The 40644-nt window shown below is 32.3% G+C and carries 36 protein-coding genes, 2 tRNA genes and 10 pseudogenes; 28 read left to right on the top strand and 20 right to left on the bottom strand.

Annotated elements, in window-relative coordinates:
* Positions 1 to 214 precede the first annotated feature (214 nt).
* The 3 genes from AC1RYN_RS16745 (at position 215) to AC1RYN_RS16755 (ending at position 3539) form a co-directional block, all read left to right on the top strand.
* Positions 215 to 820: a leucine-rich repeat domain-containing protein gene (locus AC1RYN_RS16745; RefSeq protein WP_481807850.1), complete on the top strand. Its 606-nt coding sequence runs from the start codon at positions 215 to 217 to the stop codon at positions 818 to 820.
* 407 nt (positions 821 to 1227) lie between these two features.
* Positions 1228 to 2841, top strand: coding sequence for a T9SS type A sorting domain-containing protein (locus AC1RYN_RS16750; protein ID WP_481807851.1), 1614 nt, complete (start codon positions 1228 to 1230; stop codon positions 2839 to 2841).
* A 2-nt stretch (positions 2842 to 2843) separates the two neighbouring features.
* Positions 2844 to 3539: a glycoside hydrolase family 78 protein gene (locus tag AC1RYN_RS16755; RefSeq protein ID WP_481807852.1), complete on the top strand. Its 696-nt coding sequence runs from the start codon at positions 2844 to 2846 to the stop codon at positions 3537 to 3539.
* Between the two features lie 76 nt (positions 3540 to 3615).
* On the opposite strand, the gene AC1RYN_RS16760 is transcribed toward AC1RYN_RS16755, so the two are convergent.
* Positions 3616 to 4473 (bottom strand): MBL fold metallo-hydrolase, encoded by an 858-nt coding sequence (locus tag AC1RYN_RS16760; protein ID WP_481807853.1) that lies wholly within the window; start codon positions 4471 to 4473, stop codon positions 3616 to 3618.
* A 213-nt stretch (positions 4474 to 4686) separates the two neighbouring features.
* Between AC1RYN_RS16760 and AC1RYN_RS16765 the strand changes: the two genes are divergently transcribed.
* The 7 genes and pseudogenes from AC1RYN_RS16765 to AC1RYN_RS16795 all read left to right on the top strand — a co-directional run bounded on the left by AC1RYN_RS16765 (position 4687) and on the right by AC1RYN_RS16795 (position 9301).
* Positions 4687 to 5016 carry a HesB/IscA family protein gene (locus AC1RYN_RS16765; protein WP_129540185.1) on the top strand — a complete coding sequence of 110 codons (330 nt, stop codon included), beginning with the start codon at positions 4687 to 4689 and terminating at the stop codon, positions 5014 to 5016.
* Between the two features lie 85 nt (positions 5017 to 5101).
* Complete coding sequence (gene sufB, locus AC1RYN_RS16770) at positions 5102 to 6550, top strand: Fe-S cluster assembly protein SufB (RefSeq protein WP_129540186.1); 1449 nt, start codon at positions 5102 to 5104, stop codon at positions 6548 to 6550.
* 165 nt (positions 6551 to 6715) lie between these two features.
* Positions 6716 to 7461: pseudogene (sufC, locus tag AC1RYN_RS16775) on the top strand (Fe-S cluster assembly ATPase SufC).
* 79 nt (positions 7462 to 7540) lie between these two features.
* Positions 7541 to 7930, top strand: a pseudogene (locus tag AC1RYN_RS16780) (four helix bundle protein).
* An 83-nt stretch (positions 7931 to 8013) separates the two neighbouring features.
* Positions 8014 to 8424, top strand: a pseudogene (locus AC1RYN_RS16785) (Fe-S cluster assembly protein SufD); the annotation flags it as partial.
* A gap of 60 nt (positions 8425 to 8484) precedes the next feature.
* Positions 8485 to 8700 (top strand): SufD family Fe-S cluster assembly protein, encoded by a 216-nt coding sequence (locus AC1RYN_RS16790; RefSeq protein WP_481807881.1) that lies wholly within the window; start codon positions 8485 to 8487, stop codon positions 8698 to 8700.
* Between the two features lie 115 nt (positions 8701 to 8815).
* The gene (locus tag AC1RYN_RS16795; protein WP_481807854.1) at positions 8816 to 9301 is read left to right on the top strand and encodes a SufB/SufD family protein; all 486 of its coding nucleotides are present in this window, start codon (positions 8816 to 8818) and stop codon (positions 9299 to 9301) included.
* A gap of 348 nt (positions 9302 to 9649) precedes the next feature.
* Here the strand turns inward: AC1RYN_RS16795 and AC1RYN_RS16800 are convergent.
* Positions 9650 to 10998 (bottom strand): annotated as a pseudogene (locus AC1RYN_RS16800) (serine hydrolase domain-containing protein).
* A gap of 221 nt (positions 10999 to 11219) precedes the next feature.
* Between AC1RYN_RS16800 and AC1RYN_RS16805 the strand changes: the two are divergent.
* The 6 genes and pseudogenes from AC1RYN_RS16805 to AC1RYN_RS16830 all read left to right on the top strand — a co-directional run bounded on the left by AC1RYN_RS16805 (position 11220) and on the right by AC1RYN_RS16830 (position 15439).
* Positions 11220 to 12436 (top strand): annotated as a pseudogene (locus tag AC1RYN_RS16805) (aminotransferase class V-fold PLP-dependent enzyme).
* Positions 12437 to 12449: 13 nt separating this feature from the next.
* A complete protein-coding gene (locus AC1RYN_RS16810) occupies positions 12450 to 12875 on the top strand; it encodes a hypothetical protein (protein WP_481807855.1) in 426 nt (141 codons plus the stop codon).
* A 3-nt stretch (positions 12876 to 12878) separates the two neighbouring features.
* Complete coding sequence (locus AC1RYN_RS16815; protein WP_481807856.1) at positions 12879 to 13304, top strand: SufE family protein; 426 nt, start codon at positions 12879 to 12881, stop codon at positions 13302 to 13304.
* A 219-nt stretch (positions 13305 to 13523) separates the two neighbouring features.
* On the top strand, positions 13524 to 13847 hold the full coding sequence (locus AC1RYN_RS16820; RefSeq protein WP_129540193.1) for an SUF system Fe-S cluster assembly protein: 324 nt from the start codon (positions 13524 to 13526) through the stop codon (positions 13845 to 13847).
* A gap of 68 nt (positions 13848 to 13915) precedes the next feature.
* Positions 13916 to 14425: a DUF2480 family protein gene (locus AC1RYN_RS16825; protein WP_481807857.1), complete on the top strand. Its 510-nt coding sequence runs from the start codon at positions 13916 to 13918 to the stop codon at positions 14423 to 14425.
* An 81-nt stretch (positions 14426 to 14506) separates the two neighbouring features.
* Positions 14507 to 15439 (top strand): DUF3078 domain-containing protein, encoded by a 933-nt coding sequence (locus AC1RYN_RS16830; protein WP_481807858.1) that lies wholly within the window; start codon positions 14507 to 14509, stop codon positions 15437 to 15439.
* A 39-nt stretch (positions 15440 to 15478) separates the two neighbouring features.
* Here AC1RYN_RS16830 and hflX read toward each other — a convergent pair whose 3' ends face one another.
* From hflX to AC1RYN_RS16890, 12 genes and pseudogenes are all read right to left on the bottom strand, one after another.
* Positions 15479 to 16711 (bottom strand): GTPase HflX, encoded by a 1233-nt coding sequence (hflX, locus tag AC1RYN_RS16835; RefSeq protein WP_481807859.1) that lies wholly within the window; start codon positions 16709 to 16711, stop codon positions 15479 to 15481.
* Between the two features lie 106 nt (positions 16712 to 16817).
* Positions 16818 to 17678 carry a hypothetical protein gene (locus tag AC1RYN_RS16840; protein ID WP_481807860.1) on the bottom strand — a complete coding sequence of 287 codons (861 nt, stop codon included), beginning with the start codon at positions 17676 to 17678 and terminating at the stop codon, positions 16818 to 16820.
* Positions 17679 to 17820: 142 nt separating this feature from the next.
* The gene (locus AC1RYN_RS16845; protein WP_481807861.1) at positions 17821 to 18150 is read right to left on the bottom strand and encodes a choice-of-anchor J domain-containing protein; all 330 of its coding nucleotides are present in this window, start codon (positions 18148 to 18150) and stop codon (positions 17821 to 17823) included.
* 183 nt (positions 18151 to 18333) lie between these two features.
* On the bottom strand, positions 18334 to 18636 hold the full coding sequence (locus tag AC1RYN_RS16850; RefSeq protein ID WP_481807862.1) for a DUF5689 domain-containing protein: 303 nt from the start codon (positions 18634 to 18636) through the stop codon (positions 18334 to 18336).
* Positions 18637 to 18846: 210 nt separating this feature from the next.
* A complete protein-coding gene (locus AC1RYN_RS16855) occupies positions 18847 to 19110 on the bottom strand; it encodes a DUF5689 domain-containing protein (RefSeq protein WP_481807863.1) in 264 nt (87 codons plus the stop codon).
* Between the two features lie 262 nt (positions 19111 to 19372).
* Entirely contained in the window at positions 19373 to 20284 is a 912-nt protein-coding gene (locus tag AC1RYN_RS16860) for a hypothetical protein (protein WP_481807864.1), read from the bottom strand.
* 208 nt (positions 20285 to 20492) lie between these two features.
* A complete protein-coding gene (locus AC1RYN_RS16865; protein ID WP_481807865.1) occupies positions 20493 to 21104 on the bottom strand; it encodes a hypothetical protein in 612 nt (203 codons plus the stop codon).
* A complete protein-coding gene (locus AC1RYN_RS16870) occupies positions 21101 to 21322 on the bottom strand; it encodes a hypothetical protein (protein ID WP_481807866.1) in 222 nt (73 codons plus the stop codon). Before AC1RYN_RS16870 ends, AC1RYN_RS16865 begins: the two co-directional genes overlap by 4 nt.
* 78 nt (positions 21323 to 21400) lie before the next feature.
* Entirely contained in the window at positions 21401 to 21592 is a 192-nt protein-coding gene (locus AC1RYN_RS16875; protein WP_481807867.1) for a hypothetical protein, read from the bottom strand.
* A 753-nt stretch (positions 21593 to 22345) separates the two neighbouring features.
* Positions 22346 to 23453: pseudogene (locus AC1RYN_RS16880) on the bottom strand (MFS transporter).
* Between the two features lie 465 nt (positions 23454 to 23918).
* A pseudogene (locus AC1RYN_RS16885) lies at positions 23919 to 24957 on the bottom strand (Gfo/Idh/MocA family protein).
* Between the two features lie 144 nt (positions 24958 to 25101).
* Positions 25102 to 26170: pseudogene (locus AC1RYN_RS16890) on the bottom strand (NADH:flavin oxidoreductase/NADH oxidase).
* 198 nt (positions 26171 to 26368) lie between these two features.
* Between AC1RYN_RS16890 and rseP the strand changes: the two are divergent.
* From rseP to AC1RYN_RS16905, 3 genes are all read left to right on the top strand, one after another.
* Positions 26369 to 27712, top strand: a complete 1344-nt coding sequence (rseP, locus tag AC1RYN_RS16895; RefSeq protein WP_481807868.1) for an RIP metalloprotease RseP — start codon at positions 26369 to 26371, stop codon at positions 27710 to 27712.
* Between the two features lie 83 nt (positions 27713 to 27795).
* Positions 27796 to 27870 (top strand) — tRNA-Asn (locus AC1RYN_RS16900).
* 39 nt (positions 27871 to 27909) lie between these two features.
* A tRNA-Asn gene (locus AC1RYN_RS16905) sits at positions 27910 to 27983 on the top strand.
* Between the two features lie 125 nt (positions 27984 to 28108).
* On the opposite strand, the gene AC1RYN_RS16910 is transcribed toward AC1RYN_RS16905, so the two are convergent.
* Positions 28109 to 28237 carry a transposase gene (locus tag AC1RYN_RS16910; RefSeq protein WP_481807869.1) on the bottom strand — a complete coding sequence of 43 codons (129 nt, stop codon included), beginning with the start codon at positions 28235 to 28237 and terminating at the stop codon, positions 28109 to 28111.
* Between the two features lie 770 nt (positions 28238 to 29007).
* On the opposite strand from AC1RYN_RS16910, the gene AC1RYN_RS16915 reads away from it, so the two are divergent.
* From AC1RYN_RS16915 to AC1RYN_RS16950, 8 genes and pseudogenes are all read left to right on the top strand, one after another.
* Complete coding sequence (locus AC1RYN_RS16915) at positions 29008 to 30006, top strand: DUF2931 family protein (RefSeq protein ID WP_481807870.1); 999 nt, start codon at positions 29008 to 29010, stop codon at positions 30004 to 30006.
* Positions 30007 to 30249: 243 nt separating this feature from the next.
* A pseudogene (locus AC1RYN_RS16920) lies at positions 30250 to 31019 on the top strand (DUF2931 family protein).
* Between the two features lie 6 nt (positions 31020 to 31025).
* Positions 31026 to 31280, top strand: a complete 255-nt coding sequence (locus tag AC1RYN_RS16925) for a hypothetical protein (protein WP_481807871.1) — start codon at positions 31026 to 31028, stop codon at positions 31278 to 31280.
* A 105-nt stretch (positions 31281 to 31385) separates the two neighbouring features.
* Complete coding sequence (locus AC1RYN_RS16930) at positions 31386 to 32270, top strand: DUF2931 family protein (RefSeq protein WP_481807872.1); 885 nt, start codon at positions 31386 to 31388, stop codon at positions 32268 to 32270.
* The gene (locus AC1RYN_RS16935; protein ID WP_481807873.1) at positions 32251 to 32472 is read left to right on the top strand and encodes a hypothetical protein; all 222 of its coding nucleotides are present in this window, start codon (positions 32251 to 32253) and stop codon (positions 32470 to 32472) included. The genes AC1RYN_RS16930 and AC1RYN_RS16935 overlap by 20 nt, the downstream gene beginning before the upstream one ends.
* Before the next feature lie 106 nt (positions 32473 to 32578).
* Complete coding sequence (locus AC1RYN_RS16940) at positions 32579 to 33664, top strand: DUF2931 family protein (protein ID WP_481807874.1); 1086 nt, start codon at positions 32579 to 32581, stop codon at positions 33662 to 33664.
* Positions 33665 to 33666: 2 nt separating this feature from the next.
* Complete coding sequence (locus AC1RYN_RS16945; protein WP_481807875.1) at positions 33667 to 34500, top strand: phospholipase effector Tle1 domain-containing protein; 834 nt, start codon at positions 33667 to 33669, stop codon at positions 34498 to 34500.
* Complete coding sequence (locus AC1RYN_RS16950) at positions 34466 to 35053, top strand: hypothetical protein (protein WP_481807876.1); 588 nt, start codon at positions 34466 to 34468, stop codon at positions 35051 to 35053. Before AC1RYN_RS16945 ends, AC1RYN_RS16950 begins: the two co-directional genes overlap by 35 nt.
* A gap of 257 nt (positions 35054 to 35310) precedes the next feature.
* Here AC1RYN_RS16950 and AC1RYN_RS16955 read toward each other — a convergent pair whose 3' ends face one another.
* Positions 35311 to 35589, bottom strand: coding sequence for a hypothetical protein (locus AC1RYN_RS16955; RefSeq protein ID WP_129540209.1), 279 nt, complete (start codon positions 35587 to 35589; stop codon positions 35311 to 35313).
* Positions 35590 to 35765: 176 nt separating this feature from the next.
* On the opposite strand from AC1RYN_RS16955, the pseudogene AC1RYN_RS16960 reads away from it, so the two are divergent.
* Positions 35766 to 36154: pseudogene (locus AC1RYN_RS16960) on the top strand (helix-turn-helix domain-containing protein).
* Positions 36155 to 36275: 121 nt separating this feature from the next.
* On the opposite strand, the gene AC1RYN_RS16965 reads toward AC1RYN_RS16960, so the two are convergent.
* The 4 genes from AC1RYN_RS16965 to AC1RYN_RS16980 form a co-directional block, all read right to left on the bottom strand.
* Positions 36276 to 36710 (bottom strand): hypothetical protein, encoded by a 435-nt coding sequence (locus AC1RYN_RS16965; protein ID WP_481807877.1) that lies wholly within the window; start codon positions 36708 to 36710, stop codon positions 36276 to 36278.
* Positions 36689 to 36946, bottom strand: coding sequence for a hypothetical protein (locus AC1RYN_RS16970; protein WP_481807878.1), 258 nt, complete (start codon positions 36944 to 36946; stop codon positions 36689 to 36691). The genes AC1RYN_RS16965 and AC1RYN_RS16970 overlap by 22 nt, the downstream gene beginning before the upstream one ends.
* Positions 36947 to 36999: 53 nt before the next feature.
* Positions 37000 to 40071 carry a hypothetical protein gene (locus AC1RYN_RS16975; protein ID WP_481807879.1) on the bottom strand — a complete coding sequence of 1024 codons (3072 nt, stop codon included), beginning with the start codon at positions 40069 to 40071 and terminating at the stop codon, positions 37000 to 37002.
* 82 nt (positions 40072 to 40153) lie between these two features.
* On the bottom strand, positions 40154 to 40644 hold a 491-nt coding region (locus tag AC1RYN_RS16980; protein ID WP_481807880.1), incomplete at its 5' end, for a C1 family peptidase.

A 40644-nucleotide genomic window follows, 5' to 3' on the forward strand; every position in this document is an offset into this window, starting at 1 on the left:
ATGTATTGCTAAGGTTAATACATGCTCCTGTTGTTAGGGAGGCAGCACCTCTTTAATTCCTGATATTAATTTTGAGAATAAATTAATTGCCTTAAAAATTGATTCTGGAATTCCGGACGGTAAAATTGCAACATCAAGAATCAATTTTATAACTTATCTAAATTTAAATGGAAGTTCTTATTTCTGATTTAACTGGGATTCAGGATTTACGGCATTGACACAATTAAACTTTCAGAATAATCAGGTGACTGCAATCGACATTTCTAAAAACATTGCTTTGACTGAGTTACATGCTGATACTAATAAACTTACTACTCTTGATACTTCGAATAATCTTGCTTTAACAGAACTATACATCACTGGTAACAAACTAACAAGCATTAATATCTCAAAGAATATTAATCTGACATACTTATTTTGCAGTTCAAATCAATTAACAGCTCTCAATGTTTCAAACAATAAAAAACTAAGTAAATTACGCTGTTCTTCAAATCAATTAACAAATCTGGATCTTTCTCAAAACACTGGGTTGCACGAAATAAACTGTGGAGATAATAATCTTTCTACTTTAAACTTAAAAAATGGAAACAATAAAATCATCATAAACAACTACTTAACCCTTGACTTTACACAAAACCCTTTATTAATGTGCATTCAAGTAGATGATGAAAATTATTCAAATACAAATTGGGGAGATAGGAAAGACGTAAAAGCAAGTTTTAATACAGATTGCTCTGCTTACACTTTAATTCCAGATTCTAATTTTGAAGATAAATTAATCGCTCTAGGAATAGACAAAGATGGAAAAACGGAAAAGTAGCAACTGCGAGTATTGTTACCATAAAATCACTAAACGTTTCAAAATTCTGAAAATCAAAAATCTAAAAGGAATTGAAGATTTTGTTTCCCTCACATCTTTAAATTGTTCTAACAATCAATTGAGTGAATTATCTATTGCTAATAATATTTCATTAAACAATTTAAACTGTAGCACAAACACTATCCTTGAGCTAGAGTTGTCAAAAAACACTGAACTTGTTACATTAAGTGCTAGTTTTAATCAATTGGAAAATTTGAATGTTTCAAAAAACACAAAACTAAAAGAAATTGATTGTGCTGGAAATAATTTGTTCTATCTGAATTTAAAAAACGGAAACAATGTAAACATGCAAAGGGTTATTTTTGGTAATTTCACTCAAAATCCAAATCTACTTTGTATTCTAGTTGATGATGCTGCATTCTCAAAATCAAAACTGGATTGCAAAAGATGCAACCGCAAGCTACTCTTCTGAAGCTTGTGCAGAAAACATACAATATACTTTAATTCCTGATCCCAACTTTGAAAAAAAATTAATCGCTTTAGGTATTGATTCTGGAGAGCCTAATGGAAAAGTCCCAACTGAAGCTATTGCCTTTATCAAAATGTTAGACCTTAGCAGTTCCTCAATTACTGATTTAACTGGAATTGAAGCATTTAAAGAATTAGTTGACTTAAATGTAAACAATAACCAATTGATGTCATTAAATCTTTCTTTAAATACAAAGCTACTCGCATTAAGTGCTCAAGAATGTCAGTTAAAAAACATAGACCTTAAAGCAAACACTTTATTATTATTTTTAGCACTTTCTAAAAACGAATTAACAACATTAGATGTTTCTTCAAATACAAAATTGACTGGATTACATACTTCTGCAAATAAATTGAAAAATATAAATCTTAGCACAAATACGTTATTAGAACATTTATCACTTTCTGAAAACGAATTAACAACATTAGATGTTTCTTCAAATACAAAATTGATTGGAATAGTCGCTTCCAAAAATAAATTAAAAAATATAGATTTAAAAGCGCATACTTTATTACAAAATTTAATACTTGATGAAAACGAATTAACAGCATTAGACCTTTCTTCAAATGCAAAATTATATTGGTTAAAAGTTAATAATAATAAATTGACTTCATTAAATATAAAAAATGGCAAAAACACTTTACTGAACAATAACTATGTCTCGTTTACGTCAAACCCAAAATTATACTGTATTCTTGTTGATGATGTAACCTATGCCAACACCAATTGGCCGTATAAGAAAGATGCTATTGCAACTTATAATACCGAATGTACTGGAGAATTGATTTTGCCAGCAAACAATTTTGCTGTAGAAACTAAAGCTGAATCTTGTTTAGGAGAAAACAATGGAGAAATTAATATAGTAGCAAAAACATCATTTGCTTATACTGCAACTATTAACAGCAAATCGTATTCTTTTACTAACAACATTCTAAAAGTGGCTAATTTAACTCCAGGTGTTTACAAAATTAAAATCACAATCCCTGGACAAATTTTTGAACAAAACTTTAATGTTACTATCGCTAAAGGAGCAACCATTTCTGGAAAATCTAATATAACAGCTAGAAAAGTTGATGTTGAAATTACAGCAGGAACTGCGCCATTTACCGTTTTCGTTGACGGGACAGAGCAGTTTCAAACCAATGATAGTACTTTTTCTGTAGATGTTACTAGAAATGCTTTAGTAGAAGTAGCCACTGCAAAAGCTTGTGAAGGCATTTTCGCTAAAAAGGTTTCTGTTTCAGATTTTGAATCCAGTAGTTTATCTTCTTATCCTAACCCAACTTCAGGAAGTTTTGAAATCGAAATCACTTCAAACAAAAAAGAAATCAAAATAGAAATTTACAATTTCGGAGGTCAATTAGTTTCAGCTAAAACATATCCTATCGAAAGTGGAAAAGCACAATTAAATCTTGAAAACCAAGCTTCAGGGATTTATATCGCTAAAATCTATTTAGATACTCCAGAATACATTAAAATTATAAAAAAATAAAAATGAAGAACTCTATATACCTATTAATCATTAGTTTATTATTTACAGCTTGCGGTGGCGGTAGCGATGATTCAGATCCAACTCCCGAAGCTAATGTAGCACCAACAGTACCGGAATTGGTTTCTCCGGCAGACAATAAACTATGTGTAGATAATACTGTTTCTTTTCAATGGAAACCTTCTACAGATAGCAACAAAGACGTTATCACTTATCAAATTCAGGTAGCAAAAGATAATACATTTGCTCAAGTTATAAAAACAAATGAAGCTAACTCTGATAATTCATTGATAAATTTAGATAAAAACACAGCGTATTACTGGAGAGTAAAAGCTACAGATAGTAAAGGTCTATCTAGTGCTTATTCCTCTACTTACAAACTTTATACTACTGGCGAAGCTGTGGTGAATCATTTGCCTTTTTCTCCAGAATTAGTACAACCTGATATTAATACGACATTAAGCACCACAACTGCAACTTTAAAATGGAAAGCTACAGATGTTGATGTCTCAGATGTTCTAACGTATGATGTTTATTTTGGAAAAACAAATCCACCTACAGCAAAAATAAGCGAGAACACAAGTACAACTTCATTTGATGTTACACTAGAACCTGCCGTACGATATTATTGGCAAGTTATTGTAAAAGACAATAAAGGCGGAGAAACTGCTGGTCAAGTTTGGAAATTCAAAACCAACTAAAACATCAATTAGCTAAACTAAAAAATCCCGTTTTCAAAACTATGAAAACGGGATTTTTTTTAAATTTTAATTACAGTTAAAGAATCTCTTCACAAGTAAAAACATCTTTAAGCCTTACTCCTTTTTCTGTATGTTCCACAGTTATGATTTGGTTGTGTGCGTCGTGTTCCAAAAACAAATAATAATTATTATCTGCTGCTACATTAAGAAATTTTGACTTCTCAGGCATTGTCAATAATGGTCTTGTATCATATCCCATAACGTATGGCAACGGAATATGTCCAGCTGTAGCCAATAGATCTGCACAAAAAACAATCGTTTTATCCTGATACTGAATATGTGGAATCATTTGTTTTTCGGTATGGCCATCGACATAATAAATCCCAAAATTCATTTCTTCTGAAAAACCAAAATCAGATTCTGGACGCTTAATAAAATTTAATTGTCCACTTTCTTGCATTGGCAGAATATTTTCAGACAGAAAAGAAGCCTTTTCTCGAGCATTAGGTTTTGTTGCCCATTCCCAATGATTTTCATTACTCCAATATTTAGCATTTTTAAAAGCTGGTTCATAACCCGTTTTGCCAACATTCCATTGCACACTTCCTCCACAATGATCAAAATGCAGATGCGTCATAAAAATATCAGTAATATCATCTCTGTGAAAACCATATTTTGCTAACGATTTATCTATCGAATGATTTCCCCAAAGCGAATAATATCCAAAAAACTTATCCGATTGTTTATTCCCCATTCCTGTATCGATCAAAATAAGTCGGCTACCATCTTCAATAAGCAAGCATCTTGCAGCAATATCTATCAAATTATTTTCATCAGCAGGATTGGTTTTATTCCAAATTGTTTTAGGTACAACGCCAAACATGGCACCACCATCTAATTTAAAATTTCCTGATTCTATTGGGTAAAGTTTCATTATTTAATTATTTAAAAATTCAAATGTTACAAAAATTAAGATTCAATAATCTTTTGTTTGATTAATCCTGCAATTTAATAAATTCCTTTTGCTTTAAAGGAAATCAAATAGACTTTATCTATTTTAACATTTGTTATAATAATGTGAACCGTTGTGGAAAAAGATTTTTATATAGTATCTTTGCAAATAATTTAGACAATAATCTACATAACAATGATAAAGGTTTCTGATTCTGCCAAAAAGAAAATTATCGACTTGATGAAAGACGATGGTTTTGATGCCGCACATGACTACGTAAGAGTAGGGGTGAAAAGTGGTGGGTGCTCCGGTTTATCATATGATTTAAAATTTGACAAAACCAAAGGAGACGACGATAAAATATTCATAGACAACGATATAACTATTGCTGTCGAAAAAAAATCATTTCTGTATTTAGCTGGAACAATATTAGAATTTTCAGGTGGATTAAACGGAAAAGGATTTGTATTTAATAATCCAAACGCAAGTAGAACTTGTGGTTGTGGCGAAAGTTTTTCACTTTAGCCAACGTCGAAAGTCATAAAATCAAACGGAGCTACACTTACTTCGGATCTTAAGACATTCAAACTTATAAGACCATATTGAAACAATGAGCAAATACACTGAAGACGATTTAAAAATCGAACTCGAAACTAAAGAATACGAATACGGATTTTATACCAATATAGAATCAGAAACGTTTCCTATTGGGCTAAACGAAGATATTGTTCGTGCCATTTCTCTAAAAAAAGAAGAACCACAATGGATGACCGATTGGCGCATTGAGGCTTTCCGTGCATGGCAAGAAATGATCGAGCCAGAATGGGCAAATGTACATTATCAAAAACCTGATTTCCAAGCAATCTCATATTACTCTGCTCCTAAACAAGTAGATCCTAATAAAACATTAGACGATGTAGATCCGGAACTTTTAGAAATGTACAAAAAGTTAGGAATCTCTGTCGACGAACAAAAAATGATGAACAATGTCGCTATGGATATTGTAGTCGATTCTGTTTCTGTTGCTACAACTTTCAAAAAAACATTAGGAGAAAAAGGGATTATTTTCTGTCCAATTTCAGAAGCTATAAAAGAGCATCCTGAATTAGTTCGTAAATACCTAGGAACAGTTGTACCACAGAAAGACAATTTTTATGCTGCATTAAATTCAGCTGTTTTCTCAGATGGTTCTTTCTGTTATATTCCAAAAGGCGTACGTTGCCCAATGGAACTTTCAACTTATTTCCGAATCAATCAAGCAGGAACGGGACAATTCGAAAGAACATTGGTTATTGCTGACGAAGGAAGCTATGTATCGTACCTAGAAGGATGTACAGCACCAAGTCGTGACGAAAACCAACTGCATGCTGCTGTAGTAGAGCTAATTGCTCTAGACGATGCAGAAATCAAATATTCAACCGTTCAAAACTGGTATCCAGGAAACAAAGAAGGAAAAGGTGGTGTATTTAATTTCGTAACCAAAAGAGGTTTATGCGAAACGAATGCAAAAATCTCATGGACACAGGTAGAAACAGGTTCAGCCGTAACTTGGAAATACCCATCTTGCGTTTTAAAAGGAGATAATTCGGTAGGTGAATTTTATTCAATTGCCGTTACCAATAATTTCCAACAAGCAGATACTGGAACAAAAATGATTCATTTAGGTAAAAACACTAAATCAACAATCATTTCTAAAGGTATTTCAGCTGGAAAATCACAAAATAGCTACCGCGGATTAGTACAAATAAGTGCTCGAGCAGATAATGCAAGAAACTTTTCGCAATGTGACTCTCTATTAATGGGTAACAATTGTGGCGCACATACTTTTCCATATATCGAGAGCAAAAACCCTTCTGCAAAAATAGAACACGAAGCAACAACAAGTAAAATTGGTGAAGACCAAGTATTTTATTGTAACCAACGTGGAATTCCAACTGAAAAAGCAATTGCATTAATCGTAAATGGTTTTAGCAAAGACGTTTTAAATAAATTGCCAATGGAGTTTGCTGTAGAAGCACAAAAATTATTAGAAATTTCTTTGGAAGGTTCTGTGGGTTAAAAAAGTTTCAGGTTTAAAGTTTACAAAACACACTTTAAACTTCAAAATAAAAACTTTTACAAAAACCTAAATTGAAAATAAATAGTTTAAACAAGAAAAATTTTAAAGTAACCGTTCCTTAATAAAACTAAAGAACTTGAACTTTAAACTTTAAACAAAAATAACATGTTAAGTATAAAAAACCTTCACGCCTCAATTGGCGACAAAGAAATTCTTAAAGGAATAAACATAGAAGTTAAAGCTGGCGAAGTACATGCTATCATGGGACCAAATGGTTCTGGAAAAAGTACACTTTCTGCAGTAATTGCTGGAAACGAAAACTACGAAGTAACACAAGGAGAAGTTTTCCTTGATGGAGAAGATTTAGCCGATTTAGCACCAGAAGAAAGAGCACCAAAGGTGTATTTCTTTCATTCCAATATCCTGTCGAAATCCTTGGAGTTAGTGTAACTAACTTTATGAGAACTGCAATTAACGAAACACGCAAAGCAAACGGTCAAGAAGAAATGCCAGCTAATGAAATGCTGAAAGTAATTCGTGAGAAATCAGAATTATTAGAAATTGATCGTAAATTCTTATCACGTTCACTTAATGAAGGATTCTCTGGTGGAGAGAAAAAACGTAACGAAATTTTCCAAATGGCAATGTTGGAGCCAAAATTAGCAATTCTTGACGAAACAGACTCAGGTTTGGATATCGATGCATTAAGAATTGTTGCTAATGGGGTTAACAAGCTAAAAAGTGATAAAAATGCAATTATCGTTATCACGCACTACCAACGTTTACTAGACTATATCGTTCCTGATTTCGTTCACGTACTTTACAACGGAAAAATTGTAAAATCTGGCGGAAAAGAATTAGCATACGAATTCGAAGAAAAAGGATACGACTGGATTAAAGCGGAAAACTAGATTTTTGTTCCATGTTTCATGTTTTTTTAGTTTCAAGTTAAACTTATCTTTTGTAAGTTTAAACCTAAAACAAAAAACCATGGCAACAATAAATAGTTTGAAGATTTAGAAATTTGGAAAGAAGCGAGACGATTAGCAAAAGAAATTAATCTCATTGTAAATGAAACTGAATTAAAATCAGATTTCAGATTTAAAAATCAAATAAACGCATCATCTGGTTCAGTGATGGACAACATAGCAGAAGGTTTTGAAAGAGATGGAAATTTAGAATTTTGACAATTTTTATCCATTGCGAAAGGTCAAGCTGGAGAAACAAGATGTCCAACTTTATCGAGTTTTTGATTTTGAATATATATCAGAACAAAAGTTTGAAATTTTAAAAACAGATTATGAAAACTTAAGCGGTAAAATAAAAAACTTTATCACTTATCTTAATAAGAAGGATTTTAAAGGAAATAAGTTTCAATAGATAAAAATTTGAAACTTTAAACCTGAAACCCCGAAGGAAACAAAATAAAAATGGATTTAAAAGAAAAATTAGTATCGTCTTTTATGGCTTTTGAGGAACGTGTAGATGTCAATTCAGACCTTCATGAAATCAGAACACAAGCGATAAAAAACTTCGAAAATAAAGGTTTTCCAACCAAAAAAGAGAAAACGTGGAAATATACATCGTTAAATGCCATCTTAAAAAATGACTTTTCCGTATTTCCAAAACAAGAAAATGCAATTGAATTTAATCATGTAAAAAAATATTTTATACATGAAATAGACACCTATAAAGTAGTATTTATAGATGGTGTTTTCAGTTCGCATTTATCTTCTACAACACACGATGGAATTGATGTTTCTTAATGTCTTCGGCATTAACCAAACCTAAATATAAAATGATTATCAATAAGTGCTTTTAATCAAATCGCGAATACAGAAGACAGTTTAACTTCTTTAAACACTGCATTTGCAATTGAAGGGGCTTATATCAATATTCCTAAAAAGAAAGTAGCTGCTAAACCTATTGAAATCATGTATTTCTCAACAGGAAATGAAGCAGCACTTATGGTTCAGCCAAGAAACTTGGTAATTGTAGGTGAAAATTCTGATGTGCAAATCATCGAGCGCCACCAAAGTTTAAATGAAAACCCTGTTTTAACCAATGCTGTTACAGAAATTTTTGCTGAAAAAACACTTACAATGTTGATTACTACAAAATTCAAAATGACAATAGCGAGGCCAATTTAATTGACAATACTTACGTTTCACAACAACAAGAAAGTCATGCATCGGTTCATACGTTTTCATTTGGAGGGAATTTAACCCAAAAAACAATCTGAATTTCTATCACTTCGGTGAAAGATTGACAAGTACGTTAAACGGGATAACAATTATAGGCGAGAAACAACACGTAGATCACTATACATTAGTTAAACACTCAACTCCAAATTGCGAAAGTTTCCAAGATTACAAAGGAATTTTTACAGACCGCTCAATAGGAGTTTTTAATGGAAAAGTATTAGTTGAAAAAGTAGCGCAAAAAACAAATGCATTTCAAAAAAGCAACAATATCTTATTAAGCGATAAGGCAACTATAAATGCAAAACCACAATTAGAAATTTTTGCTGATGATGTAAAATGCTCTCACGGTTGCACAATCGGACAACTAGATGAAACAGCAATGTTTTACATGCAGTCACGCGGAATTCCTCAAAAAGAAGCAAAAGCATTATTAATGTATGCATTCTCAAATGCCGTTATTGAAAGCATCAAAATACCAGAATTAAAAAAACGAATCACTACAATTATTGCTAGTAAACTAGGAGTAAAAATGGGATTTGATTTATAGAAAATTTAACCGCAAGGCTTTAAAGATTTAACCCAAAGGTTTTACAAAGGGCGCTAAGTTTAGTAATTAAACTCTGCGCCCTTTGCGATTTCTTTTACTTTTTAAAGAAAAAGGATTTTCACTTCTATCAGGGCTAAAACATTTGATATATCTCAATCCTTAAAATTGATTTTTCCATAATCCAATTACAAATACTAAAAAACCGAAGAAAGACAAACCCAATCCCAATATCAAACAAATTGAATTAAAAGGCACTCCGATAATATATTGACCAAGCAAAACCAATTAAAACAAAACCAATAATCATAAATAAAGGGGCAATAAAATTCTATATTTTCTCATTTCTAATTATTTCCTAACACTTGCTGTTATCTCCTTCAAAAACACATTAAAATCAAATTCAAGATCATCTGTCAAGCCCATTCTTACTATGACTAAATCCAAAGATGGAATAATAAATACTTTCTGACCTTGGAAGCCACTACAGTAAAACATATCACGAGGTGCATCTTTATATTTTCCACCTGCATTTAACCAAAATTGAGCACCATAATCCCCTTTAGAAGTATTGGTTGGAGTAGATACATATTTCACCCAACTTTCATCCAGAATCTGCTCTCCATTCCAGTTCCCTTTATGCAAATACAGCAACCCAAATTTAGACCAGTCTCTGGTAGTTGCCCAAGCATAAGAAGAGCCAACATAATTCCCTACCATATCAGTTTCAATAACAGTAGAGTTCATTCCTATTTTATCTATTAAAGCGGAATACCAAAAATCTAGATATTCCTGATGTGTCTTAAATTGTTTTCTCAAAATAGCTGACAACAAATTACTTGTGCCAGAAGAGTAATTCCAATGCGTATCTGGTTTAAACAAAGCTGGCTTTTCTAGTTGTACTTTTGCCATATCTTCTGACTCAAAAAGCATGATAGTTGCATCACATATTGTGTTGTAATTTTCCACCCATTCTAAACCCGAATTCATATGAAGTAAATCATTAGTAGTTATAATTTTGCGTTCATCATTTTGCCATTCAGCAATTGGAGCAGGTTTGTAAATATCAAATTTCTTTTGTCTTTGAAGCACTCCAAACATCGTTCCTGTAATACTTTTGGTCATAGACCACCCGAGTAACTTGCTGTTTTTAGTAAAACCTGTCTCATATTTTTCACCTATCAGTTTGTCTTTATACAATACTAAAACCGACCTTGTTCTTTTATTTTTTTCTCCTGCAACATCAAATGCATTCGCAATCGCTTTTTCTAATTTAGCATAATCAACAGTAGAAAACACAGTATCTTTAGGCTCTTTGTCCCCGTAAGGAAAAGGCAAATTATTAGCCAATTTTATTCTTTTGGGAACCAAGTACGGTTTAGATATGTCGAAGTTATCATTAATTAAAGTAGCACCTATTCCCTCTCGATAAATTGCTTTTCGTTCTTTTAACCCATAAACACTAGAGGTTGCAAACTTTCCTTCTTCATTAATTTTATTTGTTGCTAAGCCTAGCAAAGGAATATCATTCTTATCTCCTTTTTCAATCGATTCCTGCGAGCGATTATCTATGAAATGACATGAAGCAATACTTTTAGAAGTAAAGCCGAAATCAAATCAAGTTTAGGATAAGTAGTAAATCTGAAATAAATAATTATGATAACAAGAAGAAGAACAAGTAATTTTAAGATTTTTTTCATAATAATACAGGTTAATTTACAATGCAATATAACCATAATTTCTTCACAAATTAACTTTGAATCCTCTCAAAATCAAATACAAACCTTCAAAAAATGCCAAATATGTAAAACAATATTGTTTTTAATAGGATTATCTAAAACCATAAAAGGAAATTTAGCAATTACTGGATAAAACAATTTAGTTTTAGTACTTTTGTAATTAGAATTTTTCTAAATAAGATATGCTAGATATTCATAAAATAAGAGCTGAGTTTCCGATACTTTCACAAAAAGTAAACGGGAAACCTTTGATATATTTTGACAATGGAGCCACATCACAAAAACCACAGGTTGTAATTAAATTTGATTTCAAAATATTATCGAGAAATAAATGCAAACATACACCGCGGAGTACATACTTTGAGCCAATTAGCAACCGATGCTTACGAAATCTCAAGAGTAAAGATCCAACATCATATTAATGCTAAACATTTACATGAAGTACTATTTACTTCTGGAACAACCCATGGGATTAATTTAGTAGCAAACGGTTTTGCTTCAATACTAAAACCTGGAGACGAAGTACTGGTTTCTGCTTTGGAACATCACAGTAATATTGTGCCTTGGCAGATGTTATGCGAAAAAACTGGCGCCACTCTTAAAGTGATTCCTATGAATCAGGATGGAGAACTTATCATAAGCGAATACGAATCATTGCTATCAGAAAAAACGAAGATAGTTACAGTAAATCATATTTCGAATGCATTTGGGGACTATCAATCCTATAAAATATATGATTGAGAAAGCTCATGCTGTAGGTGCTGCCGTTTTAATAGATGGAGCACAAGCTGTACCGCACTTAAAGCCAGATGTTTTGGATTTAGATTGTGATTTTTATGCTTTTTCTGGACATAAAATGTGCGGACCAACTGGAACTGGAATTTTGTATGGAAAAGAAAGCTGGCTAAACAAACTTCCTCCTTACCAAGGTGGCGGCGAGATGATAAAAGAAGTTACTTTCGAGAAAACTACTTATGCTGATTTGCCACACAAGTTTGAAGCAGGAACACCAAATATTGCTGGTGGAATTGTTTTAGGAACTGCAGTAGATTATATGAACAGTGTAGGTTTTGAGAACATTCAACAACAGGAAAAAGAGTTACTGGCTCATGCTACTAAACAATTACTTGAAATTGAAGGTTTAAAAATTTATGGTACAGGTAAAGAAAAGGCTTCAGTAATATCGTTTAATATCGACGGAATTCATCCGTATGATATTGGCTCAATAATTGATAAATTAGGAATTGCAGTTCGTACTGGACATCACTGTACGCAACCAATTATGAATTACTTTGAAATCCCTGGTACCGTTAGAGCTTCCTTCTCTTTTTATAATACAAAAGAGGAAATTGATTTAATGGTAGAAGCAGTTAAAAAAGCTAAAATAATGCTATCTTAATCGAACTAAACCTATGAAAGTACTATCTTTTTTAATTCTGACAATTTTTATTGGAAACAGCTGTGTAAGCCAAAAGAATATAGATATGAGTGCTGTAGAGATAACATATTCAGCAATGTCACGTGGATATTTTCAAAAGATAGTCGTTAAAAATAAAATGGTATCTATTACTAAAAGCAGAGGAGAGGAACCTGTGACAAACAAAATAGACGGGGCGCAATGGGCAAGAATTATTTCTGAATTTAAAAAGATAAATTTAGAAACCATTCCACAACTAAAAGCACCCACCGAAAAACGTTTTCATGATGGAGCTGCTATTGCTAATTTAAGAATAACACAAAATGGAAAAAAATATGAAACTAAAGGTTTTGATAACGGTTTTCCACCAACAGAAATAGAAAAATTAGTAACTTTATTAGTTGCTTTTACTCAAGAATAGAACATGACAATAAAAGAAATACAAAACGAAATAGTCGAAGAATTCTCGATGTTCGACGATTGGATGCAACGTTACGAGTATATTATCGAATTAGGAAAAAATCTACCATTAATAAAAGAAGAATACAAAACCGAAGACAACCTTATTAAAGGCTGTCAATCGAAAGTTTGGCTTCAAGGCGAACAGAATGATGATACAATTGTTTTTACAGCCGACAGTGATGCTATTTTAACCAAAGGTATCATTGCAATCTTAATTAGAGCTTTCTCTAATCAAAAGCCAGAAGACATCTTAAAAGCTGACGTAAATTTTATTGATGAAATTGGTTTGAAAGAGCATTTATCTGCAACCCGTGCCAACGGATTGGTTTCGATGATAAAAAACATCAAGATGTATGCCTTGGCATTCGACTCAAAAAATAAAAATTAAATTAATAAAACATAATGTTTTTAATTTAAACCATTAAGATATTAAGCTTCATTAAGAAGCAAGATTAATCATCTTACTATAAATAATTAAAACATTGAGACATTAAATTTCTTAAAGAAGCAAAACTTAATTTTCTTATTATCTTAATGGTAAAAAAATAAGCTTGCTGTTTAAAATGAACCTACATCATTTATATGGTGAAAAAACAAAAACAAGAAAATGGAACAAGAAATAGACACTAACGAATTAGGAGAATCAATCGTAAAAATCTTAAAAACAATTTACGACCCTGAGATTCCTGTAGATATATACGAATTAGGATTAATTTATGACGTAATGGTAAATACTGATTACGAAGTAAAAATATTAATGACATTGACATCTCCAAACTGCCCAGTAGCCGAAAGCTTACCTAGAGAGGTTGAAGAAAAAGTAAAATCTATCGAAAACGTAAAAGATGCAGAAGTAGAAATAACTTTTGACCCGCCTTGGAGCAAAGAATTAATGAGTGAAGAAGCTAAATTAGAATTAGGAATGCTTTAATATTTGTTTCAAGTTTAAAGTTTCAGGTTACTTAACTTGAAACTTTAAACTTGAAAACAACTTTTCATATGGAAGAAATAATCAATAAAGTTGCCAATAGTGCCTTAGAAGTTTTTGACCTTGAGGATTATTATCCAAAAGGGCTTCGTGCTCAGATTGACATTTCAGAATGGCTCCTTGAGGGGTTTCTTTTGAAAGAAAAAGACTTTCGTGAGCATCTTAAAAATCATAATTGGTCACAATACCAAGACGCTTATGTCGCTATTAATTGTAGTACTGATGCTATCGTTCCTGCTTGGGCTTCTATTCTTGTAGCTGTTCAATTAGCTCCATTTGCTAAAAAAATTGTCGATGGCACACTCGAAGATTTAGATTCTAGCCTTTACGAAGAAATTCTACGTAATATCGATTATTCAGTATATAAAAGTAAACCTGTAATCATAAAAGGATGTTCTAAAAAGCCAGTTCCTACACGTGCCTATATTTTGGCTGCCCACTATTTACAGCCTTTCGCAAGAAGTATTATGTATGGAGAAGCATGCTCTGCTGTGCCTTTATACAAAGAGAGCAAGAAATAATTTACAATTAAAATTACGTATTTTTTAACAATTTCATGGTTTTTAGTATATTTGTTTAAATCAACACTAAACAAGGAACCTATGAAAAATCCTCTTCAACTCCTTTTTATCTTCCTAGCAAGCTTTTCGCTTGTACAGGCACAGAACACCGAAAAAGAATTAATAAAAAACACCGAAAAGGCAGTTAAATTCATATCCGACACTACAGGAAACGGATGGAAAAGCACAGGAAATGTTTCGTTTCTTTTTAACCAATCAAATTTCAACAATTGGATTGCTGGTGGTGAAAATAATATCTCAGGAAACTTAGGTATTAATTACAACATCAATTACAAGAAAGATGACATTAGCTGGGACAACAAAATTCTTGCTTCATATGGTATCTTGCAAACTGAAAACTCTGACTTTGAGAAAAAAACAGATGACAGATTAGAAATTAATTCTATTTACGGAAAAAGAGCATTCGGTGATTGGTACTACTCCTTTTTTGTAAATTTCAGAACACAATTCACAAAAGGATATGTGTATGGCCAAGATGCAAATGGTGCAGAAATACGAACTGAAAATACAAATTTCTTGTCTCCAGGTTATCTTACGTTTGGACCAGGTATTTTCTGGAAGAAGGATGACAATTTAAAACTAAATTTCGCCCCTGTGACCTCTAAAATGACTTTTGTAGACAAACTGTACACATCTGACATTGGATACGTAGACGAGTCTTATTTTGGCGTTAAAGCAAATAAAACGATGCGTTATGAATTAGGTTTCTACGCTTCGGCATATTACAAACTTAATATAATGACTAACGTTTCTGCCGAGAACATTTTAAATTTATATTCAAATTATCTCGAAGATCCACAAAATGTTGACATTGATTATTCATTGAATATTGTAATGAAAATAAACAAATTCCTATCAACAAACTTATCATTTCAGGCAATTTATGACGACAATGCTTTTCAAGGATTTCAAACAAGAGAAGTTTTTGGCTTAGGGGTAAATTACTTATTCTAAGAGACATAAAAAAAGCGCTTGCAAATGCAAGCGCTTTTTTTATTCTTCATCTTCTTTTTCAATCGCATCCTTATAATCAGGATACAAAAATTTATTATACGGAAATCTAGTAATATGAATTTGTCTAACTGACTCATATACACGTTCTCTAAATTCCTCAAAATTTTCTTTATTAGTTGCCGAAATGAACAAAGCATTTTGCTCGCCTAGACGATGCATCCAAGTAGTTTTCCATTCTTCGATGGTATAATGTCTTGGTGTTTTTTCAGTAATTAAATCATCCTCATCGATAGTAAGATGCTTGTAAGCATCTATCTTATTAAAAACCATGATAACTGGTTTATCATTAGCCTTAATATCTAATAAAGTTTGATTAACAGATTCGATATGATCTTCAAATTCCGGATGAGAAATATCTACAATATGTAATAACAAATCGGCTTCACGAACCTCATCAAGTGTACTTTTGAATGAATCTACCAATTGAGTTGGCAGTTTACGAATAAAACCAACTGTATCTGAAAGCAAGAACGGTAAGTTTTTAATAACCACTTTTCGAACGGTTGTATCCAACGTAGCAAACAATTTGTTCTCTACAAAAACATCACTTTTACCAACAGCGTTCATCAAAGTTGACTTACCAACATTGGTATATCCCACCAAAGCTACACGAACCATTGCGCCACGATTACTACGCTGCACACCCATTTGCTTATCAATAGTTTTTATTTTTTCTTTCAATAATGCAATTCGGTCACGAACGATACGTCTGTCTGTCTCGATTTCAGTTTCTCCAGGTCCACGCATTCCGATACCTCCTTTTTGACGCTCAAGGTGCGTCCACATTCCTGAAAGTCTAGGCAATAAATATTGACATTGCGCCAATTCAACTTGAGTTCTTGCATAAGATGTTTCAGCCCTTTGAGCGAAGATATCTAGAATTAAATGCGTTCTATCAAGGATTTTGCAATCTATAATTTTGGAGATATTTTTCTGTTGTGAAGGAGATAATTCATCATCAAAAACCAAAGTTGAAACACCATGTTCTTTTACAAAAAGATTGATTTCATCTATTTTACCAGTTCCAACAAAAGTTTTAGGGTTTGGACGTTCCATTTTTTGCGTAAAGCGTTTTATAACTTCTCCGCCTGCAGTAAAAGTTAAAAACTCTAACTCGTCCAAATATTCATTTAATTTTTCTTCACTTTGATTTTGAGTTACAATCCCAACAATGGCTGTTTTCTCAAAATTTAGCACTTCTTTTTCTAACATAACTTTAAATAAGTTACAAATTTAGTGATTTGCAAGGTACTAAAGCTAATTGATCTCTTTTTTTAAATACAAAAACAAAGACATCAATTGTTATTTAGCAATAATCCTATTCGTAAATATAAGTTTTATCAATTTTCACAATCCCATTTTGCTCTAAAAAAGAGGATGATATTGGATAATTCAATACATTATACTTATATTTTCCTGATACTCCAGTATAATTTGTTGAAGATGGTGTAAAAGTCAATTCGTTATTAGATGAAATAGATTCAAAGCTAAATTCATCTTCATGAAAAGAGATCAATGGTACAATTACTTTATAGTTTGGCCCAAATAAATTTTGAACAATTAATAAATCAACTGATTTTTTGTCATCAAAAATAAAATTATTAATCATTTTTTCACCAAGCACTCCTTTATGACGTATAACATTATCATTAGAATATACATATTCGATTTTATTGAAAATTTGTTGATTTCTATCTCTAGAAGAACGTCTTATAATAAGTCCTTTTTCAACAACATATTCAATATCTTCTATTACAGTATGCACATTGCTCTTTTTGGTTATTACTTTAATTCTTGCACCTTCATAGCTCATCGTTACTGTTTTGGTTACAGTCTCGCCATTCTCATCGTATTTTTTCATGAACTTAGTAATCCTATCGTCTTTATCGTAGCTATACTTTACAACTTCTTTCCAGTTACTTCCTATTCTCTCTTTTACTGTCATATCCAAAAGTCCTTTTGGATTATAGAAAAAACTATGAACAACATCGGATGTTTTTATAGTTAGAAGTTTACCGTCTTGAAACAAAACAGTTTTATTTTCAATTTCACCACTTTTTAAATCGCGGTAATTAGTCTTAACGACATTTATTTGTTTCAACTTAATTTGCTGATCTTGACTGTGGATCAAGCATGAAAAAGCCATCATAAAAATGGCAATGAAGTAGTTTTTCATCATGGTATTTATATCGATTTGGGATGACCAAAATACAAAAAACATGGAAAGAATACTGTTATCATAGTCAAAAAACTAAATCTAATTATATATTTTCAAAACAAGTTATCTAATACTAACTGAACACTAGATATTTATGCTTATTTTATAAATATCCAACTCCACATAGAGTCTTTACTTTATCCCCTACAATTACAACATCATCTATCATAAAAGCGCCATTGAGTACTTTATCTTTTCCTGATCCGACATACTTAAATCCTATATGAATATTTCCTGAATAGGAAGACAAATCAATTCGGTCTGAACTTATAAATTGACGAACAGGAGTAGACAATGAAGGAAGAACCGCTTCTAACTTAGTCCAGTTTGCCTTAGCTACATTAGAACCATCAAAGTTAGTTGACACATAAACTTCCAAAGAATTCAATGAGGAATCAACTTTTAAATCATGCTGTGCGCTTCTGAAAGACAACACCGAATTTTTGATAATCTTCCATATTTATCTTGGGAGAAACTAGCCATGCAACAATTTCGGCAGCTGTTGTGCTTGTTGTATTAAACTCAGCGTAACCATTACCAGCATAAACAACACTTTTCCATAATTTAGTTCCTTTCTCTACAATATTACTCCAGCCTGGGGAGGCTAAAATTTACATTATTTTGTACCATTTAAATCTTCTGAAAAAAACGGAACAGAACGTTTTCCCTCCATCAATATATCCTTATCAGATCTTACCATAATTTGATAATCTGAACCATATTTCGTCAAAGTTCCTCGAACTGTCCCACTTCCTTTTGGCACTAATTTACTTGCAAAATTTGCGTATTTACTCGTTCTAAAAATAACTTGATTTCCTGCCTTATCTCGCAAATTCCAATTGGTAGCACCACCAACATTATTGGTTTCTTCATAATAATGACGCCCCATAGCAGCATCAGAAAATTGAACATTAGACAATTCTACTAGAGTATTAATATTACATCATTCAATAACTCTGGTACTGTAACCGAACGCACCAGCTTATTTTCATCAATTACAACGCAAGAAGCATTAAGTATATTCTTATAATCATTTTGGTCAATTCTTCCAACTGAAGCATTTCCGTAAGCATTAAAAACAATACTTCGATTCGCAAACTTCCATAGTTAATATCGGTAAATTGATTTTTTAATTTGATAAATACCTTTCTTCCAACTTATAATCTATATATGAATTTGTTGCATCAACACCTATACTAAATCCTCGTGTAACAACATTTTTAATTGGCAGTGTTTGAATAGATATTGTTTTAAAAAAATTACCCGATTCATCACTTGAAACTACATATCCCTCGATAATATCATCATACAAATATTTTGCTGCAACAGGATTGGTATAATTGTAAAACTCAGCAAATGATCTATTTGCGATTAAATCCGGTTGATTACACATAAGTTCTGGAATAGCAGTTTCGTCTCCAGCACAATTTAAAAGGCAAGAGCTATTATTGAGAAAACCAAAGAGTTAAATCTGTTTTTCATATTAAATACTTTTAAAAATTCATAAGTTAATTGCGAGTACTTAAAATAAGTTCTTCCGTATCCATAAAAATATTTCGGACCAAATGATGGCTTTCCGCTCTATTCTTGTTGGTCTAATCGACGGAAATTCGCATTCCTCGCCTGTTCAAAACCTCCAGTTTTATAAATCGTATTCAAGCATTATTGATACTTACAAAAAAGGATACATATTTTCGACGAATACGCCATGATTTCCCTCCTGTAATGTTTAATAACGAAATTGGATCGAACTTTTCTTGTTTCAATAACACCTTGGCTCTTTCCTGTGAAGCTTCTGGAAAAGGGAAACCACTCTTAGGATTAATATAAAACTGTGCTGTTCTAGAAATTGGAGCTACATCTATATAAGAATTTGTGAGGTAATTTATATTAGTCCCAAGCCACCAATACTTAGGATTTCGAGATTCAATTCCGTAAGGAATAAGCTTGTTGAGTATCCCTTGCTGTTTATAATTCTTCAATGCTGCAGTTCCAAAATTAAAAACGGGATTACTATTTATTAAAGATGCTTTCGCATCAGTTGCAATTGTAACATTAGGATTGCTAGTAAAGATATACCGCCCATATGCAGCAGCCAAAGTAGTTTTAAATGCTGGTAAAATTTGATATTCAAAACTAAGTTCTGCTCCAATATTCTTTTTATTTAAATGCGTCAACGCCTGACTTACAAAAGCATTTGTATTATCATAACCTGCACCATCATCGAAGATCCCTTCGGATAAAAAAGAGAATGTTTGTGTCGCATTTTTTATCAAGGAATAATAACCAGTGAGTCGTGTTTTTAACTTAGGCGCATGGTAAATATAATTCCCCTCAACACTACTTATATTCATGCTTTCTATCCCATTAACAATATTATTATTAAGCCGTGCGTTAGGAAATGTATTTCTAATTGTAGGGGCTTGAGTTAAATAGGCGCCATTAAAAAACAACCATTGTTTTCCTGATATTTTATAAGTCAAGCCTCCTTTGAAAGCAAAAGTTTCGAAATTTACTTTCTTACTTTTCCCGAAACAATTAGTAGCATAAATTCCATTTTGATACAAGCCTTCTCTTTGATAAGTTGAACTAAAAAAACTTTAGCAAGATAAAAATCGATTTTATGATAAGTGAATGTAAATTGCGTAAAAAAATCAATTGTATTAGCCAGATAATTATAATTGTATCCATAATAATTGCCAACTCCCAACTCTCCTATTAGGATTCTTCAAGTCCGATTGTGACTGATCACCTTTATAAAACAAATCAACATCTTCAAAATATAAACCTCCCAATAAATCTGTAAGAAACGTGAAAATTATGTGATTTTAAATTTCTAAATGCCATTCCTCCATTAAAAAAGATATTTTCTGTTAATTGTGAATTTACATTTGAATTAAAAGATATTGTTGTATGATCCGTTCTGTCTTCATACAAAACATAGTTACTTTGCGCTGGCAAATAACTTAGCACATTTCCATTTGAATCTGTCGATAGCATTTGATTTGCTAGATATAATTCTTTCCAATTTATTTGTGAATTTGCAGCAAAGCGTTCTTCATTTTTTTTAGCATTTTCGTAGTCTGGAGTAAAATTACCATGTGGTACTCTCCTTGATCTTTTTGCATTTACTAAACTGTAGTAACTTGGGAACTTACGGTAATGTGTTGGATCTGGACTATTTGCATTTTGATAATCTATATTACTGTTACTCACTTTTCCAAACTGATATGTTAGGCTTGAATTTAGAGTTGTTTTATCATCAATTTTAAAAAAATGATTCAACATTAAAACAGGTTCTTCCACTCTTTTAATTCTGGCATTTCTTTTCTTTCCGTCTTGCCAACCCCAATAAGAATTATATCGTTCATTTGTAAGCTGAGTCATTCATTTGTATTTGGTGATTTTTCCCTTCTTGAATTTGGAGTATAAAATCCCGTAAAATTAAGAGAATGTCGAACGTTTAATTTCTTTTCGATGCTCATAAAAAAAGAATCTGCATTATAATTTGTTCCCTCAAAAAAACCTTCATTTGCCCAACGCTTTCCTGCAGAAACCACAAAAGCCCATCCTGACGGCATCAAACCTGTAGCATAAGTAGCCATCGCCCGTAAACTATAATTAGTAATTAACTACCCCAAAATGTGATTCGAGAGCTGGGCCTATAAATGGAAGCTCGCGTATTAATTTCTTGTGTTCCCAGAATCCCTCCAAAAGTATAATCTGAGGTAGCTGTTCCAACTGAGAATCTCCTGATTTCTTGTAGCATCATTTAAACCTCCCCAATTGCTCCATTGTGGTTGCCCATCATACATTTTATTCATTATAACCCCATTGATTGTCATCTTAGCATGTTCGCTGTCTAATCCTCGCATCCTAAAACGTGCCTGACCCCAATTAAAAGCTGATGCTTGTATAAAAGTATCTCGAGAGGATTGTAAAAGTCCCGAAGTGTTTTCTAGCTAGTATTGTCATCTGTTAAATCACTTTCTGATAAAGCAATTAAAAAAGCTTCAGATCCGATTTGGTTATCTTCTTCTAAAACCAAAATACCCAAACATCCTACCATTTCTTCAGAAAAAACTTTTACCTAAAAATAATAAATTTTATAACCTTGACTATGCAACAATAACAATTGATTTCCTTCTGATTGTAAGGCTAGTGAAATGTACCATCACTCTTCGTCAATTGCATAATTGTAGAGTTTTGAATACTAACCACAACATATTGAAGTGATTTTTGCGTTTTCGATCGACAACTTTCCCTATAAAACCAGATTTTTTTTGTGCAAATACAATTCCTGACTCAAAGATGAATAAAATTAGAACGATACACTTTTTCATAAACATAATAAGTATTGTTTTTAACTACCTAACATTCTTTAATTAATGAAATCAAAACATTAAAACTTGATTGGCAATAATTTGAAATGATAAATCTTCAACTGATAACAACAATCAAGAAATGTTTTGGAAAAGTGGTAATCTAACATTTACAAAAAATAGGAATTATACTATATTCTGTAAATGCCAAATATAATCAAGAAAAACAGTATATAATATTTTTCTTGAAAAATTTAAATTAAAAATAAAAATATATCAGAATTACGTTTTAAAAAGTATGTTTCTCTATTCTATAGCTTTTATTCTAGAAACCATAAAAGCGATTAAGAAACCGAAAACACCAATAAACGCAAAAGAAAATCGAAGACCAAAAACTTTGGCAATGTAACCAATAACAGGTGGTCCCATCTAAGAACCCAGAAAAACTCACACTCGAAACTATCGTTAAAGCTTCTCCAGCTGGAACGGTAGGATTTTTTCCTGCAACGCTATACAAAGTTGGCACAACTGTAGAAACACCAAGTCCAACAAACATAAAGGCAATCGTACATGGAATTATATATGGAAATAACACTGAGGTAAAAAGTCCGACTGATATAACTAATCCGCTTATTTGTAGTACTTTCTTTCTTCCAAATTTAAGAATCAATCCGTCACCAAGAAAACGACCACTTGCCATCATTATCATAAATGAGGTATATCCTAAAATCACCAACGCTCCAGGAGCTTTAACAACATCTTTAAAGTAAACACCACTCCAATCAAACATTACTCCCTCGCTCGCCATGCAACAAAATCCAATTACTCCCAACCAAATAAGTGAACTGTCAGGTTTTGTAAAGAGTTTCTTCTTCTCTTCTACTTTATTTTTTTCTTTCGCTTTAATCAAAAACTTATAATTAAAAGCGATCATAACCAATACGATTCCTGCTACAATTACAAAATGATAATACGGCGTAAACTTTAAAGCAAGCATTCCTAATCCGACTAAAGCTCCTGAAAAACCAGCAAAACTCCACATACCGTGAAAAGAAGACATTATTGTTTTCTTAAAAAGCACCTCTGTATATACTCCCTGAGTGTTTACAGCAATATTGGCTAAGTTCCCGAATATTCCAAATACAAACAATGCAAGTGATAATTGCCATGTCGCAGTAGCTAAACCTAGATTGGTTAAACTAAAAGCATAAAATAATAATGAAAGAATAAGAATTCTATGACTTCCGAATTTAGTCACTAACTTACCTGAAAAAGGCATAACAACCAATTGACCTAATGGTAATGCAAACAAAATAGATCCTAATTGTCCTTCGCTTAGACTTAAAGCGGTTTTAATATCTGGAATTCGGCTTGCCCAAGTAGCAAAACACAAACCCATTGCAAAATAAAACATCCCTACCGCAAAGCGAATTCGATTTAAATACGATGCTTTTACATTTTTATACGTTTTTTTGAATTTTGCTTTGGTCTTAAATCTGCCAAGGAAGTTTAAATCTATCAAAATGAATCATTTAGGGTTTGATTGGGCAAAATTACGAAAATCATTCATTCGATTAATTTAACTCCAGCTGTAAGAATGATTTATAACGTTATTGTTTATAAATTAACTGAAACGCGAATTTTTTAAAACAGCCCCAATCGCCAAGCTTCAGACAATCTTGTTAAGTTAAAGAAATGTCTGCAATCCTTTCCTATATAAATCTCTCGCCAAGTCGCAAAAGCGCAAAGAAAACATGCATAACTTGGCGACTTGGCGAGAAAAATTATTAGTTCAAAAAGCTTAACTTGAATGACATTGAGCTTAGAAACGGGAGAAAAATAAGTTTAATTCACGTTCCATTCGCAAAGAGTTAAATAACTACAAATTAATCACTCTGTTTTGGGCATTACTAGCAATAGCAGCTTCGATAATTGTCATGGTTTTTACACCATCTTCTGCCGTTACAGGCTCTATTGTATTATTGATAATCGATTTGTAAACTCCATCAAAAAAATCATAATAATTACCCTGAAAAGTTGGAATTTTTTCTTGACGATTTTACCCTCAATTTCAGTATGCAAAAGTCCTTTTAACTCTTCTGATTCAGTTCCCCAACATGCTAAATTTGGTATTTTACTTAGTTTTAAATCATCTTCCTGAACATCTCCACGAGGTTTTAAGAATGACCCTTTTTTTCCATGTACAACATAAGCCGGATTAGCTTCTCTTACAAAAAAACTTGCTTTTAATCGAACTCTAAAATCATCATAGTATAATAGTAAATCGATATAATCATCTACCAACGAACTTTCGCGTGTTATTCTGATATCACCAAAAACTGATTTTGGGAATCCAAACAAATGCAAAGCCTGATCTATTAAATGTGGTCCTAAATCTTTTAAAATTCCTGCTCCCGAATTAGCAGTTTCTTTATGTGCTTTAATACTCAAAAGAGGATTATAACAATCAAAGTGAATTCGGCTTCGACTAAATCTCCTAAAACACCATCTTTAACAACTTTTTGAACCGTTTTAAAATCACTATCCCATCTCCTGTTCTGAAAAATAGCCAATTTTAATCCTTTTGCTTTAGCTAAATCAGCCAATTCCTGAGCCTGAGCTACAGTAGTTGTAAATGCTTTTTCGACTATAGCGTGTTTACCTGCTTCTAATACCTTTTTGGCATATTCGTAATGTGTTTCAACAGGCGTATTTACAATAACCAAATCGATGTCTTCAGCAAGAACATCTTCGATAGTTGGATAGCTTTTAACTGTTGGGTAATCTTCCTGTATAAGTTTTTTGCTTCTTTCCCAAGAACCCACAAGTTCAAATCCTGAATGAATAGCGATAAATGGTGCGTGAAAAACTTTTCCCGACATTCCGTATGATAATAGTGCTGTTTTTATTTTTTGCATTTTATATGGTGTTTATTTTTTTACCACTGCTTATAAGGATTTAACAAATGTTATCACATATCAGTAAACATTATTAAACGAAGAGATTTGTAAAAAATAGTGATAAAAAATCCTTTTAATCTGTGAAATCTGTGGCTAACAAATTTATATTCTTTTAGCTCTTTCATATTGTTTTGGCCATTGTATATCTGAATTTAATTCGGATGCAAAATGCAATGCCAAATTTGGATCTCGAAGTGATTCTCGTGCAAACAATATTAAATCTGCCTGACCTGAACTTAAGATAGCTTCCGCTTGTCTGGCTTCAGTAATTAAACCAACAGCTCCTGTTAAAACGCCAGTTTCTTTTTTGATCCTTTCAGCAAAAGGCACTTGGTAATTTGGTCCAATTATAATTTTTTGATGAGAAACCAATCCTCCTGAAGAAACATCAATAACATCAACTCCTTTAGATTTTAAAATTGCCGAAAGCTGTACTGACTCTTCAATATTCCAACCTCCTTCTGCCCAATCGGTTGCCGAAATACGAACAAACAAAGGTAAATCAGCAGGCCATTCTGATTGTACTGCATCTACAATTTCGAGGATAAGACGAATTCTGTTTCAAAACTTCCACCATATTCATCGGTTCTAAAATTAGATAATGGTGACATAAATTGATGCAACAAATACCCGTGCGCACCATGAATTTCAGAACCTGATATTCAGCCGCAACCGCTCTCTTAGTAGTTGCTTTAAAATCAGCGATTACTTTTTCGATTCCCGCTTTGTCCAAAGCTATTGGTGCCGCTTCATTATCATGATAACCAATGGCACTTGGTGCAACGGTTTGCCATCCGCCTTGAGCGATATCTAATTTATTATTCCCCTCCCAAGGTGCCGAAACACTTGCTTTACGTCCTGCATGAGCAATCTGGATTCCAGGAACTGCATTTTGAGAAACAATAAACTTATTAATTGTTTGTAATTTTTCTATTTGTTCGTCTTTCCACAATCCTAAATCTGCGGTTGAGATTCTTGCTTCGGGTGAAACGGCAGTTGCTTCCTGAATTATCAATCCAGAACCGCCACTTGCACGAGCACCCAAATGCACCAAATGCCAATCGTTGGCAAAACCATCAACAGCAGAGTATTGACACATTGGTGAAATAACGATTCTATTTTTTAAAGTAATTTTTTTTATAGTGAGTGAAGAAAACAATACTGATGCCATACAATGTAACTTTTAGTGGTTCTACACTACTAATACTTTAAATAGTGTTCAAAAAGTAAAGTTACTGCATCTTAGCAAAACAAGAAATTTAAATGTTTATTAATTAACAAACATTTAAAACCTTATAACTTATATTGCACTACGAATTAAAATAGAAAACGTTACTTTTGTGCGTTATTTAAGAACAAAAATTAAACAATGGATATAGTTATCAAGCTTTCTCAATTTTTATTGAGTTTATCATTACTTATTATTCTTCACGAATTAGGGCATTTTATCCCTGCAAAATTATTTAAAACAAGAGTCGAAAAGTTCTATTTGTTTTTTGATGTAAAATATTCTCTTCTAAAAAAGAAAATTGGCGAAACCGAATACGGAATCGGATGGTTACCTCTAGGTGGTTATGTAAAAATCTCTGGAATGATCGACGAAAGTATGGATAAGGAACAAATGGCTTTACCGCCACAACCATGGGAGTTCCGTTCGAAACCAGCTTGGCAGCGTTTAATTATTATGTTAGGTGGAGTTACTGTAAACTTTATTCTTGCATTTATTATTTATATAGGAATGGCTTTTGCTTATGGCGAAACTTATGTTGCCAATGCCGACATAAAAGATGGTCTTTCGATTGAAAATCCTGTTATGGTTAAAGCTGGTTTTAAAACTGGCGATAAAATTCTTGCTATAGACGGTAAAAAAGTAGCCAATTTTGACAATCAATTAAACATGGATTTAGTGATGTCTAAGCAAGTTCTTATTGATAGAAATGGCGTTGAGCAAACTATCAACATGCCAAATGATCTTGTTGACCAATTATCAAAGCATGAAAAAAGTCCGCTTGTTTCTATAAGAATGCCATTTGTAATTGGAAATATTGCTGCAGAGTCTCCAAACAAAGAATTACAACCAAAAGATTTGGTTATTTCTCTTAACGGTCAAAAAGTAAAATATTATGACGAAGTAAAAACAATACTAGAAACTAATAAAGGAAAAACAATTCCTGCCGTAGTTTTAAGAGACCAAAAAGAGACTCCTGTTACTGCTATTGTTACAAAAGAAGGAAAACTTGGTGTAAATGTTGGTACTCTAGGAATGGATTCGTTAGAGAAATTAGGTTACTATAAAGTGAGCACTAAAGAATTCGGTTTCCTTGAATCGATTCCTGTTGGGATTGAAAAAGGGAAAGATCAATTAGTTGGTTATGGTAAACAATTAAAAATGATTTTTAATCCAGAAACTAAAGCATACAAACAAGTAGGTGGTTTTGCGGCTATTTACAACATTTTCCCTAGTACTTGGAGCTGGGAAGTGTTCTGGTCTATCACTGCACTTTTGTCAATTATGCTTGGAGTTATGAATTTATTGCCAATTCCTGCACTTGATGGTGGTCATGTGATGTTTTTATTATACGAAATCATTAGTGGCAAAAAACCGAGCGATAAATTCCTAGAAAATGCGCAAATGGTTGGCTTTGTCTTACTTATCTCATTGCTTTTGTTTGCTAATGGTAACGACATTTATAAAGCAATTGTTGGGAAGTAAAAAAAATAAATAAAAAGTGCGAAAAAATTTTTTAGAAACGAAAAAACCTTCTATATTTGCACTCGCTAAAAGAAACAACAACTTCCTCCTTAGCTCAGTTGGTTAGAGCATCTGACTGTTAATCAGAGAAGTTATTGGTTCGAGCCCAAGAGGGGGAGCAACTTTTTTTTAGCAAACATATTTACCTTTAAGGTGATTCCTTCTTAGCTCAGTTGGTTAGAGCATCTGACTGTTAATCAGAGGGTCCTTGGTTCGAGCCCAAGAGAGGGAGCAAAAAGACTATCAGAAATGATGGTCTTTTTTTGTTTACATCACACCTATTCTTTAAACGCAAAGGAAAGCGCAAGGATTTACGGGATCAGGTGCAAAAGTTGGGATGGGTGCAAAAGTTGGGTATTAGGCAAAAAGATTAGACAATCTGAATAAAAAGAAATCTACATTTCTCACTCCCCTAAATTGAGATCTAAATGCTTTTATTTTAGCGTTAAAAGATTCAACTGAAGCATTAGTGCTTAATATTATCAAAATAGCTTAAGATTGACTGATAATTAACGAATCAACATCAAAACCTGTGGAGCTGCAGAAATTAAGCAACTATATTAGTTAGCTAAAAGGAAAACTCAATATTTCTTACTCGTATAAGTCTAAATACTTTTATTTTAGTATTGAACGATTCCGCTGAAGTATTAGAATCTATGATTGATTTACTTTTTCATGCCTTTTTATTAGCTTAACAAAACCAATGATTATATCTTTTGTGTTTTCGAAGATATTTCGATTCTTGGGGTAGTTATATCCTTTAAATATCAGGAGAGGATTAAAATATTAGTTAGCCACAAAATCCTCTGCAACATTAAGCAATCACTAAATTCATGCACACCACAGCGGTTTTATTGTTTTTTTTTATGAAAAATAGTACAAAATAATTTGTTTATTTCATTTGTAGTTATATATTCGTATAAAATTAATTACAAATCCTCACTGACTTCATAATAAGAAGCAAATCAAAAAATACTTTATTTAGTACAAAAGAAGAATTCTAACTCATTTTAAAAATATCTCTTTTTCTGTTCATACTAGTCAAACAAAATAGAGAGAGTTCTAAAAAAAATTAGACTTCAATTATTTTTATTATAGCATTTAAAGCAATTTTAAAATTTGAAGCCTCGAAGGAGAATCTGACTTTGATTTCGAATAAAAAGTAAGCTTCCATAGTAAAGAGTAAGAATCTTTAATATAGGATAGATTATAGAAATTCAGGTTTTTTCTGATGTCAAATAAAACACAGACCGATAATGATAAAAAAAACAATGCTTTTATTGCTTTTAGCAATAACAATAAATTCATGTATGGAAAAAAAGTATGAGTGGTCAGCAAGTATTTCTGCACCAAGAGAGTATCCTGTAGAAGTGTACACAGGAGCAGCAGGAGGTTATTTTTTTAGCCAAATGGGAGGATTTAGTAACACTGGTTGGGGAGGCGGAGTAGGCGACAACAGCATAAAGGCTACTTTACCCGAGAATCTCGATATGACATGGTTGTCGTATATCGATAATAAATTTTATACTGGCGAGTGGAAACTCCCTACAGAAAAAATACAACAGCTATTTGATGAGGGTTTTCATTCCAGACCAGACTCTGATTCGGAAAGAGATAACTACAGTATCATAAAAATAGGCCTTGCCCCAAAAGGAATGGTGGTAGTTTGGGTTATGGGAGCAGGACACCAAGTTGAAGTAGCTCGATTTCAGGCTCATGAAACCATTATAGACCCAAAACTCATTAGTGAAGACGAAAGGTATATGTTTAGAAATGGTTATAGTCAACATAGACTGGAAAACAATTTTGTAATATCTAAAGACATTCGAGAACAGATCGAGCAATACGGTTACCCACTACCAGAAGTTTATGAGGAGTATCGTGAAAAATTCAACTGGAAACCAAAAGTGATCTTACCCGAAGGCAGTAAAATAACTTCAATGTATATTAAAATGTGTAACGGAGAAATGGAAGACCCTTATGATTTGCCCATAGATCAAAAAAACAGAGCAATTCCTTTTTCTTTTCAAATTTTCTGGTCTGTAGGCAGTGGTAAACAAGAACGAAAGCTTGTTTCTAGAATAGCTTTTACAAACGATAAAGAATATTGGGCTAAATACCTTGAAGGTGGAGAAAATGAAATTCCAGTAGATTTTGATAAAAATAAAATTAGAAAACTATTTAAAGAAGATCTTGATAAAAATAAGATCATAGAAATGGTTATAAAAATTAATCCTAATGTTGAAATAAAATGAGAGCGAGTTACTGATTTATATTTAGAACAAGATGGAAAACGATATGAGATAAAAGAAAAGGTAACAAGAACAGGTAAATACGAATAATTATGAGCGTTATATTTGGGCATTATACGCCACCTAAAAAAGAAGATGAAGCTACGGAACTAGTCATCGGTATTTTTTTTGCCAATAAAATATAGAACAATAATGATAAAAAAAACAATGATTTTATTGCTTTTAGCAATAACAATAAATTCATGTATGGAAAAAAAGTATGAGTGGTCAGCAAATATTGCTGCACCAAGAGAATATCCTGTAGAAGTGTACACAGGAGCAGTTGGAGGTTATTTTTTTAGCCAAATGGGAGGATTTCGTAACTCTGGTTGGGGCGGCACAGGTAGTATAAATTTTATTAAAGCGCCCTTACCTAATAAGCTTGATATGACATGGTTGTCGTATGTTGATGATAAATTTTATACAGGCGAATGGAACTCCCTACAGAAAAAATACAACAGCTATTTGATGAGGGTTTTTATGCTAAAAGAGGAGAAGAAGGAGTAACAGAGCCTTATAAATATATAAAAATTGGCTTAGCTCCAAAAGGAATGGTAGTAGTTTGGGTTGCCGGAAATGGAAAACAAGTTGAAGTAGCTCGATTTCAGGCTCATGAAACGACTATAAACCCAAAACTCATCAGTAAAGATGAGAAGTATATGTTTAGAAATGGTTATAGTCAACATAGACTGGAAAATAATTTTGTTATATCTAAAGACGTTCGAGAACAGATCAAGCAATATGGTTATCCTGCGCCAGAGGTTTATGAGGACTATCGTGAAAAATACAATTGGAAACCCAGAGTAATTTTACCTGAAGGCAGTAAAATAACTTCAATATATATTAAAATGTGTAACGGAGAAATTGAAAATCCGTATGATAGACCAATAGAGCTAAAAAATAGAGCAATTCCTTTTTCTTTCGAAATATTCTGGTCTGTAGGCAGTGGTAAACAAGAACAAGAGTTTGTTTCTTAGAATAGCTTGTACCACGATAAAGAATATTGGGCAAAGTATCTTGAAGGTGGAGAGGATGAAATTCCGGTAGATTTTGATAAAAATAAAATTAGAAAATTGTTTAAAGAAGATCTTGATAAAAATAAGGCTGTGGAATTGGTTATAAAAATTGATCCTAATGTTGAGATAAAATCAGAGCGAGTTACTGATTTGTATTTAGAACAAGATGGAAAACGATATGAGATAAAAGAAAAGGTAACACGAACTGGTAAATACGAATAATTATGAATGTTATATTCGGACATTATACGCCACCTAAAAAAAAGACAAAGTTAGGAAACTAACCATCGGCATTTTTTCTGATGTCAAATAAAACACAGACCGATAATGATAAAAAAAACAATGCTTTTATTGCTTTTAGCAATAACAATAAATTCATGTATGGAAAAAAAGTATGAGTGGTCAGCAAGTATTTCTGCACCAAGAGAATATCCTGTAGAAGTGTACACAGGAGCAGCAGGAGGTTATTTTTTTAGCCAAATGGGAGGATTTAGTAATTCTGGCTGGGGTGGCTGGGGTAGTATAGATTTTATAAAAGCGGCCTTGCCAGATAGGCTTGATATGACATGGTTATCGTATGTCGATGATAAATTTTATACAGGCGAATGGAAACTCCCTACAGAAAAAATACAACAGCTATTTGATGAGGGTTTTTATGCTAAAAGAGGAGAAGAAGCAGAAACAGAGCCTTATAAATATATAAAAATTGGATTTGCTCCAAAAGGAATGGTAGTAGTTTGGGTTGCCGGAATTACAAAACAAGTTGAAGTAGCTCGATTTCAGGCTCATGAAACCATTATAGACCCGAAACTTATTAGCAAAGACGAGAAGTATATGTTTAAAGAGGACTATGCGAAAAGGGCTCTAACTTACGATGGTACTATATCTAAAGACATTCGAGAACAAATTAGACAATATGGTTACCCACCACCAGAGGTTTATGAGGAGTATCGTGAAAAATACAACTGGAAACCAAAAGTGATCTTACCCGAAGGTAGCAAAATAACCTCAATGTATATTAAAATGTGTAACGGAGAAATGGAAGACCCTTATGATAGACCAATAGACCAAAAAAACAGGGCAATTCCTTTCTCTTTTCAAATATTCTGGTCTGTAGGCAGTGGTAAACAAAAACAAGAGTTTGTTTCTAGAATAGCTTTTACACACGATAAAGAATATTGGGCAAAATATCTTGAAGGATGGAGAAAATGAAATTCCTGTCGATTTTGATAAAAATCAAATTAGAAAATTGTTTAAAGAAGATCTTGATAAAAATAAGATTACAGAAATGGTTATAAAAATTAATCCTAATGTTGAAATAAAATCAGAGCGAGTTACTGATTTATATTTAGAACAAGATGGAAAACGATATGAGATAAAAGAAAAGGTAACAAGAACAGGTAAATACGAATAATTATGAGCGTTATATTCGGACATTATACGCCACCTAAAAAAAAAGACAAAGTTAGGAAACTAACCATCGGCATTTTTTCTGATGTCAAATAAAACACAGACCGATAATGATAAAAAAAACAATGCTTTTATTGCTTTTAGCAATAACAATAAATTCATGTATGGAAAAAAAGTATGAGTGGTCAGCAAGTATTTCTGCACCAAGAGAATATCCCGTAGAAGTGTACACTGGAGCAGCAGGAGGTTACTTTTTTAGCCAAATGGGAGGATTTAGTAATTCTGGCTGGGGTGGCTGGGGTAGTGTAGATTTTATAAAAGCGCCCTTACCTGATAAGCTTGATATGACATGGTTGTCGTATGTTGATGATAAATTTTATACAGGCGAATGGAAACTCCCTACAGAAAAAATACAACAGCTATTTGATGAAGGTTTTTATGCTAAAAGAGGGCAAGAAACAGAAACAGAGCCTTATAAATATATAAAAATTGGATTTGCTCCAAAAGGAATGGTAGTAGTTTGGGTTGCTGGAATTAGTAGACAAGTTGAAGTAGCTCGATTTCAGGCTCATGAAACAATTATTAACCCCAAACTTATTAGCAAAGATGAGAAGTATATGTTTAGAAATGGTTATAGTCAACATAGATTGGAAAACAATTTTGTAATATCTAAAGACATTCGAGAACAAATCAAGCAATACGGTTACCCACCACCAGAGGTTTATGAGGACTATCGTGAAAAATACAACTGGAAACCAAAAGTGATCTTACCCGAAGGCAGTAAAATAACTTCAATGTATATTAAAATGTGTAACGGAGAAATGGAAGACCCGTATGATTTACCTATTGAGCTAAAAAACAGAGCAATTCCTTTCTCTTTTCAAATATTCTGGTCTGTAGGCAGTGGTAAACAAAAACAAGAGTTTGTTTCTAGAATAGCTTTTACAAACGATAAAGAATATTGGGCTAAATACCTTGAAGGTGGAGAAAATGAAATTCCAGTAGATTTTGATAAAAATCAAATTAGAAAATTGTTTAAAGAAGATCTTGATAAAAATAAGGCTACAGAAATGGTTATAAAAATTGATCCAACAAAAGGAGATGATGATAAATGGGTAACTAATTTTTACATAGAGCAATTTGAGAAAAAATATAATTTAAACCAAATCTGTCAAGATTCGGGTAAATACGAATAGTTATGAGCGTTATATTTGGACATTATACTCCTCCTAAAAAAAAAGACAAAGTTACGGAACTAACCATCGGTATTTTTTTTGATGGTACCAATAACAATAAAAACAACACCAATGCCAAAGAATATTATGATAAAAGGGCTAGAGGTGAAAAATTAACGCCTGAAGAAACTATTTCTGCAGAGGCGTATAGAAAAAATGGTGAAAACGCCCCAAGTAGCAGTTATCATAATGCTTGGTCTAATGTAGGACGGCTTCATGATGCTTATCCTACAAAACTAGCTGTATATGTTGATGGTATTGGTACGGAGGCGGAAAAAGGAGATTCGCCATTAGGGGCTGGTTTCGGAACAGGATTTATTACCAGTGGTACAGGTATATTAGGAAAAGTACAAGAAGGCTGTAAAAAGTTAGCTGAGAAAGTAATTGAAGAAAGTAAAAACAGTAAAATAAAAATACTTAATTTAGACGTATTTGGTTTTAGTCGAGGTGCAGCAGCAGCTCGAGTTTTTTTGGATGAAATTGAGAAAAAATCAGATCTATCGGCTGTTAAATTTAAAAATAAAAGAGGTTATTTTGGGTATTATTTAGCCAAAGACAATATCACAATTGATGTGGTAAGAGTTCGTTTTCTAGGTCTTTTTGATACTGTATCTTCTTACTCGAAAGGAATAAGTATGAATCCGAATTTTGATAATGATGAAACCGAAATAGAACTAAACAATCTATCTCGGGCAAAAACAGTCATGCACTTTACCGCTACTGATGAGCATAGAGCCAATTTTTCGCTTACTAAAACAAGAGTTGGAAAGAAAGAAAATTCCAGGTGTGCATTCTGATGTTGGCGGAAGTTATAATGATGGCGTTGAACTAGTAAAGGTTATTGAGAAAAATTTTAAGGACGAACTAAAAGAATTTTCAAAGAAACTGATAGCAGAGTCTTGGTATTTAGAGAACCAATTAGAGGTTTCTTTTTTTGGACCAAAGCACGAACTTAAAGGTACACGAGAGTTAAGCAAAAACTACAGTTACATTCCGCTGCATTTTATGGCAGAATTTGCCATGACAACACAAAAAGTACCTTTTGATGATGTTAAATTGGAAATTGATAAATATAGCATTACTAACGATGCCTTGCTTATGCGAGTAAAAAAGCGTTTGCGAGAGTATGTTTTAGGTGATGGTGAGCCTTACACATTTAAGTGGTTTGGAGCAATTCATGAAAAGTATAAAGGGATAAAAGCTGGTGATAAACAATTTGTAGCTTACCAGCAAGAGTTACAAGAGCAAAAAGATTTGCGAAAACTCCGTAATGAATACTTACATTGGTCTGCAGACAATGGATCTCTCGGTATGAAACCAGCAAAAGATAGGATACGTGAAAATTTATAAATTATCCAATCAACAAAATTTGTAAAAACAGAAAAGTAATAATAAAAAATGACTATCCTTTAATCGTAGCGATAAATGGACAATAACAACAAAGAACACAATCCTGATAGTTATCGAAATTCGCAAAGTTCGCAAAGCCTGATCGATAAGCTTTGCGAACTTTGCGCTTTTAAACTTTGCGGGCTTTGCGGTAAAAAAAACGGCTCAACTTTATAACTTCACGATTAAACCAAAATTAAGCCCCACAACAAACAAAATTAAGCTTCAAGAACTCTAACACAAGCTTCTTCTATTTGCGCATCAGAGAACGGCTCAAGTGCCTTTACCAACATCTTACATGTTTTGATACAACCTATCATTTTAGTTCGCAGATCGAGGTCATCACCAAGTTCTGTTTTGAGGATATCTTCAAAAATTTCCGCTAAATAATCTGGTTGATCTCTAAACTCTCCTTCGAACCAAAGTTCTGAAAGGAATTTTGCTACAGCTACCATTACCTCATCATGATGCGATACAGTATAATTTTCTTTTTGCATATTTATATTTTTTGCTTTTAAATACTACTTGTCCGAAAAATTGTATTTTTGTTTAACAAATTGCAATTAAACAATAAATTATACTGCTTCAAAACATTCAAAATTGTATCCAACCAAGACAAGCTTGTGTTTTACCATGCAGATAATTTATCAAGAATTTTAAATATCTTTGAACCATGAGCACAGTAACAAAACCAAAACATATGGAAGAAATATAAGCCGAATCAGAGAGCTTAGAGGAATGAAACAAGAAGCACTTGCAATAGCAATTGGCATAAGCCAGCAATCTATTTCTAATATTGAAGGAAGCGAAATTGTTGATGACGAAAAACTTCAAAAAATCGCTGAAGTATTAGGAGTTTCAGCTGAAGCAATTAAAAACTTTTCAGATGAAGCAGTTTTAAACATTATAGGAAATACATTGCATGATGGCAGTTTTATTAATGGAAATGCATACAACTGCACATTCAATCCTCTTGACAAAGTTGTAGAACTTTATGAGCGTTTGGTTTTGGCTGAAAAAGAGAAAGTGGAGTATTTAGAAAAGTTGTTGAAAGAGAAGTAAGATTCTTTTTTTGAGAAAATGAATTAGTAAGAAGAAAATTCTAACTAAAAAAAACTATCATTCTCGTGATAGTCTTTTTTGTTTGTACAACTTGTGAGCATGATTATTTTTAAAAATTGATTTATTCCAAACTTCTAAGTAAAGCATTTTCATCTTCCCATTTGGCTTCTGACAAAAATTTATTTCTAAGATCTTTAAAAATAAGTGAAACATTCGGATGAGTAAATTTAGTCTCTTCAATTAGAAAATTAAAAAAAATCGCTTTAGACCTCTCAATATCACCTCCTTCAAAAACGCTTCTAGAAGTAAGCCCTAAATTATTTGAAATTTGCATTCTAAAAGCACTTTTAAATTCTTCTGTTCCTATTTCTTCTATCACATCATAAATTTCAACTGGAAAGCCTTTATTTTCTTTTATGCTGATAGGATATTTTGCAAGCAACCTTCCTAAAGAATTATCCGTAACCTCAACTCTATAGCTTTTTGAAGCAAGCCTTCGTACTTCATTTATCCATTTTTTTAACACTTCTAAGTTCAAACAACCATTTTCTTGCATTGAAGGGATAACATTAAAGAGTCAAAAACTTCCCATCCAGCGCTAAGTATTTGCTTATAAATAGGATCACTTTTTATTTTTTGATTTTCTGCTTCCCTAAGTTCATCTTCATTTGGTAAATAAACCTGACTCAATATTCCAAAATATTCCTCTGGATTTTGAGCCATAAGCTTATACAAATTTTTTGGTTTTGGATGATATGATCCACGACCTGTGAAAATAAAAATAAATTTCATTTCAATTTTTGCAGCTCTTTCTAAATCATAATCAGACTTTAAATACAATAAATCTAAAAGGTTTTTAAAATGGCTGTGGTCAAAATGGGACGAATCATCAAACTCCGCAAGAGATATTTTTCAAGATTAATTAGAATTTCTTCTGAAGTCAGACTATCTTTATGCACATAAGCACCCCAGCCTAATGTATTCAGAAATGTTATAAGCTTGTTATATTCATGCAATTTGCCCAACGCATAAAAAAGCTCTTCCTTACTTTCTGTATATAAAAACCCTTGTTGAGATTTCCAATACAATTCAGTAATCTCATCCCTTTTTAAATCTGAAATAAATCTCCACAAATCAATCTTACCTCGTAATGAATTTAGAAATTTTACTATGCCTTGTAGAGACAATCCTAATTCTATTAGATTTACTAAAACCTCAGTTTGCTTTTGTTGGCTTGTTTTATTTTCAGAAACTCGAATAAACTCTTTTGCCAGATTAACATGCTTTTCTTCAGTTGATTCAATTTGTTTATATATGCTATATTTGTCCTGCACACTTAATTTATCTGATACTGCAAGTACATATCCATAAAGATATGGATGTTCTGTTTTAATAGCCAATTCAAAAATTCCATCTATTTTAGATTTATCAATAATACCTTCAACAAATTGCAATCTCCTTAATAAAATTTCTTCATCATGTTTTCTGAAATCCTCACTTTGTCTCCCTTCAATAAATTCCGGATGATGCTCTTCAAATAAATATGCCTCATTTAATATATCATTTGACTTAAATTTAATTGCAGTATTTTCTATTTTACAAAGAATATCACCCGGTAAAGTCCAATGAGCTGTTGGATAACTTTTATGTCTTCCTATGAATTTTCTAAACTTATGATAAATTTCATCTTTATCTTTGTTACGAAATACCAAACTTGATTCTATCACACTCAACGCTTTATCTAATTTGTCCCATTCAATATCATCTAACAAATCTATAAGAGACAGTATTCTTTTAATATTACCTTCAGACATTTCAACGATGTTATCAAAACAAAAACCTCGCATGTAATAAACTTCACCTTGAGTTACTTGTATTTTTCTAAGCTCAGAAAACAATTTCCATTTCGGTCTTGGTGTATGAAAAGCTGAATCATGTGTACTTCCTACTAAACTATATAAGAGTCCATAAAGTGCTTCAGGATATCTTTTTATAAGAATTTCTAAAATCTTTTTTCTGTCTTCTACTGGCGTATTTGTTTGCGGATACCAAGTTCTATATATACTTTGTAGATTACTGAATGGGGTATTAGATGTTGGCAATTTTTCTGGAGAAACTAAAATAATTTCAATAAGAGCAACTGAAACTCTCATAAGATGCTCAGGAAACCAAGCTAAAATATCAAGACACCATAAGAGAGGAGCTAAATCATTAGAAGTATGCAAAAACCCCTCTTGTACTTCAAAAAATGCACCAATAGATTTATTTTTTATTATCCTTTCCAAATTTCTCAAAAATACTTCTGGAGATGCTTCAGATAAAAGCATTAAATTACTAGACAGTGATCTCCATACCAATATATCCATTTCTAATATTTTCTGAACAATATTATCAACGTATAAAGAAACATTTGAAATAGAATTCACACCATAATCATTTCCAAATGCAGATATAACAACAAGTGATTCACATATACCTTCTTTTAATTTAGACGAATATTTTGATCTGTTTTGAGGCGTTTGATAATAATTACTTCTATTTTCTACAGGTAATGTATATTTATGTAGAATTTCATTCAATACAAGTGAGCAAACTTCCTGAAAGAATACAAAGTCATTTTGAGTTATATATTTCCCTAAATACAACCAAGTGTCAGTAGGAGACACTAATCTCCAAACTCTATTTATAAAATAAACAGGGGAATCCTCCATATTCAATAGAATTCTCAAAAACTGAAGGTATTCCGCAGAAGTTTTTCCACTTAGTTTTTCAATAATTTCAATATCACCATCTCTATCTTCTGCAAAACGATTTATTAAAAGTATTGGAATAATATCTTTGATATTACACTTTTCTATATATCTTGGTTTTGTTCTATCATCGAATTTTAATAATCGCTTCAGTACAGAAATATTTCGACCTGAACTTTTAGTAAGAATCCTAACCTGTTCAGAATCTATACCCATATTTTGTAGTCCTTTTTCAAAAGCATCTCTTGAAATTATTGGTAATTGGATTTTCTCTGATGAGCTTACTTCATCTGCAAGACTTATCGGAATTATTATCTTATGGGCTTTTTGGATAGCACTGCTTAAATCTATACTTTCTAATTTAAATTTAGCAACTATTATTAAAGGCTTATCTACCTGAATAAAAAGGTTAAAAGATTCTCTATTATCTATTACAACAATATTTGATTCTGACAAATCATTAAACACCTTAAAAACCGCTAAAGGAAATGCAACTGCTTCATCAATAGTAATAGATTTGATGTAAAGCACTTTCTCATTATTATTTAAAAACAACTTAACTTTTTCAGTTTCATTCAATCTACTATTCCCTAATAACATTTCAGGAATAATTTTCACAGTTTCATTTTCACTCCAAAGTTTCCAATATTCTTCTACAGTATAAATCCCTAATGTTGGTTTTTTCAATTTCTCAGCAAGCCATAATTCAACTGTTGGAGCTAATTCTAGCCATTGTTCAATATCAATTGCATCTAAATATCTAACATCTTTCCAAAAATTATCTTTTTTCTTTTCTCCAATCCATTTCTTTTTATCTCGATATTTTTTGCAATTCACATTAACATAAGTTACATCTGAAGGATTTTTATCTAAAGGATTTTGCTTTCTTTTTTCATAATCTTCATCGGCTTTCCCTTTTTTATTATTAGTAGTCCCAAACTCCCAAACACTTTCTCCTAAAGGTATAAATACTTTTTCGGACGTTGTTTCAAGTTCTCCATCATATCCTCCAGTTTGCACATCTTCTCCATAGGAAAATTGTATAGCTTTTATTTCTTTTAAATCAAGTGTAGCTAAAATTAATTTTCTAACAAGATGAGGCAAATTATATTTACAATCCACTCTATTAGCCCAATCCTCTAAATCATTTGTAGTTATAAATCTCATGTTTTTTTTATTGCAATTTAACAAAAAAAAGCGCTGCAAAACCTGCAGCGCTTTTTCTATATTTCTAAAATCGGAATAAACTTTAAACCCCTAATTTTTTAGCAATTTCAGCAGGTATTCCGCCTTTGTTTACCAATAGAGCAGTAGTTTTATACTTCACGAAGTTTTTGGTCACAAACAAGAAGCCTTTGTAGTCATTTGTTTCTCCCCAAGAATTTTTAACGATATAGTATTCTTTACCTGTTTGATCTTTGGCTAAACCAATAATATGCATTCCATGATCATCGGTTGTTGTATAATTATCAAAAGCAGTCTGACGCATTTCGGCAGTAATTTCAGGCTCTTCTTTTGGTCCATTAAACATGTTTGCTTTTTCATCTGCAGTCATGTCATCGAACTTTTTGTTCGCTACATAAGCAACTCCGTTTTTCCAGCTGAAGCTTTTTTCACTTACATCTGTAGCCCAAGCAACTGTATATCCTTTTTTCAAAGCATTGTCAATAACATCTGTCATGTCATTTACTAGGTGCTGCCTCCCTAACAACAGGAGCATGTATAACCTAGCAATACGTA

The sequence above is a fragment of the Flavobacterium sp. TC780 genome, from assembly GCF_056783245.1.

Coding starts and splice junctions, on each gene's coding strand:
- AC1RYN_RS16750 (WP_481807851.1), top strand. CDS start 1,228: ATGATGCTGCATTCTCAAAATCAAAACTGGATTGCAAAAGATGCAACC.
- AC1RYN_RS16755 (WP_481807852.1), top strand. CDS start 2,844: ATGAAGAACTCTATATACCTATTAATCATTAGTTTATTATTTACAGCT.
- AC1RYN_RS16760 (WP_481807853.1), bottom strand. CDS start 4,473: ATGAAACTTTACCCAATAGAATCAGGAAATTTTAAATTAGATGGTGGT.
- AC1RYN_RS16765 (WP_129540185.1), top strand. CDS start 4,687: ATGATAAAGGTTTCTGATTCTGCCAAAAAGAAAATTATCGACTTGATG.
- sufB (WP_129540186.1), top strand. CDS start 5,102: ATGAGCAAATACACTGAAGACGATTTAAAAATCGAACTCGAAACTAAA.
- AC1RYN_RS16790 (WP_481807881.1), top strand. CDS start 8,485: ATGTATTTCTCAACAGGAAATGAAGCAGCACTTATGGTTCAGCCAAGA.
- AC1RYN_RS16810 (WP_481807855.1), top strand. CDS start 12,450: ATGAAAGTACTATCTTTTTTAATTCTGACAATTTTTATTGGAAACAGC.
- AC1RYN_RS16815 (WP_481807856.1), top strand. CDS start 12,879: ATGACAATAAAAGAAATACAAAACGAAATAGTCGAAGAATTCTCGATG.
- AC1RYN_RS16820 (WP_129540193.1), top strand. CDS start 13,524: ATGGAACAAGAAATAGACACTAACGAATTAGGAGAATCAATCGTAAAA.
- AC1RYN_RS16825 (WP_481807857.1), top strand. CDS start 13,916: ATGGAAGAAATAATCAATAAAGTTGCCAATAGTGCCTTAGAAGTTTTT.
- AC1RYN_RS16830 (WP_481807858.1), top strand. CDS start 14,507: ATGAAAAATCCTCTTCAACTCCTTTTTATCTTCCTAGCAAGCTTTTCG.
- hflX (WP_481807859.1), bottom strand. CDS start 16,711: ATGTTAGAAAAAGAAGTGCTAAATTTTGAGAAAACAGCCATTGTTGGG.
- AC1RYN_RS16840 (WP_481807860.1), bottom strand. CDS start 17,678: ATGATGAAAAACTACTTCATTGCCATTTTTATGATGGCTTTTTCATGC.
- AC1RYN_RS16855 (WP_481807863.1), bottom strand. CDS start 19,110: ATGTGTAATCAACCGGATTTAATCGCAAATAGATCATTTGCTGAGTTT.
- AC1RYN_RS16865 (WP_481807865.1), bottom strand. CDS start 21,104: ATGACTCAGCTTACAAATGAACGATATAATTCTTATTGGGGTTGGCAA.
- AC1RYN_RS16870 (WP_481807866.1), bottom strand. CDS start 21,322: ATGGCTACTTATGCTACAGGTTTGATGCCGTCAGGATGGGCTTTTGTG.
- AC1RYN_RS16875 (WP_481807867.1), bottom strand. CDS start 21,592: ATGCGAGGATTAGACAGCGAACATGCTAAGATGACAATCAATGGGGTT.
- rseP (WP_481807868.1), top strand. CDS start 26,369: ATGGATATAGTTATCAAGCTTTCTCAATTTTTATTGAGTTTATCATTA.
- AC1RYN_RS16915 (WP_481807870.1), top strand. CDS start 29,008: ATGATAAAAAAAACAATGCTTTTATTGCTTTTAGCAATAACAATAAAT.
- AC1RYN_RS16930 (WP_481807872.1), top strand. CDS start 31,386: ATGATAAAAAAAACAATGCTTTTATTGCTTTTAGCAATAACAATAAAT.
- AC1RYN_RS16940 (WP_481807874.1), top strand. CDS start 32,579: ATGATAAAAAAAACAATGCTTTTATTGCTTTTAGCAATAACAATAAAT.
- AC1RYN_RS16945 (WP_481807875.1), top strand. CDS start 33,667: ATGAGCGTTATATTTGGACATTATACTCCTCCTAAAAAAAAAGACAAA.
- AC1RYN_RS16955 (WP_129540209.1), bottom strand. CDS start 35,589: ATGCAAAAAGAAAATTATACTGTATCGCATCATGATGAGGTAATGGTA.
- AC1RYN_RS16965 (WP_481807877.1), bottom strand. CDS start 36,710: ATGCAAGAAAATGGTTGTTTGAACTTAGAAGTGTTAAAAAAATGGATA.
- AC1RYN_RS16970 (WP_481807878.1), bottom strand. CDS start 36,946: ATGAAATTTATTTTTATTTTCACAGGTCGTGGATCATATCATCCAAAA.
- AC1RYN_RS16975 (WP_481807879.1), bottom strand. CDS start 40,071: ATGAGATTTATAACTACAAATGATTTAGAGGATTGGGCTAATAGAGTG.